Annotated in this window: 50 protein-coding genes, 1 tRNA gene and 1 pseudogene (1 of these 52 cut by a window edge); 19 read left to right on the plus strand and 33 right to left on the minus strand. The window is 74.5% G+C overall.

What is annotated here, in order from left to right:
- Positions 1-114 precede the first annotated feature (114 nt).
- From J0910_RS00725 to J0910_RS00740, 4 genes are all read left to right on the plus strand, one after another.
- The gene (locus tag J0910_RS00725) at positions 115-633 is read left to right on the plus strand and encodes a SigE family RNA polymerase sigma factor (protein ID WP_420156570.1); all 519 of its coding nucleotides are present in this window, start codon (positions 115-117) and stop codon (positions 631-633) included.
- Between the two features lie 58 nt (positions 634-691).
- Positions 692-778: transfer RNA gene (locus tag J0910_RS00730), tRNA-Ser, on the plus strand.
- 310 nt (positions 779-1,088) lie between these two features.
- Positions 1,089-2,621, plus strand: a complete 1,533-nt coding sequence (locus tag J0910_RS00735; protein WP_420156571.1) for a peptide MFS transporter — start codon at positions 1,089-1,091, stop codon at positions 2,619-2,621.
- Between the two features lie 456 nt (positions 2,622-3,077).
- Positions 3,078-3,842, plus strand: coding sequence for an AfsR/SARP family transcriptional regulator (locus tag J0910_RS00740; RefSeq protein ID WP_420156572.1), 765 nt, complete (start codon positions 3,078-3,080; stop codon positions 3,840-3,842).
- A gap of 208 nt (positions 3,843-4,050) precedes the next feature.
- Here the strand turns inward: J0910_RS00740 and J0910_RS00745 are convergent, their stop codons facing one another.
- From J0910_RS00745 to J0910_RS00805, 13 genes are read right to left on the minus strand one after another with little or no spacing between them, the layout of a single operon-like run.
- Entirely contained in the window at positions 4,051-4,359 is a 309-nt protein-coding gene (locus J0910_RS00745; RefSeq protein WP_420156573.1) for an antibiotic biosynthesis monooxygenase family protein, read from the minus strand.
- 20 nt (positions 4,360-4,379) lie between these two features.
- Positions 4,380-5,744, minus strand: coding sequence for an acetyl-CoA carboxylase biotin carboxylase subunit (locus J0910_RS00750; protein WP_420156574.1), 1,365 nt, complete (start codon positions 5,742-5,744; stop codon positions 4,380-4,382).
- Positions 5,741-6,283 (minus strand): acetyl-CoA carboxylase biotin carboxyl carrier protein, encoded by a 543-nt coding sequence (gene accB, locus J0910_RS00755; protein WP_420161853.1) that lies wholly within the window; start codon positions 6,281-6,283, stop codon positions 5,741-5,743. The genes J0910_RS00750 and accB overlap by 4 nt, the downstream gene beginning before the upstream one ends.
- A gap of 2 nt (positions 6,284-6,285) precedes the next feature.
- Positions 6,286-7,986: an acetyl-CoA carboxylase carboxyl transferase subunit alpha gene (gene accA / locus J0910_RS00760; RefSeq protein ID WP_420156575.1), complete on the minus strand. Its 1,701-nt coding sequence runs from the start codon at positions 7,984-7,986 to the stop codon at positions 6,286-6,288.
- Positions 7,983-8,330: an antibiotic biosynthesis monooxygenase family protein gene (locus J0910_RS00765; protein WP_420156576.1), complete on the minus strand. Its 348-nt coding sequence runs from the start codon at positions 8,328-8,330 to the stop codon at positions 7,983-7,985. Before J0910_RS00765 ends, accA begins: the two co-directional genes overlap by 4 nt.
- A 10-nt stretch (positions 8,331-8,340) precedes the next feature.
- On the minus strand, positions 8,341-8,670 hold the full coding sequence (locus tag J0910_RS00770) for an antibiotic biosynthesis monooxygenase family protein (RefSeq protein WP_420156577.1): 330 nt from the start codon (positions 8,668-8,670) through the stop codon (positions 8,341-8,343).
- Complete coding sequence (locus J0910_RS00775) at positions 8,667-9,419, minus strand: SDR family NAD(P)-dependent oxidoreductase (RefSeq protein WP_420156578.1); 753 nt, start codon at positions 9,417-9,419, stop codon at positions 8,667-8,669. The genes J0910_RS00770 and J0910_RS00775 overlap by 4 nt, the downstream gene beginning before the upstream one ends.
- Positions 9,420-9,459: 40 nt before the next feature.
- Positions 9,460-9,930, minus strand: coding sequence for an anthrone oxygenase family protein (locus tag J0910_RS00780; protein ID WP_420156579.1), 471 nt, complete (start codon positions 9,928-9,930; stop codon positions 9,460-9,462).
- An 8-nt stretch (positions 9,931-9,938) separates the two neighbouring features.
- On the minus strand, positions 9,939-10,409 hold the full coding sequence (locus J0910_RS00785; RefSeq protein ID WP_420156580.1) for an SRPBCC family protein: 471 nt from the start codon (positions 10,407-10,409) through the stop codon (positions 9,939-9,941).
- Positions 10,409-10,675: an acyl carrier protein gene (locus J0910_RS00790; protein WP_017596463.1), complete on the minus strand. Its 267-nt coding sequence runs from the start codon at positions 10,673-10,675 to the stop codon at positions 10,409-10,411. The genes J0910_RS00785 and J0910_RS00790 overlap by 1 nt, the downstream gene beginning before the upstream one ends.
- Positions 10,676-10,712: 37 nt before the next feature.
- Entirely contained in the window at positions 10,713-11,918 is a 1,206-nt protein-coding gene (locus J0910_RS00795; protein ID WP_420156581.1) for a ketosynthase chain-length factor, read from the minus strand.
- The gene (locus J0910_RS00800) at positions 11,915-13,180 is read right to left on the minus strand and encodes a beta-ketoacyl-[acyl-carrier-protein] synthase family protein (RefSeq protein WP_420156582.1); all 1,266 of its coding nucleotides are present in this window, start codon (positions 13,178-13,180) and stop codon (positions 11,915-11,917) included. Before J0910_RS00800 ends, J0910_RS00795 begins: the two co-directional genes overlap by 4 nt.
- Positions 13,177-13,515, minus strand: a complete 339-nt coding sequence (locus J0910_RS00805) for a TcmI family type II polyketide cyclase (RefSeq protein ID WP_420156583.1) — start codon at positions 13,513-13,515, stop codon at positions 13,177-13,179. Before J0910_RS00805 ends, J0910_RS00800 begins: the two co-directional genes overlap by 4 nt.
- 223 nt (positions 13,516-13,738) lie before the next feature.
- Between J0910_RS00805 and asnB the strand changes: the two genes are divergently transcribed.
- Positions 13,739-15,598: an asparagine synthase (glutamine-hydrolyzing) gene (asnB, locus tag J0910_RS00810; protein ID WP_420156584.1), complete on the plus strand. Its 1,860-nt coding sequence runs from the start codon at positions 13,739-13,741 to the stop codon at positions 15,596-15,598.
- 392 nt (positions 15,599-15,990) lie between these two features.
- Here the strand turns inward: asnB and J0910_RS00815 are convergent, their stop codons facing one another.
- Positions 15,991-16,983: a methyltransferase gene (locus J0910_RS00815; protein WP_420156585.1), complete on the minus strand. Its 993-nt coding sequence runs from the start codon at positions 16,981-16,983 to the stop codon at positions 15,991-15,993.
- Between the two features lie 227 nt (positions 16,984-17,210).
- Here J0910_RS00815 and J0910_RS00820 point away from each other — a divergent pair, with 227 nt between their 5' ends.
- The 3 genes from J0910_RS00820 to J0910_RS00830 are packed head-to-tail and all read left to right on the plus strand — an operon-like array spanning position 17,211 to position 21,111.
- Entirely contained in the window at positions 17,211-18,290 is a 1,080-nt protein-coding gene (locus J0910_RS00820; protein ID WP_420156586.1) for an aminotransferase class I/II-fold pyridoxal phosphate-dependent enzyme, read from the plus strand.
- A gap of 38 nt (positions 18,291-18,328) precedes the next feature.
- A complete protein-coding gene (locus J0910_RS00825; RefSeq protein ID WP_420156587.1) occupies positions 18,329-19,918 on the plus strand; it encodes an FAD-dependent oxidoreductase in 1,590 nt (529 codons plus the stop codon).
- Complete coding sequence (locus J0910_RS00830; protein WP_420156588.1) at positions 19,915-21,111, plus strand: cytochrome P450; 1,197 nt, start codon at positions 19,915-19,917, stop codon at positions 21,109-21,111. The genes J0910_RS00825 and J0910_RS00830 overlap by 4 nt, the downstream gene beginning before the upstream one ends.
- Positions 21,112-21,195: 84 nt before the next feature.
- On the opposite strand, the gene J0910_RS00835 is transcribed toward J0910_RS00830, so the two are convergent.
- The 3 genes from J0910_RS00835 to J0910_RS00845 form a co-directional block, all read right to left on the minus strand.
- A complete protein-coding gene (locus J0910_RS00835; RefSeq protein WP_420156589.1) occupies positions 21,196-21,624 on the minus strand; it encodes a cupin domain-containing protein in 429 nt (142 codons plus the stop codon).
- 142 nt (positions 21,625-21,766) lie between these two features.
- Positions 21,767-22,528: a TetR/AcrR family transcriptional regulator gene (locus J0910_RS00840; protein WP_420156590.1), complete on the minus strand. Its 762-nt coding sequence runs from the start codon at positions 22,526-22,528 to the stop codon at positions 21,767-21,769.
- 236 nt (positions 22,529-22,764) lie between these two features.
- Positions 22,765-23,274 (minus strand): hypothetical protein, encoded by a 510-nt coding sequence (locus J0910_RS00845; RefSeq protein WP_420156591.1) that lies wholly within the window; start codon positions 23,272-23,274, stop codon positions 22,765-22,767.
- Between the two features lie 110 nt (positions 23,275-23,384).
- On the opposite strand from J0910_RS00845, the gene J0910_RS00850 reads away from it, so the two are divergent.
- On the plus strand, positions 23,385-24,389 hold the full coding sequence (locus tag J0910_RS00850; protein ID WP_420156592.1) for a methyltransferase: 1,005 nt from the start codon (positions 23,385-23,387) through the stop codon (positions 24,387-24,389).
- A 75-nt stretch (positions 24,390-24,464) separates the two neighbouring features.
- Here J0910_RS00850 and J0910_RS00855 read toward each other — a convergent pair whose 3' ends face one another.
- The 8 genes from J0910_RS00855 to J0910_RS00890 all read right to left on the minus strand — a co-directional run bounded on the left by J0910_RS00855 (position 24,465) and on the right by J0910_RS00890 (position 29,715).
- Positions 24,465-24,920, minus strand: a complete 456-nt coding sequence (locus tag J0910_RS00855) for an anthrone oxygenase family protein (protein ID WP_420156593.1) — start codon at positions 24,918-24,920, stop codon at positions 24,465-24,467.
- Positions 24,921-25,023: 103 nt separating this feature from the next.
- Complete coding sequence (locus tag J0910_RS00860; protein ID WP_420156594.1) at positions 25,024-25,437, minus strand: SgcJ/EcaC family oxidoreductase; 414 nt, start codon at positions 25,435-25,437, stop codon at positions 25,024-25,026.
- A 77-nt stretch (positions 25,438-25,514) separates the two neighbouring features.
- Positions 25,515-26,309 carry a hypothetical protein gene (locus tag J0910_RS00865; protein WP_420156595.1) on the minus strand — a complete coding sequence of 265 codons (795 nt, stop codon included), beginning with the start codon at positions 26,307-26,309 and terminating at the stop codon, positions 25,515-25,517.
- Positions 26,310-26,470: 161 nt separating this feature from the next.
- Positions 26,471-27,568 carry a methyltransferase gene (locus J0910_RS00870; protein WP_420156596.1) on the minus strand — a complete coding sequence of 366 codons (1,098 nt, stop codon included), beginning with the start codon at positions 27,566-27,568 and terminating at the stop codon, positions 26,471-26,473.
- Positions 27,569-27,606: 38 nt separating this feature from the next.
- The gene (locus J0910_RS00875; RefSeq protein ID WP_420156597.1) at positions 27,607-27,996 is read right to left on the minus strand and encodes a SchA/CurD-like domain-containing protein; all 390 of its coding nucleotides are present in this window, start codon (positions 27,994-27,996) and stop codon (positions 27,607-27,609) included.
- A complete protein-coding gene (locus tag J0910_RS00880; protein WP_420156598.1) occupies positions 27,996-28,712 on the minus strand; it encodes an SDR family NAD(P)-dependent oxidoreductase in 717 nt (238 codons plus the stop codon). The genes J0910_RS00875 and J0910_RS00880 overlap by 1 nt, the downstream gene beginning before the upstream one ends.
- A gap of 32 nt (positions 28,713-28,744) precedes the next feature.
- On the minus strand, positions 28,745-29,068 hold the full coding sequence (locus J0910_RS00885) for an antibiotic biosynthesis monooxygenase family protein (RefSeq protein ID WP_420156599.1): 324 nt from the start codon (positions 29,066-29,068) through the stop codon (positions 28,745-28,747).
- Positions 29,065-29,715: a SchA/CurD-like domain-containing protein gene (locus J0910_RS00890; protein WP_420156600.1), complete on the minus strand. Its 651-nt coding sequence runs from the start codon at positions 29,713-29,715 to the stop codon at positions 29,065-29,067. Before J0910_RS00890 ends, J0910_RS00885 begins: the two co-directional genes overlap by 4 nt.
- Before the next feature lie 195 nt (positions 29,716-29,910).
- Here J0910_RS00890 and J0910_RS00895 point away from each other — a divergent pair, with 195 nt between their 5' ends.
- On the plus strand, positions 29,911-31,455 hold the full coding sequence (locus tag J0910_RS00895; RefSeq protein ID WP_420156601.1) for an FAD-dependent monooxygenase: 1,545 nt from the start codon (positions 29,911-29,913) through the stop codon (positions 31,453-31,455).
- Positions 31,456-31,650: 195 nt separating this feature from the next.
- Here the strand turns inward: J0910_RS00895 and J0910_RS00900 are convergent, their stop codons facing one another.
- Positions 31,651-32,415 (minus strand): AfsR/SARP family transcriptional regulator, encoded by a 765-nt coding sequence (locus J0910_RS00900; protein ID WP_420156572.1) that lies wholly within the window; start codon positions 32,413-32,415, stop codon positions 31,651-31,653.
- A 388-nt stretch (positions 32,416-32,803) separates the two neighbouring features.
- Here J0910_RS00900 and J0910_RS00905 point away from each other — a divergent pair, with 388 nt between their 5' ends.
- Together J0910_RS00905 and J0910_RS00910 are read left to right on the plus strand one after the other, a co-directional pair.
- Positions 32,804-33,226, plus strand: a complete 423-nt coding sequence (locus J0910_RS00905; RefSeq protein ID WP_420156602.1) for a YciI family protein — start codon at positions 32,804-32,806, stop codon at positions 33,224-33,226.
- A pseudogene (locus tag J0910_RS00910) lies at positions 33,223-34,469 on the plus strand (RNA polymerase sigma factor). The gene J0910_RS00905 and the pseudogene J0910_RS00910 overlap by 4 nt, the downstream one beginning before the upstream one ends.
- A 99-nt stretch (positions 34,470-34,568) precedes the next feature.
- Here J0910_RS00910 and J0910_RS00915 read toward each other — a convergent pair.
- Positions 34,569-35,939, minus strand: a complete 1,371-nt coding sequence (locus J0910_RS00915) for a serine/threonine-protein kinase (RefSeq protein WP_420156603.1) — start codon at positions 35,937-35,939, stop codon at positions 34,569-34,571.
- Between the two features lie 247 nt (positions 35,940-36,186).
- On the opposite strand from J0910_RS00915, the gene J0910_RS00920 reads away from it, so the two are divergent.
- On the plus strand, positions 36,187-37,677 hold the full coding sequence (locus tag J0910_RS00920) for a serine hydrolase domain-containing protein (RefSeq protein ID WP_420156604.1): 1,491 nt from the start codon (positions 36,187-36,189) through the stop codon (positions 37,675-37,677).
- 190 nt (positions 37,678-37,867) lie between these two features.
- Here the strand turns inward: J0910_RS00920 and J0910_RS00925 are convergent, their stop codons facing one another.
- Positions 37,868-40,372 (minus strand): ABC transporter permease, encoded by a 2,505-nt coding sequence (locus tag J0910_RS00925; RefSeq protein ID WP_420156605.1) that lies wholly within the window; start codon positions 40,370-40,372, stop codon positions 37,868-37,870.
- 745 nt (positions 40,373-41,117) lie between these two features.
- Here J0910_RS00925 and J0910_RS00930 point away from each other — a divergent pair.
- Entirely contained in the window at positions 41,118-42,878 is a 1,761-nt protein-coding gene (locus tag J0910_RS00930; protein WP_420156606.1) for a hypothetical protein, read from the plus strand.
- 68 nt (positions 42,879-42,946) lie between these two features.
- Here J0910_RS00930 and thpD read toward each other — a convergent pair whose 3' ends face one another.
- The 4 genes from thpD to J0910_RS00950 all read right to left on the minus strand — a co-directional run bounded on the left by thpD (position 42,947) and on the right by J0910_RS00950 (position 46,877).
- The gene (thpD, locus tag J0910_RS00935; RefSeq protein WP_420156607.1) at positions 42,947-43,843 is read right to left on the minus strand and encodes an ectoine hydroxylase; all 897 of its coding nucleotides are present in this window, start codon (positions 43,841-43,843) and stop codon (positions 42,947-42,949) included.
- 352 nt (positions 43,844-44,195) lie between these two features.
- Entirely contained in the window at positions 44,196-44,981 is a 786-nt protein-coding gene (locus J0910_RS00940; protein WP_420156608.1) for a hypothetical protein, read from the minus strand.
- A gap of 207 nt (positions 44,982-45,188) precedes the next feature.
- Positions 45,189-45,437, minus strand: coding sequence for a hypothetical protein (locus tag J0910_RS00945; protein ID WP_420156609.1), 249 nt, complete (start codon positions 45,435-45,437; stop codon positions 45,189-45,191).
- Positions 45,438-45,659: 222 nt separating this feature from the next.
- On the minus strand, positions 45,660-46,877 hold the full coding sequence (locus J0910_RS00950) for an MFS transporter (protein ID WP_420156610.1): 1,218 nt from the start codon (positions 46,875-46,877) through the stop codon (positions 45,660-45,662).
- A gap of 628 nt (positions 46,878-47,505) precedes the next feature.
- Here J0910_RS00950 and J0910_RS00955 point away from each other — a divergent pair.
- The 5 genes from J0910_RS00955 (at position 47,506) to J0910_RS00975 (ending at position 55,346) form a co-directional block, all read left to right on the plus strand.
- The gene (locus J0910_RS00955) at positions 47,506-48,384 is read left to right on the plus strand and encodes an NmrA family NAD(P)-binding protein (protein WP_420156611.1); all 879 of its coding nucleotides are present in this window, start codon (positions 47,506-47,508) and stop codon (positions 48,382-48,384) included.
- Positions 48,385-48,784: 400 nt separating this feature from the next.
- Entirely contained in the window at positions 48,785-49,177 is a 393-nt protein-coding gene (locus tag J0910_RS00960; RefSeq protein WP_420156612.1) for a helix-turn-helix transcriptional regulator, read from the plus strand.
- Positions 49,178-49,281: 104 nt separating this feature from the next.
- Positions 49,282-49,698: a VOC family protein gene (locus J0910_RS00965; RefSeq protein WP_420156613.1), complete on the plus strand. Its 417-nt coding sequence runs from the start codon at positions 49,282-49,284 to the stop codon at positions 49,696-49,698.
- Positions 49,699-50,792: 1,094 nt separating this feature from the next.
- Positions 50,793-54,491 (plus strand): AAA family ATPase, encoded by a 3,699-nt coding sequence (locus J0910_RS00970; RefSeq protein ID WP_420161854.1) that lies wholly within the window; start codon positions 50,793-50,795, stop codon positions 54,489-54,491.
- A 639-nt stretch (positions 54,492-55,130) separates the two neighbouring features.
- Positions 55,131-55,346: a hypothetical protein gene (locus J0910_RS00975; RefSeq protein ID WP_420156614.1), complete on the plus strand. Its 216-nt coding sequence runs from the start codon at positions 55,131-55,133 to the stop codon at positions 55,344-55,346.
- 20 nt (positions 55,347-55,366) lie between these two features.
- On the opposite strand, the gene J0910_RS00980 is transcribed toward J0910_RS00975, so the two are convergent.
- On the minus strand, positions 55,367-56,140 hold the 3' portion of the coding sequence (locus J0910_RS00980; RefSeq protein ID WP_420156615.1) for a sporulation protein. Its footprint extends 27 nt past the window's final position; only the last 774 of its 801 coding nucleotides appear in the window; its start codon lies off the right edge, out of view; its stop codon occupies positions 55,367-55,369.

Consider the following 56,140-nt stretch of genomic DNA (forward strand, 5'->3'; position numbering starts at 1 on the left):
TCCGGCTTGTCTGCCTGTTGCCCCCACCGTGGAAAAGTGGTGATCAAGGACGATATGTGACTGAAAGCACTCGCCGAACGACGGTCGGCGAGCGACCCCGGGGCCGGTGATCCCATGCCCGAGACGGTACGGCGCACGAGGTACGAAGAGTTCACCGAGTACGTGAACGACCGCGGCCCGACCCTGCTGCGCATCGCGCGCTCCCTGGCCGGCAACCACTCCGACGCCGAGGACCTGCTCCAGGCGGCGCTGCTCAAGACCTTCTTCGCCTGGGACCGCATCACCAACCCCAGGGCCCGGGACGGCTACGTCCGCCGCGCCATGGTCAACACCCAGATCTCCGAGTGGCGCCGCAACCGCCTGGAGATCTATCCCACCGACGACATCCCCGAGCAGCGCGTCGACGACCCCACCGCCCGCTCCGACCTGGCCGACGTGGTCAACCGCGCCATCTCCCGCCTCCCCGACCGGCAGCGCCAGATCCTCTGCCTCCGCTACTACAGCGACCTCACCGAGGCGCAGATCGCCGACCGCCTGGGCGTCAGCATCGGCACCGTGAAGAGCACCGTCTCCCGCGCCGTCGGCAAGCTCCGCGACGACGCCGACCTGGTGATCGAGCGCACCACCGCCTGACCCGGAGCCGCTCGTTTTGCGCCCGCGACCCAGTACTCTGTAGTCTTGAGCGAGCCGAGGAGGATTCGCCTAGAGGCCTAGGGCGCCGCACTGCTAATGCGGTTGGGGGGCAACCCCCTCATGGGTTCAAATCCCATATCCTCCGCTGGTCGGAAGGGCCCCGCGCAGAGCGCGGGGCCCTTCGCCGTTCCCGGGGCGGCTCCTTCCGCGCGGGCCGGCGCCGGGCTCGGGCTCCGCCTCCGCGGTGTCGCCGCCGCGTCACCGCCGGTCGCCCCCTTTCTCCGAGACGTCTTCGATCCTCCTTCGAGGGGGCTCTGTAACGATCTGGGGCAGAAAGGGGCAGATATGGTCAAAACGAACGAGTCGGTCGGACACCGGGCGTTCCCCGGCGGCGGGCGGTGCGTCGGCGGCGGCCGGCCCCTTCCGCTCCGTGCGGTGCAGGGGGGCGGTCCGGCATGGCGGTGAGTCCCCCCGGGTCCGGGCGGGCTGCCGCGGAGCGGACCTTCTTCGGCTATCCCCGCTGGTTCGGGACGCTGTTCGTGGTGGACATGTGGGAGCGGTTCAGCTTCTACGGCCTGCTCGCCATCCTCTACCTGTACCTGGTCGCCGAGCCCGCCGACGGCGGGATGGGCATGGGCGCGGGGAGCGCCGCCGCGCTGGTCGGGATGTACATGTCCCTGGTCTTCATGGCGTCGCTGCCCGGCGGCTGGATCTCCGACCGGATCCTGGGGCCGCGCCGGGCCACGCTCTGGGGCGGGGTGCTCATCGCCTGCGGCCACGCGGTGCTGGCGATCCCGCTGCCGCTCTCGCTCTATCCGGGGCTGGGCCTGGTCATCCTCGGCACCGGCCTGGTGAAGCCGAGCATGGCGGCGCTGATCGGGCAGATGTTCGAGGACCGGCCGGAGCGGCGCGAGGCCGCCTTCTCGGTCTTCTACGTGAGCATCCAGGTCAGCGCCCTGTTCGCGCCGCTGATCACCGGGTACGTGGCGGAGCGGATCGACTGGCACCTGGGGTTCGGCATCGCCGCGGTCGGCATGCTCCTCGGCCTGGTGCACTACGTGGTCGGCCTGCGCAACTTCGGCGACGTGGGGGCGCGCCCCGGGAACCCCGCCCCGGAGCCGGTGCGCCGCCTGGTCCTCAACCGGACCCTGCTGTGGGGCGGGCTGTCCGCGGTGCTGGTCGCCGCCGGCCTGGCCTCCTCGGTGCTGAACGCGGAGCGGCTGCTCATGATCATCGGCGCCGGCGTCCTGGCCGTCCCGCTGGTGTACGGCACCCGGCTGGTGCGCGGCCAGCCCGCGGGCGGTCCGGCGCGGATCCGGCTCCGCGCCTTCATGTGGATGCTCGCGGCCGCCGCGGTGTTCTGGACGCTCTACGCCCAGGGCCCCGCGCTGCTGAACCAGTTCGCCCTGGACTCGGTGGAGCGCACGGTCTCCGGGTTCCTGGTCCCGGCCAGCTGGTTCCAGTCCGCGCAGCCGCTCTTCCTGCTGATGCTGGCGCCGCTCTTCGCCGCGCTCTGGATCAGGCTGGGCGGGCGGGTCGGCGCGGTGGCGAAGTTCTCCGTCGGCCTGCTGTTCGCCGGGCTCGCGTTCGCGGTGATGGGCGGGGCCGCGCTCGGCGCCGAGGCCGGGCCGGTCTCCCCGCTGTGGCTGCTCGGCGCCTACCTGCTCCTCGTGGTCGGGGAGCTGGCGGTGGCACCGGTCGGGCTGAGCCTGGCCGCCGAGGTCGCGCCGCGCGGATACGACGCCCAGGTGCTGGCGATGTTCTGGCTCTCCGGGGCGGTGGGGGCCGCGCTGGGCGGACAGGTCGCCCACCTCTCCGCGGTGGTGGGGGAACCCGCTTACTACGCCCTCCTGGGCGGGCTCGGGCTCTTCGTCGCACTGGCCCTGGCGGCGGCCCGGCGCACCCTGAACCAGCGTTTGGCGACCCGCCCCCAAAACTCCGGGGAATTCAATGCGAGAAGCACGGAAAGAATGGAGGCGACTGGTTGATTTCCTATCACGAAGCCTTCCCCGTCGATAGGGGACGGGTATCGAACTAGGGGTTTCCCCACCCCCCTAAAGTATTGCCTCAAAACCACCGACAGCGCCGCCCGATTCTCTGACAGCGCCTCTTTTTCAGAGGTCACAGACTTATCGGGCGGCGCCGGCGCGCTCCGGATCCGGTCGAAACGGTCCGACCGCAAACAGCACCCCTACCTCTTTGAGCGACCGGCCGGACACGATAGGTGACCACTCCGCCCACTCCGCCATCCCTTTCCAGAACAGAGGAGATGATCCACTTTTCAATCTTCTGCAATTGTCCGTAGACGGCCATGGAATTAACTTGACCGCAAGCCGGAAAGTCGAATATCAAATATCCTGAACTTATGTATGCCCTGCGATTACCTCGGGATGCGGTGGTCGGGCTCTGCTGGGGTCCGGCGCGTACGATATGGGGAGTTCGTCATGCGATTCACACTTCTTGGATCGGTCGAGGCGATCGGCGGCGGGGGGATCTGCACGCCCCCCGCGCCGAAGGTGCGCCAGGTGCTGGCGCTGCTGCTGGTGCGGGTCAACCGGCTGGTGCGGGTGGAGGCCCTGATCGAGGAGCTGTGGCGGGAGGCGCCGCCCAAGAGCGCGATGACCACCGCGCAGACCTACATCTACCACCTGCGCAAGATGATCGAGCGCGAGGGGCTGGCCGAGCGGGGCGAGCAGGTGCTGCAGACGCAGTCCTTCGGCTACGCGCTGAGGGTGGCCCCGGAGGCGGTGGACGTGGTGGAGTTCGAGCGGCTGGCCTCCCGGGGCCGGGCCGAGCTGGGGGCGGGCCGGCCGGAGGCCGCGGCGGCGGCGCTGGGTCGGGCGCTGGAGCTGTGGACGGGTCCGCCGCTGGGCAATGTGGCGTGCGGGCCGCTGCTGAGCACTTATGCGCTGCAGTTGGAGGAGCAGCGGTTGCGGGTGCTGCAGCTGCGGATCGAGGCGGAGCTGCAGTTGGGGCGGGAGCGGGAGCTGGTGGGCGAGCTGCGGCGGCTGGTGGCGGAGAACCCGTTGAACGAGTGGTTCAACGGCCAGTTGATCCGGGTGCTGCACGATGTGGGCCGGCGCAACGAGGCTTTGCAGACCTATCAGCGGCTGAGGGTGCTGCTGAGCGAGGAGACGGGGTTGAGTCCGTCGGTGGAGCTGCAGCGGATCCATCAGGGGTTGCTGGAGGAGGACCGGGTACTCCCCTGACCCGCACCGCACTGCCCGATCCTCGTACCGCGCGGTCGCCCCGCCCCCCTCCGGAGGCGCGTCCGGAGGATCCGGGGAACCCGGCCCGGACGGAGAAGAGCGGGGCGCTCGGGGAGGGATCCCCTCGCACCCCGCCGGTCACCGAGTCGGCGCGCTACGGCCAAGGCGCCGCCGCACCGGGCCCGGTCGGCCCCCTGAGGCTCCGGCCTCAGGGGGCCGCCCTGCGTACCAGGGTCATCGTCTCCATGGAGCCGGCCCGCCGGTAGCGCCCCAGCAGCTCGCGGTTGCGCACGTGCGGTTCGCTCAGCTCGAACTCCCGGAACCCGGCCTCGTCCGTCCAGTCGGTCAGCACGTAGTAGACGTCCGCGCCGCCGCTCTCCCGGAGCAGCCACTGCCCGAGGTTGGCCGGCCGGGCCGAGATCGACCGGGCGATCTCGGCCCACGTCCGCTCGAACTCCGCCCCGGTGCCGGGCCGGATCTCCATCCGGAGCACCGCCCGGAACACGCCCTCGGACACGGGCCCCTCCCCTCCGCCGCTCATGCCGCCACCCGCAGCCCGCGCTCGGCCAGGTAGGAGGTGGTGTGGCCGGCCGCGCGGAAGACCGGGTCGGCCAGCACCTCGCGGAGCAGCGGGATGGTGGTGCGCACGCCCTCGCCCTCGATCCGGAACTCGGCCAGCGCCCGGTCCATCCGCTCGATGGCCTGCTCCCGGTCGGGCGCCCAGGTGATCACCTTGGCGATCAGGGAGTCGTACTCGGAGGGGACCCTCCACCCCGGGAAGGCCGCCGTGTCCACCCGGACGAACGGGCCGCCGGGCGGCACGAACGAGGTGATCCTCCCCGGGCACGGGGCGAAGCCCCGCGCCGGGTCCTCCGCGTTCACCCGGCACTCGATCGACGCGCCCCCGGCCCGGAAGCCGAGCGCCTCCGCCGACAGCGGGAGGCCGGCCGCGACCCGGATCTGCTCGCGGACGATGTCGACGCCGGTGACCTGCTCGGTGACCGGGTGCTCCACCTGGAGCCGGCAGTTGACCTCGATGAAGGAGACCTCGTCGCCGGCGACGATGAACTCGAAGGTGCCCGCGCCGGTGTAGCCGACGGCCCGCGCGCCCGCCGCCGCCTGGCGGCAGAGCTCGTCCACCGTGCCGGGCGGCAGGCCCACCGCCGGGCTCTCCTCGATGAGCTTCTGGTGGTTGCGCTGGACCGAGCAGTCCCGCTCGCCCAGGCACAGCACCTCGCCGGAGCCGTCCGCGAGCACCTGCACCTCGACGTGGCGGGCGTTCTCCAGGAACCGCTCCACATAGACCCTGTCGTCCCCGAAGACCGCCTGGGCCGCGGCCCGCGTCGCCCGGTAGGCCGGGACGAGCTCGTCCCGGGAGCGGACGACGGCCATGCCCCGGCCGCCGCCGCCCGCCGCGGCCTTGATGATCAGCGGCAGGCCGATCCGGGACGCGACCTCCTCCACCTCGGCCGCCGTGCCCACCGGGTCGGTCGTCCCCGGCAGCACCGGCAGCCCGGCCTCGGTCATCAGCCGGCGGGCGCGGGCCTTGTCCCCCAGCTCCGCCATGACCTCCGGGGCGGGGCCGATGAAGGTGATCCCGTTCTCCGCGCAGATCTCGGCGAAGTCGGGGTCCTCGGAGAGGAAGCCGTAGCCGGGGTGGACGGCCTGGGCGCCGGTCTGCAGCGCGGCCTCGACCACCGCCGGGGCGTACAGGTAGCTCTTCTTGGAGGGGCCGGGGCCGATGTGCACCGCGGTGTCGGCCTGCCGCACGGCGGCCGAGTCCCGGTCGGCCGTGGAGTACACCACCACGCTGCGGCAGCCCAGCTCCCTCAGCGAGCGGACCACCCGCAGCGCGATCTCGCCCCGGTTGGCGACGAGCACCGTGTCGAACGGGGGGTTCATCCCTCCTCCAGGGGCTCGATGACGATCAGGCGCTGGTCGTACTCGACCGGGTCGCCGTCGGCGGGGAGGACCTCCACCACCCGGCCGGCGATGTCGGCCTCCACGCTGTTCATCAGCTTCATCGCCTCGATGATCGCGACCTGCTGGCCCGGCTTGACCTCGTCGCCCACCTCGACGAAGGGCGGCGCCCCCGGCTCCGGGGCGCGGTAGAAGGTGCCGACCAGCGGCGCCTTCACCGCTTCCAGCCCGTCGTCCCCGTCCGCCGAGGCCGCGGGCTCGGCGGCCGGGACCGCCGCGGCGGCCGCCGGGAGCGGCCGGCCTGCCTGCTCCGGGACCCCCGGGTCGGACCAGTCGACGTCGATGGCGGCGCACCCGAACCTGACGCTCAGCCGCCGCGGCGGGACCGCCCCGGCGGAGGCGACGTCGGCGACGCTGCGGACCAGCGCCTCCAGCGCCGCCTGAGCGCCGAGCTCGGCCAGTGCCGCATCGATGGAACCGCTGGTGTCGGGGGCGGTGTCCTTCCGCCCCAGTTCCGGCATGGTCACAGCACTTCCTCCTCAACAGAGCGGTCGGATACCGGCGCCGCCTGCCCGAACGCGCGGAACCTCCGCCGCCGGTCGGCCCTGGGGTCCGCGCAGGAGCCCAGGGCGGCCAGGGCGGCCGCGACGGCGTCCCGGACGGCGGTGCTCGCCGCGGCCGGGTCGGTGTGCGCGCCGCCCTCCGGTTCCGGGACGACCCCGTCCACGACGCCCAGCTCCAGCAGCGGTCGGGCGCTCAGCCGCAGGGCGGACGCCGCCTTCGAGGCGCCGTCCGGCCCCTTCCACAGGATCGCGGCGCACCCTTCCGGGCTGATCACCGAGTAGATCGCGTTCTCGCACATCAGCACGGTGTTCCCCATGCCCAGGGCCAGTGCGCCGCCGCTGCCGCCCTCGCCCGTGACGACCGAGACGATGGGCACCGGGAGCGACGCCATGGTCCGCAGGCACTCCGCGATGGCGTTCGACTGCCCCTGCTCCTCCGCGCTGATCCCCGGGTAGGCGCCGGGGGTGTCGATCAGCGTGACCACCGGGAGCCCCAGCTTCGCGGCGAGCAGCATCAGCCGCCGCGCCTTGCGGTAGCCGGCCGGGGAGGGCATGCCGAAGTTGCGCCGGACCAGTTCGGTGGTGGTGTGCCCCTTCTGGTGCGCGATCAGCATGACCGGCGTGCCGGCCACCGTCGCGGGGCCGCCGACCACGGCCGGGCAGTCCTCGCCGGCCCGGTCGCCGTGCAGCTCCACGAACCCCTCGGCCCACAGGCCGATGTGGTCGAGGCCGGTGGGCCGGTCGATGTGCCGGGCCAGCCGGACCGCCTCGTCCGGGCTCCGCTCGGGCAGCCGCTCCGGGGAGCGGACCACCGGGTCGGGCCCGGCCGGCTCCTCCCCGGGCGGGGAGGAGGCCGCGGCGAGCAGCCGGCCGACGGCGCCGCGCAGCGCGCCGCGCTCGCAGACCCCGTCGACCAGGCCGTGCCGGAGCAGGAACTCCGCGGTCTGGAACCCCTCCGGCAGCTCCTGGTTGATGGTCTGCTGGATCACCCGGGCCCCGGCGAAGCCCATCCGGGCCCCGGGCTCGGCCAGGATGACGTCGGAGAGGGTGGCGAACGAGGCGGAGACCCCGCCGTAGGTGGGGTCGGTCACCAGGGTGACGGTGAGCAGCCCCGCCTCGTCCAGGTCGGCCATGGCCGCGCTGGTCTTGGCCATCTGCATCAGCGCGAGCGCCCCCTCCTGCATCCGGGCGCCGCCGGAGGCGGTCACCACCAGCAGGGGCGTGTGGTCGGCCAGGGCGGCCTCGGCCGCCGCGGTGATCGCCTCCCCCGCGGCGGAGCCGAGGCTGCCGCCGAGGAACCGGAAGTCCATCACCGCGACGACCAGCGGGTGGCCCTGCACGGTGCCGCGCACCACCGCGACCGCGTCGTCCAGCCCGGTGTCGGCCCTGGCCCGCGCCAGCCGCTCCGGGTAGGGCCGGGTGTCGGTGAAGCCGAGCGGGTCGGCCGCCGCGGCCCCCACCGGCACCGGGACCGCGGAGCCGGGGTCGAGGAGCGCGTCCATGCGCTCCCCGGCCCCGAGCCGGCTGGGCGCGCCGCATTCCGGGCAGACCCCGAGCAGCCGCCGGTGGCGCTTGCCGTAGACCAGCATCCGGCAGGAGCCGCAGGCGATGAAGCCGCCGCCCGCGGCCGCCCCGGAGGCCCGTTCGTCCGTGGCGGTCATCCTCCGCTCCGTTCCCGTCCCGCTCGCGCGCCGGACGTGTTGGTGTAGAGCGCCTCCACCCGGTAGAAGCCGTACGGCCGCTCCATCCCGGTGTGCCGGTAGGGCCGCAGCGGCGCGGTCTGCCGCTTGTGCTCGGGGCCCTGCTCCCAGCGGTCGAAGTCCTCGCGGCTCGCCCACCTGCTGCACACCACGAACTCCCCGGGGTCGGTCTCCGAGCGCAGCAGTTCGTTGTCGATCAGCCCCGGTACGTCGGCCATCTCCTTGCTGACCTGGTGGTAGGCGGCCTCGATCCCGTCGGTGTCGCCGGTGGAGTGGTACAGCAGGACCCGGATCTCTCCGCTCATGGAACCTCTCTCACTCCTGCCCCGGGCGGGCGCCGCCGCGGACCTCTGCGACCAGGTCCAGGAAGGCGATCGACCCGCCGGAGCGGAACGGGTGCAGCCGCGCGCGGTGCTCCAGGTGCCCGGGGCTGTCCTCGAACTCCCGGAACCCCTCCTCGCTGGCCCATTCGCTGAAGATGTAGAACACGTCCGGTTCCTCGGTGCTGCGGGACAGGGACTGGCCGAGGTTGGCCGGGTGCCCGGTGACGGCGGCCGAGTTCTCGGTCCACGCCGCGACGAACTCCTCGGCCCTGCCCGGCTTGACGTCCATCCGCAGGAGGACCCTGAAGGGGGCGCTGCTCACGAGATCCCCCCGTCCACGTGCACGACCGAGCCGGTGACGTACCGGGACAGGTCGCTGGCGAGCCAGAGGACGGCGCCGGCCACCTCGTCGGGGGTGCCCAGCCGGCCGAGCGCGGTCTTGGGCTCGTACCGCTCCAGCATGGCCTTGCGCCGGTCCTCGGGGAGCTCGTGCAGGGCCTCGGTCTCGATCACGCCGAGGGCGAGCACGTTGAACCGCCACCCCTTGTGGCCGAACTCCTTGGCCAGCGAGCGGCTCAGGCCGCGCAGCGCGGCCTTGGTCGCGGTGTAGTGCGACCGCAGCGGGATGCCCACCTCGGAGGACTTCGAGCCGACGCTGATCACCGAGGCGTCCTCGCTCAGCAGCGGCAGCGCGTGCTGGACGACCAGGTGGGCGGCGGTCAGGTTGGTGGCGATGATCTTGTTCCAGTCCGACAGCGGCAGCTCGCCGTAGGGGACGTGGGTGATCGTGCCGGCGTTGTTGACGACCAGGTCGAGGCGCCCGTACAGCCGCTCGGCCTCGGCCAGCAGGGCGGCGGGGCCGTCCGGGTCGGCCAGGTCGACCTGGAAGACGCGGTGCCGCCCGCCGATCTCCTTCAGCTCCCGCTCCAGGGACTCGACGTGCTCGCTCTCCTGCCGGTAGCAGGTGAGCACGTCCATCCCGGCCCGCGCGAGCGCCAGCACGATCCCGCGCCCCACACCCCGGGTCCCCCCGGTGACGAGGGCCTTCTTGCCGGTGACGTTCAGTTCCATTGCGGATCTCCTCTGTTCGCGTCCTGGTCGGTCGGGTCGGTCAGATCAGTAGGGGAAGGGCCGCGCAGTTGGCCGCCAGCGCCGCGGTGAGCAGCCAGGCCCGGACCCGGTTCCACATGCCCCACGGCCCGCGCGGATCCAGCCGCCCGAAGTCCTCCGGCAGCCGGTCCGGGTCGAGCGACTGGATCCACTTGTTCACCGGCACGTTCTTGGTGACCGAGACGGTGATCGTGGCGAGCGCCAGCAGCGCGGCCAGGCCGTGCAGGGCCTGCGCCGGCGGGGGGCCGCCGACGGCGGCCAGCAGGGCCGATCCGAGCGCGGTCGCGCAGATGCACACCGGCATGAACGGGTCGTAGCGCGTCGAGTAGAACGCGTGGGCGTGCACGTACCGGTCCGCCGGGAGGGCGTCCAGGTAGGCCATCCCGCCCAGCTGGGTGTTGATCAGCACCCCGGCTCCGAGCCCGTTCGCCAGCAGCACCAGCGGGAGCGCCGCGGCCACCACTGCTTCCACCGCTCCCCCTAGCCGGCCTCGGCCGAGCGGGCGGCCCGGGCCTCGATCCGGTCCCTGATGTGGCCCATCTGGATGACCGTGTTCTTGTTCAGGTGCTCGGTCATGGCCTCCTGCGTGACCGGCGCCTGCGGCTTCATCTCGAACTCCTGGACCCAGCGCAGCCGCACGCCGCCGTCGGCCTCGGTGTACTCCCAGAAGAGCGACATGTACTTGAACGGCCCGGTCTGCACCCGCTTGGAGTGGGTGGTGCGCTCCGCCTCGTTCACCGTCCGGTCCGACACCCAGCTCCACTGGTTCCCCTGGTCGTCGGGGTGGAGGGTGAGCCGGAAGCGGATGGTGTCCTCGGCGAGCCGCTGCAGGATCTCGGCCTTGGCGTACTCGGTGAACAGGTTCGGCCAGGACTCCACGTCGTTGGTCATCTCCCAGACGAGGTCCATCGGCGCCTCGATGAAGACCTCGTTGTCGGTGCGCCCGCCCATTACCGGCTCCCTTCCGCGGCCTTGAACCGCTCGTTGATGTAGGCCAGGGCCTCGCCCGGCGTCTGCATGCTCTCCGTCGCCTCGTCGGGCAGCCGGAGCCCGTACTCGCGCTGGATCACGCTGAGCACCTCGAGCAGGGCCAGCGAGTCGTAGCCCAGCTCGATGAACTCGGTGTCCAGCGTCTCCTCGCCGATCTCGCCGAGGTCGTCGGCGTTGACCGCCGCCTTCACCACGTTCCGCAGCTCCTGCAGGGTGAATTCGCTCATCGGTTCCGCTCCTCGCTTCCTTGGTGGTGTCGCCGGTTCAGCGGTCGAGGGCGCCGAGCACCAGCGCGGCGTTGAACCCGCCGTAGCCCCGGGCGATGACCAGCACCGTCCGCGGCCCGGTCTCCCGGGGCCGGTCCCGGACGAGGTCGATGCCCTCCACCGGGCGGGTGGTCCCGGGGGTGTGCGGGACGACGCCGTCGCGGATGCCGAGCAGGGCGGTGGCCACGTCGAGCGGCGCGCCGCCCCCGTAGAGCCGGCCGCTCAGCACCTTGGGCGCGGTGACCGGGACGGCCCCCGGCCCGAACACGGACGCGATCGCGTCCGCCTCGATCCGGTCCTGGCGGAGGTCGCCCATCCCGTCGGCGAACACCGCGTCCACGTCCCCGGGGTCCAGCCGCGCGTCGTCCAGCGCGCGGCGGAGGGTGCGGGCCAGCGAGGACGGGCGGCCGGGGGGCTCGAACCCGGAGGCGTAGCCGAGGACCGCGCCGTACCCGGCGCCCCGCTCCGCGGCCTCCGCGCCGCGCTCGGCGACCAGGATCGCGCCGCCCTCCCCCGGCACGTAGCCGCAGGCCTCGGCGTCGAAGGGGAGGTAGGCGCGGGCCGTGTCCTCCGACTCCGACAGCAGGCCGGTCTGCATCTGGGCCACCAGCCCGTAGGGGCACAGGGAGGCGTCGGTCCCCCCGGTCACCACCATCCGGACGTCGTCCCGGAGCAGGCGCCGGGCCTGGCCGATCGCGTCGAGGCCGCCGGCCTGCTCGGCGCAGACCACCCCGCAGGGGCCGCGCATCCCGTTCCGGATCGAGATCTGGCCGGTGGTGGCGGCGTAGAACCAGGCGATGGACTGGTAGACGCCGACCCAGCCGGGCCCCTTGCCGTACAGCCCGGACATCTCGTTCTGGCCGAACTCCGTGCCGCCGGAGGAGCTGGAGGTCACCACGGCCATCTCGTACTCGGGCAGCTCCGCGGGGTCGACCCCGGCGTCGCCGAGGGCCGCCTCGGCCCCGTAGAGGGCCATGTGCGTCCAGTGGTCGGTCTGCGGGACGAGCCGCTGCGGGATGCGCTCCTTGGCGGTGAAGTCGGGGACCTCCCCGCCCAGGACGACCGGGTAGCCGGACGGGTCGAACCGGGTGATCCGCCCGACGCCGCTCTTCCCGGAGAGCACCGCGGCCCAGTGCTCCTCCGCGTCCAGGCCGGTCGGGGCGACCACGCCGAGCCCGGTGATGACCATCTCGGGCGCGCTCATGCCGGCACCTCCTCTGGCCGTCTCAGCACCATCGCGCTCTGGAAGCCGCCGAACCCGCTGCCGACGCTGAGCACGTTGCGGATCCGGTGCTCCCTCGGGGTCAGCGGGACGTAGTCCAGGTCGCACTCGGGGTCGCGCTCGTGCAGGTTGGCCGTGGGCGGCACCACCTGCCGGTCGATCGCCAGCGCGCAGGCGGCGACCTCGATGGCGCCGATCGCGCCGAGCGAGTGCCCGACCATCGACTTGATCGAGCTCACCGGGACCCGGTAGGCGTGGTCGCCCAGGCTGCGCTTGAAGGCGGCCGTCTCGTGCCGGTCGTTCTGCTTGGTCCCGGAGCCGTGCGCGTTGACGTAGTCGATCTCGTCGGGGTTGACCTTCGCCTTGCCGAGGCCGACCCGGATCGCCTCGGCCATCTCCCGGCCGTCGGGCTTGAGGCCGGTCATGTGGAAGGCGTTGCTGCGACTGGCGAAGCCGGCGATCTCGGCGTAGATCCGCGCGCCGCGGGCCCGGGCCGCCGCGTACTCCTCGATCACCATCACCGCGGCGCCCTCGCCGAGGACGAACCCGCGCCGCCGGGCGTCGAACGGCTTGGAGGCCTGCTCCGGGGCGTCGTTCTCCGGGGTGGTGGCCTTGATCGCGTCGAAGCAGGCGGAGGTGATCGGGGAGAGCGGGGCGTCGGTGGCGCCGGCGAACACGACGTCCGCGCTGCCCTCCTCCACCAGCTGCACCCCGTACCCCAGCGAGTCCAGGCCCGAGGTGCACCCGGTGGAGATGAGCGAGACCGGTCCCTCGGCGCCCACCTCGGCGGCCACCTCGACCGCCAGCGAACTCGGCACCATCTGCTCGTACAGGTGCGGAACCCCGTAGGTGTGGTCCACCAGCCACTTCCGGCCGCCGTCGGAGAGCACCCGGTACTCCTCCTCGAGGCTCATCGTGCAGCCGACCGCGCTGCCGATGCTCACCCCGAGCCGGCCGGGGTCGAGTCCGGAGACGTCCAGGCCGCTGTCGGCCGCGGCCTCGCGGGCGCAGACCACCGCGAACTGGGCCGCCCGGTCCATCCGGCGGACCTCCTGGTGGCCCAGGCCCGCCTGGAACGGGTCGAAGTCCACCTCGGCGGCGATGCGCGACCGGAACCCGGAGGCGTCGAAGAAGCTGATGGTCCGGGTCCGCCCCTTGCCCGCGAGCAGGACGTCCCAGAACGCCTCCCGGCCGACGCCCCCGGGCGCGACCGCGCCGATCCCGGTGATGACGGCGCGTCTCACAGCTCGCGCCCCTTCTCGGCGGTCCACACGTAGAACGGGTCCGCCATGGCGTCCCGGGGCTCCTTCCAGTTCGGGTCGTAGGGCCACACGAACTGCGTGAGCGTCTCGCTGACCTCGGTGTAGAGCGGGTGCCGGCGGGCCCGGTCCAGGTCGGGCTTGATGTCCTGGTCGGCCTCGACCAGGTGGAAGTAGAGGTCGTGGAAGGAGAAGAGGGTGCGCCGGGACACCCCCACCATGTGCGGCAGCTCGGTCGCGTCGGACTTCGCGAAGGTCTCCGCGATCCCGCGGATGTCCCGTGCCTCCTGCAGCCGGGCGACGATAAGGGTCCTGTGCACGGTCTCGTTCCTCTCGCCTGATTCGCCTGGAATGTGCGCAGGTCGAAAGTGGCACCCGCCGGCGGAGCGGCACTCGATCCGGATTAGACCGTCGGCAGAAGCACAGCGTGGCGGCCCGGGGCCTTCCGGTGACGTCCGAGCCTTGAGCAGGCTTCGACCGGGGGCGGCGATCATCTGGCGCGAGACGCGGCGGACCAGGTCGCGCAGAGAGGGAGTGAACCGCATGTGCGGAATCGCCGGACTGATCGTTTGGCAGGGCGGCGCCCCGAACCGGCACGTCATCCACCGGATGACCGAGGTCATGCTCTGCCGGGGGCTCGACGAGCAGGACGTCTGGACGGGGGAGCGGGCCGCCTTCGGGCACACCCGGACCTCGGTCATCGCCCCCGAGAGCGGGCAGCAGCCGATGACCGTCGAATCGGACGGCCGACCGCTGGCGACGATCTGCTACAACGGGGAGATCTACAACTACCGGGAGCTCCGGCGCGAGCTGTCCGCCCTGGGGCACCGGTTCCGCACCGAGAGCGACACCGAGGTGCTGCTCCGCAGCTACCTGGAGTGGGGCACCGAGTGCGTGCACCGCCTGCACGGCATCTTCGCCTTCGCGGTGTGGGACGAGCGGACGCAGGAGCTGCTGCTCATCCGCGACCACATGGGCGTCAAGCCGCTCTTCTACGCGCAGACCTCCTCCGGGCTGCTGTTCGGCTCCGAGCCCAAGGTGATGTTCTGCCACCCCGAGCTCGAGCCGACCGTGGACGCCGACGGCCTGCGCGAGATGTTCAGCCAGGCCAGGACCCCCGGCGCCGCCATCTACCGGGGCATCGACGAGGTCCGCCCCGGCCACCTGCTGCGGATCAGGGACGGCCGGGTCACCGAGGAGCGCTACTGGAGCCTGACCGCCCGGGAGCACCCGCACGACCTGGAGGAGACCGTCTCCGCGGTCCGGTCGATGGTGAGCGACACGATCATCGAGCAGCTGGTCGCGGACATCCCGCGCGGCCTGCTCGTCTCCGGCGGCATCGACTCCAGCACGATCGCGGCGCTGGCCGCCCCGCGGCTGCGCGAGGAGGGCGAGCCGGCCCGCGGCTTCGCCATGACCTTCACCGGCTACGAGGAGAACTTCCGCCCCGACGAGGTCCGCGCCACCCCCGACATCGAGTACGCCCGGCTCCTCGGCGAGCGCCTGGACCTCGACATGACCCGGATCGAGCTGACCCCCGAGGAGCTGGCCGACCCGGAGGTCCGCGCCGCCGTCGTGGAGCGCCAGGACCAGCCGACCGCGCTCGGCGACATGGACGCCTCGCTCTACCTGCTGTTCAACCGGGTCAAGCAGCACATCGGCGTCGCGATGTCCGGCGACACCGCCGACGAGGTGTTCGCCGGCTTCGTGTGGTCGCACAAGCCCGAGCTGATGAACGCGCCGACCTTCCCCTGGGTCGCCGTCGGGCAGCTGCACGGGAGGGCCAGCCGCGGGCTCGGCTGCGGCCTCCTCGACGGCTCCCTGATGGAGGCGCTCGACCTGCCCGGCTACATCCAGGCGCAGTACGAGGAGGCGATCGCGCAGACGCCGCACCTGCCGGGCGAGAGCGCGCTGCAGCGCCGGATCCGCGAGATCGACTTCATGCACATGACGCGCTGGCTGCCGTCGCTGCTGGACCGCGGCGACCGCTTCGCCATGTCCTGCGGCCTGGAGGTCCGCGTCCCCTACTGCGACCCGGCCCTGGTCGAGTACTCCTACAACATCCCCTGGTCGATCAAGAGCTTCGACGGGCGGGAGAAGAGCCTGCTCCGCGCCGCGTTCCGGGGCGTGGTGCCGGACGAGATCCTGGACCGGCGCAAGAGCCCCTACCCGGTGACCCAGGACGGGCGCTACGCGGAGCTGCTCTGCAAGCAGCTGCTGAGCACCCTGGACGACCCCACCTCGCCGCTGTCGGACTTCGTCGACGCCTCCGCGGCCCGCGAGGCGGCCACCGCCCCGCAGCGGCTGGCGTCCGGGCCGGGCGCCTGGGCGGCCCGCGCCGACGTGGAGATGCTGCTCAACCTGGACGTCTGGCTCCGCGGCGGGGTGCGCATCGTCATGTGAGCCGGCCGGCCCGGCCCCGGAACCCGGTGCGGCGCGGCCCCGAGGGGACCGCGCCGCACCGGGCCGCGCCGTGCGGCGGGACCGGCGCCGGACCGGCCGGGTCCGGGCCGCGCCGCGTGCCGTACCGGACCGCCCCCTGCGGCACCGGGCCGCGCAGAGCCGACCCGCACGTGCGCGGCACCGGGCGCCGCCCGGCCGAACCGGACCGCGCGGAGCCGGACCGGCCCGCACCGGGACGAACCGGGCCGGGCCGCGCGCGCCGGGCTCCGCCCGCGCAGCCCCCGGCCGCGCGCGCCGGTCCGCACCGGGCGCGCGGAGCCGGGCCGGGCCGGACCGCTCCGAACCGCGTCCGGCCCCCGCGGCGCGGTGCCGCGGGGGCCGGACGCGGCCGGTCAGCCCTTCCGGGCCTCGATCAGGGTGTCCACGCCCATCGGCCGCACCTCGGTGCGGGCGAATCCGGCCGCCTCCACCCAGGCGCGGCACTCCCCGGCGGTGTACTTGCCGCCGTCGGGGACCGTCATCATCATCTGCAGGCTGCCCAGCAGCGGGTCGAGCCGGGTCCGCTCGTCGTCCAGCATGATGTCGTAGACCAGCGCGACGCCCCCCGGGGCGACCGCGTCGTACACCCGGCGCAGCAGCTCCTTCCGCTCGCTCATCGAGATGTCGTGCAGCACGCCGCCGACCAGCACGACCTCGGCCTCGGGCAGCGGGCCGCCGTCGGACGGCCGGAAGGAGACCCGGGACCGCGCCGGGTCGCCGGCGAACCTCTCCTCGAAGGCCGCCTCGACCTCCGGCCGGTCCACCACCGTCCCGGTGAGGTGCGGGTGCGCGGCGGCCAGCGCCGCCGCCAGCCCGCCCCGGGAGCCGTCCACGTCCGTGAAGGAGGCGTACCGGCTCCAGTCGATCGCGGCCAGCAGGTCGTCGTCGATCATCGCGTTCATCGAGTCCATGAACGCGATGAAGGACTTGGCCGCCGCCGGGTCGGCGTAGGGGTCGCCCCCCTCCTCCTCCGGGCGCTCCGGCGGCAGGCCGGTGCGCAGCAGCCGGACGAGGTCGCCGGCGTCCGCCCCGGCGACGAAGTGGCCGATGAACTCGTCGGAGGCGGCGCTGAGGTGGCGCTCCGCGGCGGCCGTGGACCGGTACCCGCCGTCCCGGCGCACCATCAGGCCCATCGCGGCCAGCGCGTCGAGGAAGTCCGGCACCGCCCTGGGGTGCAGGCCGAGCCGCTCCCGGATCCGCTCGGCCCCGACCGGCTCACCGGCGGCCGCACCGAACACGTCGATCTCGATCGCGGCGGCGAACACCTGGGCCGCGGTCCCGGCCGAGACCGCGTTCAGGACCGAGACCAGCCCCGCTCCGACCTTGTCGGCGTCTGCGCTCTTCATCTCCCTGCCTTCCCTTCCCTCGCCGTCTTCGGCGCTCGTACCGACGGCCAGTCTCCGGACCCCTCCTCAAGCGCGGCCCGGGAACCGCTTGAGGGCCGGTGGACGGAGGGCGCGGACCGCGATCCGTCTCGACGGGGATTCGAGGGGGACCGCCGATCATCGGGGCTGGGCTCGGCGGCTCCGCCGGCCGCGCCGTTGTCCGGAACCGATCCGAGGAGCGACGACAAATGCCCACGCACACGCCTCTTCCCGTCCCGGCGACGGGGGCGGCCCACCGCCAAGGGGGCGACCTGAGGCACCTCCCCGGTGCACGGAACGTCCTCGACCTGAGCACCTGCGTCAACCGCTACGGCCCTCCCCCCACCGTCCGGGAGGCCCTCGCCTCGGTCGACGCCCGCGCCCTCCTCCCGCACCCCTACGCCGCGTCGGACGAGTTCACCGCGGCCTACGCCGAGCACATGGGGGTCGACCCGGCGCACCTGCTGGCCGGGCGGGGGATCACCGAGTTCCTCACCCTGCTCGCGCGGGTCTGCCCGGCGGAGGAGAGCACGGTCGTCACCCCGGACTACACCGACACCATCCGGCTCTTCCCCCGGCACACCGGGCCCGCCGAGGGGGTCCGGGACACCGCGCAGGCCCGGGCGGAGCGGGTGGAGCGGGCCATGCGCCGGAACCGGTTCACCGTGCTCTCCAACCCCAACAACCCGCTCGGCATCAGCGTCCCCCGCGACGAGCTGGTGCGGATCTGCGCCGCCAACCCCGGCTCGGTTCTCATCGTGGACGAGGCCTACATCGACTTCACCACCGGGGCGGAGGGGTCCATGACCGCCTCCGGCCTGGACAACGTGGTGGTCCTGCAGTCCCCCAACAAGCCGTTCGGCATCGCCGGGGTGCGCACCGGGGGCATGTGGACCCGGAACGCGGAGCTCCGCGAGCGGGTCCGGCGCTCCCTGCTGAACTGGCCGATCTCCTACCTGGACGCCGCCGCGGCCACCGCCGCGCTGAGCGCCCGCGCCTGGGCCTCGGCCACCCTCTCCTCCCTGGTGGAGAACGGGCGCAGGCTGGAGAAGCTGCTCACCGAGCGGTTCGGCGACGCGGTGGTGCCGGGCGCCGAGGCGCACTACCGCTTCGTCCACCTGGAGGACCCCCGGCCCGTGTACCGCCGGCTGGTCGAGGCGGGGGTCGCCGTCCGCATCTTCTCCGGGTCCGACCCCGGCCGCGTCTCCGGCATGCGGATCGTCGCCCCGACCACCCCGGAGATGCCCCGGGTCGAGGCGGCCCTCGCCCGGGTCCCCGCGCTCCCCTGACCGCCCCTCTTCGATTCGGAACAGTGAGGCACACAGCCATGACCGAGACGAGCACACCCGACCACACCTCCGTGCTGATCGTGGGCGGCGGCCTGGCCGGCCTGTCCATGGCGCTCTTCCTCGCCCGGCGCGGCATCGACAGCGTGCTGGTGGAGCGGCACGCCGGCACCAGCACCCACCCCCGGGCCCGCGGCGTCAACGTGCGCACCATGGAGATCCTGCGCGCCGCCGGGCTGGAGGAGGAGGTGCGGGCGACCGAGTCGGCCCGCGCCCTGGCCGGCAACCACGGGATCATCGCGGCCCGCTCCCTGGCCGGCGAGGAGTTCGGCCGGATGGAGGGGGCGCACACCGCCGACCCCCGCCCGGACGCCTGGCGGGACGTCAGCCCGACCCACTGGGCCCTGTGCGACCAGGACGAGCTGGAGCCGCTGCTGGCCGAGCGGGCCCGCGCGCACGGCGCGCGGCTGCTCTTCGGGCACGAGCTGACCGACCTGAAGGAGGAGGCCGCGACCGTCCGGGACCTCTCCTCCGGCGCCTCCTTCCGGATCGACGCCGACCACGTCGTCGCGGCCGACGGGGCGGGGAGCCCGCTGCGCCGCCGGCTGTCGGTGCCGATGGAGGGGCCGGGCGCGCTGGCGAACTTCGCCAACGTCTACTTCCACGCCGACCTGTCCGGCGCCCTCGGGGACCGGCGGTTCGTCATGTGCTACGTCAAGCAGGAGGGGCTCCAGGGCGCGCTGCTGCCGATCGACAACGTCCGGCGCTGGCTGCTGCACGTGCCGATCGGCCCGGACTGGGAGGCCGAGCGGCACCGGTTCGACCCGGACGGCTGCACCGCCATGGTCCGCGCCGCGACCGGCCTGCCCTCGCTCGACGTCGACGTCCGGGGCGTCCTGCCCTGGGAGTCGGCGGGCCGGGTCGCCGCGAGCTGGCGGGAGGGCCGGGTCTTCTTCATCGGCGACGCGGCGCACGTGATGCCGCCCACCGGCGCGTTCGGCTCGAACACCGGCATCCAGGACGCCTACGACCTGGCCTGGAAGCTGGCGGCCGTGCTGCGCGGCGAGGCCGGCGAGCGGCTGCTGGACAGCTACGAGGCCGAGCGCCGGCCGGTGGCCGAGGCCACCGTGGAGCAGGCGGTGCTGCGCTCCCGGGACCGGGCCGGCGGGAAGGGCGGCGGGGCGTCCTCGCCGATCGCCCCGGACGCCGACGTCATGCTCGGCTACCGGTACGCCTCCGAGGCGGTCGCCGCGGAGGAGGGCGCGCCCGAGGGGGTCTTCCTCTCCGACGCCCGCGGCCTGCCCGGCACCCGGGCTCCGCACGTCGGGCTCCCCGGCGGCGGGTCGCTGCTGGACCGCTACGGCGAGGAGTTCGCACTGGTGGCGCTGGATCCCGCCTGGCGGCGGGCCGCGGCGTCGGCGGCCGCGGGCGGCGCCCGGCTGCGCTCCGTGCGCGTCCCCGAGGAGGCCGCCGCGGACTTCCGCTCCCGGTACGGGGTCGGCCCCCGCGGCGCGGTGCTGGTCCGGCCGGACGGCTTCGTCGGCTGGCGCAGCGCCGCGGCCCCGGCGGCCCCCGCGGAGGCGCTGGCCGCCGCCCTCGGCCGGCTCACCCTGGGGGGCGGCCGCCGATGACCGCCGAAACCGGGCGCGAGCTGCGCTTCCCGCTCTCCTCCGCGGTGCCCTCCGAGCCGGCGCCGGAGCTGGCCGAGATGCGCGGCGGCTGCCCGGTCGCCCCGGTCCGGCTCCCCTCCGGCGACCGGGCCTGGCTGGTCACCCGGTACGCCGACAACCTGGCGCTCTTCTCCGACGAGCGGTTCAGCCGGGCGGCGGCCGCGCGCTCCGGTTCGCCCCGGGCCCGGAACATCCCGCTCGACCCGCACTCCATCACCACCATGGACCCGCCCGAGCACACCCGGCTGCGGCGGGTCCTCGGCGGGGCGTTCAGCCCGCGCCGCCTGGACCGCCTGGCCGGGCGGATCGGGTCCGCGTCCGGCGCGCTGCTCGACGCGATCGGCCGGGGCGCCTCCGCGGACCTGGTGGCCGACCTGGCGCAGCCGCTGGCCCTCGGCACCATCTGCGACCTGCTCGGGCTCCCCGAGGAGGAGCGCGGCCGGTTCCGCGAGTGGACCGAGGACTACCTCGGCCTCGGCCGGGACCGGGCCGATGCGGCCGCGGAGGCCGCGCGCCGGCTCGACTCCCATTTCGCCGGGCTGGTGGAGGAGCGCATCGGCGCCCCCTCCGACGACGTGTTCGGGGCGCTGGTGCAGGCGCACACCGAGGGCCGGCTCAGCGCCGCCGAGCTGCGCTCCTTCGCGACCACGCTGCTGGTGGCCGGGTACGAGACCGTCGCCGCGCAGATCGCCGGCTCCATGGTCGTGCTGCTCTCCCGCCCCGGGGACCGGAGCGGGCTGCTCGACGGGGACCGGCTCCGCGGGCCGGTGGTGGAGGAGCTGCTCCGCTACGTGCCCCTCGCGATGACCGGCGGCACCATCCGGGTCGCCGTCGCCGACACCGAGCTGGGCGGCCGGCTGATCCGCGCGGGCGAGGCGGTGCTGCCCTCGACCGTCTCGGCCAACCGGGACCCGGAGGCCTTCGCCGATCCGGACGTGTTCGACCCCGACCGGCGGGACGGCCGGCACATCGCGTTCGGGCACGGCCCGCACCGCTGCCTGGGAGCGCACCTGGCCCGGCTGCAGCTGTCGATCGCCGTCGGCGGGCTGCTGCGGCGCTTCCCCGGGATCCGGCCGGCCGAGCCGCTGGACTCCCTGGAGTGGAACACCGCGAAGCCGATCAGGTGCCCGGTGCGCCTGCCGGTCACCTGGTGAGGGACCCCCGCGACCGCGGTGCGCGGCCGTTCCACCGCGGGCGCGGGGGCGGGGTGCGGCGGCCGGCCGCCGCACCCCGGCCCGCTACGGGCGCGTACCGACCTGGACGTGCGGCTGGGAGGCGTCGACCGGCTCCTCGGTGTCGACGTGGCCCAGCTCCGGCCGCGGCGCGAGCGGGGAGAGGTGGAAGACCGCGCTCGCCTCGGAGCCGCCCACGTTGACCAGGCGGTGGCGGACGCCGATCGGGACCATCAGCGACTCGCCCGGCCCCAGCCGGACCGGCACCCCGTCCAGGGACATCTCCAGCTCCCCCGTGATCACATGGAGGAACTCCTCCGAGTACGGGTGGTAGTGCTCCGTGACGACCTCCTCCGGGGCGAGCGTGAGGAAACCGCCGAAACCCGAGGTCGCCCCGACCGTCCGGGGGCCCAGCGTCAGCCGGATGTCGCCGCCGCGCCGGCGGTTGGGCTCGACGTCCGCAGCCGCGACCTTCTTCTTCTCTTCAGCGCTCATGGTGCACAACCCCTAACCCGCCGCCCCGGGCACGGCGGCGTCACCGTCGTCCGTTCCGGCCCGTGCCCGCACGGCGGCCGGTGTGCCCGGTGCGCACCACGATGCCCGCGGCCCTTCGAGAGCGACTCGATGGCGGCAAGGGTCACCCCTGCGCGGGCCGGGGGCGGTCCAGCTGGGCTTCGAGACCGCTGATGAAGACGTCGAGGAAGAGCTCGAACCGCTCGTCGGCGGAGCCGGAGAGCAGCTCCCCGCCGTGCAGGGCGAGCGTCGGGAACCGGTCCGCGGGCAGCCGGGAGAAGTAGTCCCCGACCTCGCCGGCGTCCTTCCCGGTGTACTCCCGGATGCCCTGCCCGTGCCACATGTCGTCCTCCAGCACCACGCCCTCGACCAGCAGCGAGAGCATGTCGCCGGCCTTGGCGGCGAGCGGGACCGGCAGCCCGGCCGCGAGGAACAGCGCGAACATGCGCTCCAGCTGCATGATCATCTCCGGGCCGGAGGGGAACCGGCCCATGGAGATCCGCGCCATGTCCCGGTGCGAGCGGAGGATCCCCCGCAGTTCCCGGGCCATCTCCTTGACCTGCGACCGCCATTTCTCGGCGTCCGGTTCGGGAACGCGGAACCCGGAATAGACCCGCTCGTACATGACCTGGAGGAGCTCCTCCTTGTCGCGCACGTGCACATAGAGGGCGGAAACGGCGACGCCGAGCTCGGCGGCGACCTTCCGCATGCTCAGCGAGTCCAGGCCGTCGCGGTCCAGGACTTCGAGCGCCTTGTCGGTGATCACCTCGGGCGTCAGGGGCTTCCGCTTGGGGGCGGAGCGCTTCGAGGAGCGGTTCTTCTCCCACGGGGGAACGGGGAGGTCCTCCGCTCCGCCCAGAACCCCACCGCCTTCCGGCCTCACCATGCCCCGAGGATACATGAACCGGCTCCGATCAGCATGAACGCGGTTTCGCCGACCATCTCCGAACCCCTTTTTCGAATATGCTTCGAGCGGTCCTCCACCGGAAAGCGAACCCGATGCGGAACCCTGTTCACCACCTGGCACTGGAGAGATCCGCGAGTAATGCCGGCCCGCCGCCGAGGATGGCCCCTCCGCGGCGGGCACCGACCATTCCCCATTCCGAGCACCGGGGGTTCCCGTCACTTCTCCCGGTAGGCGTTTATTCCGAGGAGCGAGGAGATCCTGCCCAGGGTCTCGGTCATCGTCTTCACCGCGTTGTCCGACATTCCGACCTGGGTGAGCGGGACGAAGAGCCGGAAGCGCCTGGCGTGGTTGTAGACGCGCAGGACCAGGCGGGTCCCCTTGGGGTGCTCCTCTGCACTGAAGACCCCCTTGTACCACCAGTTCCCCATCACGGCGAGGGTGCCGCGGGCCCGGTCCACCTCCACGAAGCCGTAGGGGAGGCGGAACCGGTCGGGGCCGCCCTCCAGCACGACCCTCGCCTCGGAGGGGTCGAACAGGAAGACGGCGTTGTTCTTGCCCACCTCCCCGGCCGATACGTCGGTGAGCAGTTTCCGCACCTTTTCCAGGGACGCCTCGATCACCCCGGAGGACTCATAGACCGGTTTGGCCGGGCTGCCCAGAGTGCGGGCGATCGCACGGAGCGACGTCTTCTTCCAGTCCTGCCCTGAATTGTGCTGATCGGTCATCGGTGCTTCCCATCCTCGTAGTGCTTCCTGTTTCATTGGGGCCGTGGGCGCGGCCGCGAGCGGACCGGCGCGGCACGGCGCAAGGTGCGGAATCCCGGAAGGGGAAGGCCTTGGACAGCGGACTCGATCGGATCACCGGAATGGCGCGGGGGTACGCCGCCTCCCAGCTCCTGTTCACCGCCGTGCGGCTGGAGGTCTTCGGCGAACTGCGCGGCGGGGCCCTGAGCGGCCGCGAGCTCCGCCGCCGGGTCGGGCTCCACCCGCGCGGGGCGGCGGCGTTCCTCGACGCCCTGGTCGCCCACGGGCTGCTGGAGCGGACCGGCGAGATGTACGCCAACTCCCCCGCCGCCGCGCGCCACCTCGACCCCGCCGAGAGCGGGACCTACCTGGGCGCCCGGCTCTCGCTGGAGTCCAAGCTCTACTGGCTCTGGCCGAGCCTCGGCGAATCGCTGCGCACCGGCCGCCCCTGCGCGGCCATGCCCGAGGAGGGCGGCGGGGAGGAGGCGGAGCCCACCGAGTGGAGCGAGGACTACATCGGCGCGATGGAGCCGCTCGCCCGGACCGCCGGGCGGAGCATCGCCCGCGCCCTGGACTGGACCCGGTACGGCTCCTTCGTGGACGTCGGCGGGGCCAACGGCACCCTCGCCTTCGAGCTGGTCCGGGAGCACCCCCGGCTCCGCGGCACCTGCTTCGACCTGCCGCAGCTGCGCGGCGCGTTCGAGGAGGCCGCCGCCGGCCGGCCGTGGGCCGCCGTGGACTTCGCGGCCGGCGACTTCTTCACCGACCCGCTCCCGGAGGCCGACGTCGCCGTGCTCGGCCGGATCCTGCACAACTGGGCCGCCCCGGACCGGATGAAGCTGCTCGGGCATGTCCACTCCGCGCTGCGCCCCGGGGGCGCGGTCGTCCTGTTCGACCTGCTCATCGACGAGCACCGCCGCTCCGGGGACAAGGCCCTGATGTCCGCCCTGGACCAGCTGCTGTTCGCCGAGGGCGGCGGCGAGTACACCTTCGGCGAGCTGTCCGGCTGGCTCGGCGCCGCCGGCTTCCGGGACCCGGTCGCCCAGCCGCTCGGCGACGGCCCCGAGTCGCTGGTGGTGGCCTTCCGCTCGGACTGAACCGGGCCGGCGCGCGGGGGCGGCGGCCCCGGAGCACCGCTCCGGCCGGCCGCCCCCGCCCGTTCCCGCCACGCCCTACAGCAGCGCCGAGGCGCCGGCGACCAGGACCAGGGCGGCGACCGCCAGCCCGGCCCTGATCTGGTTGAGCACCCGCCAGCGCGGGCGCGGGTCGTCCCAGTCGTCGGGGATCCGCTCCGGATCGAGCACCGCCAGCCGGCGGTTGATCGGGACGTTCCCCAGGTGGGAGACGCACTGGCTGGCGAGGAGGGCCACCGCCCCGGCGGCCGCCGGGAGCGCGGCGGGCTCCCCCCACTCCAGGACCGCGAGCGCCAGCGCGGCGACCATGCCGACGTTGAACACGATGGGCATGGTCGGGTGGAAGCCCTTGCCGAACAGCCGGTGCGTCTCCACGTACCGCCCCGGCGGCAGGGTGCAGAGCGCGGGGAAGACGCTGATCGCCACCGAGGTGAGGACGCCGGCCCCGATACCGGAGGCGGTCAGGGCCACGACCGCCAGTACCTGTGACAGCATGCTTTCCCCTTCCGATCGACGGTCCGCCCGGCCGGGGCCCGGAGCGGCGCCCGCCCGCGGGACGGGAGGCGGGCGCCGGAGCGGGCCCCGGAGGGCGGGCGGCTCAGTACTGCGGCTGCTGCCGGGTGTTCTGGAACGAGGCGATCCGCCAGGCGCCGTCCTTGCGGACCGTGGTGAGGGTGATGATCGACGCCCGGTCGGCGTCGGTGGGCTCGCCCCCGTCGATCGAGACCCCGCCGATGGAGATGACCACCGCGGAGTCGTCGGTGAGCAGCCGGATCCGGGGCTCGTGGTGGTTGCTGTCGTCCATCCGGGAGCCCTTGAGCGGGCCGTCGAACAGCATCTGGTGGACGTCCTGGATCACCTGGCGCCCCTCGGCGAGCTGCCCGTCGTAGGAGATGTAGGTGGCGTCGTCGAGGAAGGGCGCGGCGTAGCCGGCGCCGTCCCCGGCGTTCCACGCCTCGGCCATGTCGACCAGGAGCTGCTTCAGCGCTTCCACATCGGCGGTCTTCGACATCTCTTCTGCTCCGTTCTCTCTTCTTCTTCCCTGTCCCGCGCCCGTCCCCGGGCGCGCGGCGGTGGCCGGACCGGCCGCTAGACGATGGTGACCAGCGCGTACATCCCCTCGGAGGCGAACATCCTCCCGGTGTCGTGGTCGGTGACCCAGGAGGTGACGACGTAGCGCCCGGGCGGAAGGGCGGCGGACACCACCGCGGAGCGCCCCGGGGACAGGGGGACGCATCCGACGGGGCCGGACCTGATCAGGTCCGGGACCGGCGGCCGCCGGCCGGTCGAGACCGCGGCGAAGAAGTCCTCGACGTCGCTCCCGCGGGCACCGTCCTTCAGGCCCATCAGGACGGCCTCGTTGTACTGGTCCAGCCGGTTGGTCACCCGCAGGGGCGTCCCGCTCCGGATCTCCTGCGGCACCTGGTAGCGGGGGCCGGCCGCGGTGTTCACCTGGACGACGCCGGCCTCGGCGCCGGAGGGCTCCGCGCCCATCTGCGCCGGGCCGGTGCCGACGCTGAACGTGTGCACCTTGGGCGCGGCCCCGTCGCCGAGGATCCGCTTGTAGTCGATGAAGTGGTAGGTGCCGGGCGAGAGCAGCTGGGTGTAGGCGACCGGCACCCCGCCGGTGACCGCGGCACCGCCGAGCATGATGCCCTGGCCGTCGAGGACCCGGCTCGCGGCGATCGCCTCCGGGCCGCGCCCGTAGGCGCGCTTGAGGTCGTCCAGGTACTGCTCCAGCGAGACGCCGTCCACCAGCCGGACCAGGCCGAGCCAGGCGCCCTCCGGGTCCTCCGACCGGACGCGGAAGGTCGCGGCGCCCGGCTCGACGGTGTCCGGGGCGGCGATCCCCGCGGCGTCCGCTCGAATGTCGTACACGTTCATTCGGATGGCTCCTTCCAGTGGCACGCGATCCCCTCCGGCCGGCGGGCACCGGCCACACGGGTGTTCGGCGCGTCCGACCCGCAGGAGGCACTGGCGCGCGAACGCCTTCGTACACCGCTCACTATATCTGAACAGTATTCAGTTTCAAGAGCAGTGTTCATCTAATCGGCCCGCGCCCCGCCGGCGAGGCGGCACTCCAGCACCGCCCAGCGGCCCGCCTCCGGCGCCGACACCAGCTCGAAGCCGGAGGCGGCGAAGAGCGCCCGCCATTCGGCGAGGTCCCGCTCCCGGCCGCCGAACCGCAGCATCATGTCGATGTCCAGGAACTTCCCCTGGTCCCAGCGGTCCCCGGGGGCGACCACGTGCTCCAGCACCACCAGGCGGGCGTCCGGGTCGCCGCTCATCGCCGCGCGGACGGCGCCGAGGATCGCCCCGGCCGGCCCGTCGTCCCAGTCGTGCAGCACCGCCTTGAGCACGTAGGCGTCGCGCCCGGCCGGGAGCTCGCCGAAGAAGTCGCCTCCGACCGCCTCGGCCCGCCCCGCGACCCCCTTCTCCTCGAAGTTGGCGGCGGACTCCGCGACCACCTCCGGGCGGTCCACCAGCGTCCCCCGGACCCCGGGGTGGCGCGCCAGCAGCTCGGCGAGGAAGAGCCCCTGCCCGCCGCCCACGTCGACCACGCTGCCGAAGCGGCCGAAGTCGCAGGCGTCCAGGAGCAGCCGGGTGGTCGCCGCGCTCATCCGCGACATCGCCCGGTCGAACAGGCGGCCGCTCTCCGGGTTGCCCTCCAGGTAGGAGAAGAAGTCCGCGCCGAAGATGTCGTCGAACACCGGGCGCCCGGTGCGCAGCGCGGTCACGATCTCCCCGTAGGGCCGGTTGACCACCTCGGAGCCGTTGAACAGGATCATGTCGCGCTGGCTGTTCGGGGCGTCGGCGCGGAGCGCCTCGGCCATCTCGGTGAACCCGACGCGGCCCTCGTCGTCGAGGGTGAACACCCCCACCGAGGCCGCGCAGCGCAGCAGCCTGCGCAGCGCCCCGGCGTCCGCCCCGACCGCCTCGGCGATCTCCGGGACCCGGGTGTGCCCCTGGGCCAGGGCGTCGGCGACGCCGACCTCCGCCAGGGCGTAGACCACCTGGGAGACCCGCTTGCCGTTGGTCAGCATGAGCAGCCGCGCGTGCGCCGGAACGCCGCTCCCGCCCGGTCCGCCCGGCCCGCCCGGTCCTCCCGGTGCGGCGGGCGGTGCCGTGTCCGCAACGGACATGCCGCCCCTCCTCTCCTCTACTCGGTTCCGTCCGGGCCTCAAGCGGACCCGTTCGGGTGGGTGTCCGCGGTCAGCTGCGAGATGCAGCGCATGGTCGACGACCGGAAGTGCTCGGAGAAGCCCTCGGCCGTCTGCGTGTCGGTCTCCCTGGGGGCCGCCAGGTACGGCGCCAGCTTCTCCTCCAGGATGTGCACCCCCTTCTGGGCGCCCATGTGCCGGCCGATCCGGGCGAAGTCGCCCTCGTAGTGGATGACCCGGACCAGGACGTCGTCCTTGACGAAGACGGCGGTGCCCAGCAGGCGCCCCGCCTCCTCCCCGTTCTCGTCGGTGAGGACCGGGGTGCTCACCCGCTGGAAGCCGGAGAAGAGCTCGGCGACCTCGTCCTGGTAGGCGGGGTCGATCCGGTAGCTGATCGCTGCGTAGGGCATCAGATTCCTCCGTCGAGGTTGATCGTGGTTCCGGTCAGGAATGCCGAGGTGTCGCCGCCGAGGAAGAGGGCGGCCCCGGCGACGTCCTCCGGCCGGCACAGCCGCCCCAGCGGCGTGGCCGCGATGATCCGCTCGGCGATCGGGCCGGGGGGCTCCGCGCCGCCCTCGTCGACCATTCCGGGCGCGATCGCGTTCACCCGGATCCCCCGGGGGCCCAGCTCCTTGCAGAGCGACCGGGTCAGCCCGATGAGCGCCGCCTTGGCGGCCGAGTAGTGGGCGGCGGCGGGGCGGCCGCGCATCGCCGCGGCCGAGCCGATGGCGATCACCGACGCGCCCTCGCCCAGCAGCGGGAGGGCCGCCCGGATCACCCGGTAGGCCGAGGTGGCGTTGAGGTCGAGGACCCTGGCCCACTCCTCCTCCGCGAGCTCGGCGAGGGGCGCGGCCCCGTCCGCCCCGACGTTGTTCACCAGGACGTCCAGTCCGCCGAGGCCCTCGCCGACGGCGGCCGCGAGCGCCGCGACGTCCGCCGGCGAGGACACGTCGGCGCGGTGCACGGCCTGCACGGCGGCGGCCAGCTCCTCGTCGGGCCGGTGCCCGCCCCGGTGGCAGACCGCGACCTGGGCCCCGGCCCGCGCGAACGCCAGGGCGGTGGCCCGCCCGGCGCCGCGGGTGCCCCCGGTGACCAGCACCCGCTTCTTCTCCAGTCCGGTGTCCATCGGCTCTCCTCCTCCGGTCCGCGCCGGCCGGGTCACCGGTCCCCGCCCGGGGCCGCGCCGTCCTCGAAGACCTCGTAGATCTCGTAGTGCGGGCGCCGGTTCCGGTCCTGGTAGGGGTGGAGCGGCGTCTTCTTCCCCTGGTAGGCGGGGCCCTGGCGCCAGGTCTCGTAGGCCTCGCGCCGCTCCCAGTCGCTCACCACCGCGTAGCCGAGCGGGTCGTCGGCCAGCCGGAGCAGCCGCACGCCCAGCAGGCCGGGCGTCCCCTGGAACCCGGGCAGGAAGAGCCGGTAGGAGCGCTCGACCGCCTCCGGGTCGTCCTGCGGGGCCCGGTGGTGGACCACCAGCCGGACCGTCACGGCTCCGCCCGCCGGCTCCGGTGCGCGCAGCGCATGGTGTTGGCCTTGAACTGCTCCAGGAACTGCTCGGGGGTCTCCACGTGCCGGGTCTCGGCCATGTAGGGGGCGAGCTTCTTCTCCATCTCGGGGCGGCCGCCGCGCTTGGACATGTACCGGGCGACGTCGTCCAGCTCGCCGTCGAACATGACCACCCGGATCATGTTGTCGTCCTTGACGAACAGGCCGACGCCGATGATGACGCCGGTCTCCTGCCCCTTGTCCCCCCGCAGCGTCGGCCGCGCCTCCGCCTGCACCTGGGCGAAGACCTCGCCGATCTCCTTCTCGTACCCGGGCTTGACCTTGTAGCGGAGGGCGGCGAGCCCGGCGGGGCGGTCCTCGATGAACCGGGACTGGACGCGCACCATCGGGACCGGCGCTCCCCCCTCGCGGAGGTAGGGCGCGAGCCGCTTCTCGTCCTCCCGGCCGATCAGCTCGACGGCGCCGCCGTCGCCCTCGCCGTGGTGGAAGACCCGGACGACCGTGTCCTCCTGCACGAACAGGCCCGTCCCGGAGAGGCCGCCGAGGTCGGCCGGGCCTTCGCCGAGCACCTCCGCGACCTCCTCGGCCGCCTCGGGCCTGATCCTGTGAACGGTTGCTGACAGTGCCATGGGGCGCTCCCTGCGTGATCGGTTGCCGGTTGCGACAAGTGTCCGAGGTCGCTCTCAACCCCCGTTCGGGCGAACCTGGATTGTTCCCTGAGCCACGACCGCTCCTCGAACGCCGGTCCGATCGGCCGCTGGATGATGCGGTGGTGCGCCGGTCCCGCCCGAAGCCGCGCGCAGGACGACGAAGGAGGACGCGCGATGCCCGAATCCGAGACCGCCCTGGACGTGCTGGTCATCGGCGCCGGCCCGTCCGGGCTGACGCTCGCCGCGGACCTGGCCCGGCGCGGTGTCCGCTGCCGGGTGGTGGACCGCCGCCCGGAGCCGCTGCCCGGCGCCCGCTGCCCCAACCTGTGGCGGCGCACCCTGTACGCGCTCGACCGGGTGGGGCTGGACCCGGAGGAGCTGCGCGCGGAGTCCGTCGAGATGCGGGCCAAGGTCTTCCACGTCGGCGGCGAGTCGGTGAGCGTCCCGCTGCGCGAGGACCCCGACGACGACCGGTGGCCCTTCCCGCTCCTGGTCCGCCAGGACCGCCAGGAGGAGATGCTGTCCGCCCTGGCGGAGCGGCACGGCTGCCCGGTCCGGCGCGGGGTCGAGGCGTCGCTGCTCTCCCGGGAGCGGGACTCCGTCCTCGTCGGGCTGCGCTCCGCGTCCGGGGAGGAGCGGGTGCGCGCCGCGTGGGTGGTGGCGGCGGACGGCGAGGACGGCCCCACCCGCCGCGCCGCCGGCGCCGCGTGGACCTCCCGGCCCTACGGGGACATCACCTGGTGGCAGCTGGACACCGGGATCGAGGGCCTGGACCTGCGCCCCGCCCGGGAGGACCTGTTCCACGCGCCGCGCCGGCACGTGGGGCTGGTCCCGCTGGCCGGCGGCCGCTTCCGGCTCTTCCTGGCCGCCCCGGCCGCGGAGGCCCCCGCCTCCCCCGGGGCCGCCGAGGTGGAGGAGGCGGTCCGGGGCATCCTGGGCTCCGGGGTCCGGCTGACCGGCCCGGACCACCTGTGGCGGCGCACCCCCTTCCAGGGGCACGCGGACCGCTGGGTGCTGGGCCGGGTGCTGCTCCTCGGCGACGCGGCCCGGGTCTTCCCGATGCCGGTGCACGGGCTGAACACCGGCATCCAGGACGCCGCCGACCTGGGCTGGAAACTGGCCGCCGTGGTCCGGGGGGACGCCGCGCCCGCGCTGCTGGAGACCTACGAGACCGAGCGGCGCGGCATCGCCGAGGTGCTGATGCGGCGCGGGGAGCACGTGCTGCGGGCGGGGGTGTCCGAGGATCCCGCCGCCGCGCTCGCCCCGATCCTACGCGAGCGCCGCCCGCGGGTCCGGACCGAGCCCGCGGGAAGCTACGAGACGGGACCGCTGACCCTGCAGGGGCGGCACTCCATGTCCGACTGCGCGGGGGACTGGATCGCCCCCGCCCGGGTGGCCGCCCCGGGCGGCGCGCGCACCGTCGCCGACCTGCAGCGGGACGGGCGCTGGCTGGTCCTGTCCCCGCCCGGGGCGGGGCTGCGGATCGAGCACCGGCTGGACCCGCTGGCCGTGGAGGACTCCCGGCCGGAGCGGGGCGACCGGGTGCTGGTGGTGCGCCCCGACGGCTACGTGGGCGCCGAGATCCCCCTGCGCGAGGACAGGGCCGCCTCCCGGGACGTCCGCTCCTACCTCGATCTGGTGGCGTCCGGGGGGACCCGCCGGTCCGCCGCCGGCCCGGCCCGCTCCGGCGCGGCGCGGTCCGCCGCCCCCCGCGGCTGACCCGGCCCGGCGCCCCCGCGGCGGCGGGGCGCGGGGCGGGCCGCCCCTCACTCCCAGGGGCGGACCGCCCCGCCCGCACCCGCCTCCGAACGCGCCCACCCGGAGGGGGGTGGCGGCCGGCGCCCGGCATGCCGCTCATGCGGAACCGCGCTCCCGGCACCTCCTGCGGCCCCGCACCGATCGCTCCGGTGCGGGTCAGGGGAGTACCCGGTCCTCCTCCAGCAACCCCTGATGGATCCGCTGCAGCTCCACCGACGGACTCAGCCCCGTCTCCTCGCTCAGCAGCACCCGCAGCCGCTGATAGGTCTGCAAAGCCTCGTTGCGCCGGCCCACATCGTGCAGCACCCGGATCAACTGGCCGTTGAACCACTCGTTCAGCGGGTTCTCCGCCACCAGCCGCCGCAGCTCGCCCACCAGCTCCCGCTCCCGCCCCAACTGCAGCTCCGCCTCGATCCGCAGCTGCAGCACCCGCAACCGCTGCTCCTCCAACTGCAAGGCGTAGGTGCTCAGCAGCGGCCCGCACGCCACATTGCCCAGCGGCGGACCCGTCCACAGCTCCAGCGCCCGACCCAGCGCCGCCGCCGCGGCCTCCGGCCGGCCCGCCCCCAGCTCGGCCCGGCCCCGGGAGGCCAGCCGCTCGAACTCCACCACGTCCACCGCCTCCGGGGCCACCCTCAGCGCGTAGCCGAAGGACTGCGTCTGCAGCACCTGCTCGCCCCGCTCGGCCAGCCCCTCGCGCTCGATCATCTTGCGCAGGTGGTAGATGTAGGTCTGCGCGGTGGTCATCGCGCTCTTGGGCGGCGCCTCCCGCCACAGCTCCTCGATCAGGGCCTCCACCCGCACCAGCCGGTTGACCCGCACCAGCAGCAGCGCCAGCACCTGGCGCACCTTCGGCGCGGGGGGCGTGCAGATCCCCCCGCCGCCGATCGCCTCGACCGATCCAAGAAGTGTGAATCGCATGACGAACTCCCCATATCGTACGCGCCGGACCCCAGCAGAGCCCGACCACCGCATCCCGAGGTAATCGCAGGCCGCGAACGTTCACGCCGCTGATGGCTCCCCCCGGTGCTCATCCGCTCGCAGGACCGTCACATTTCAGCAACCAGGTCTCGCGTCAGGCTCAACTCTGCTTAGCAATCCGCTCCGCTCCGCGACCGCGCGGAAGCGCTCCGGCGGCACCGGCGGGGCCGGTGCCAGGGGCGGCGGCCGCCCCCGCCCGGCCCGCCGGCCGGGTCCGGAGCGGGGCGGAAAAAAAATTTCCGCCGCGGTGTCGATCCGTCCGCGCGCCGTTCGACGTCCTTAGTGAGAGGCGCCGATCCGCGGCGCCGATCCGGACGGGAGCGCCACCATGAAGTTCATGCTCATCATGCGCGACAGCGACGAGGCCGCCGAGGCGTCGAAGCAGGTCCCCTTCGAGGAGATCATCAACGCGATGGGCGCCTACAACGAGGCGATGATGAACGCCGGCGTCATGATCGGCGGGGAGGGCCTCGCCGAGGCCGAGGAGGGGGCGGTGGTCGACTTCTCCGCCGAGGACCCCATCGTCACCGACGGCCCGTACGGCGAGACGCACGAGCTGTTCAACGGCTTCTGGCTGATCCAGGTCTCCGGCAAGGAGGAGGCCGTGGAGTGGGCCAAGCGCGCCCCGCTCGGCCCCGGCAGCAAGATGGAGGTGCGCCGGGTCCACGAGGAGGCCGACTTCGAGGAGTTCTCCGGCAACGAGTACGTGGAGAAGGAGAAGGGCTGGCGCGAGGAGCTCGGTACCGAATGAGCCGGGACACGGACGCCGCTTCCGAGGCGCACCGGACCGTCGAGGCGGTCTGGCGGATCGAGGGCGCGAAGGTCGTCGCGACCGTCGCGCGCATGGTCGGCGACGTCGGCCTGGCCGAGGACCTCGCCCAGGACGCGCTCGCCGAGGCGCTGCGGCAGTGGCCGGAGTCGGGCGTCCCGCGCAACGCGGGCGCCTGGCTCACCTCGGTGGCCAAGCGCCGCGCGATCGACGGCCGGCGCCGCCGGGAGCGCCTCGACGAGCGGTACCGGGTGATGGGGCGCGACCTGGAGTCCGCTCCCGAGGAGGAGTGGGAGCCGATCGGCGACGACGTGCTCAAGCTCGTCTTCACCGCCTGCCACCGGTGCTCTCCCGGGAGGCGCAGGTCGCGCTCACCCTGCGCGTGGTCGGCGGTCTGACCAGCGAGGAGATCGCCCGGATGTTCCTCGTCCCGGTGCCGACCATGCAGCAGCGGATCGTGCGGGCCAAGAAGACGCTCACCGCGGCCCGGGTCCCGTTCCGGGTGCCCGACCCGGACGAGTGGGCCGGCCGGCTGGCCGGCGTGCTCTCCGTCGTCTACCTGGTCTTCACCGAGGGCTACGCCGCGACCTCCGGGGACCGGTGGTTCCGCGCCGACCTGTCCTCGGAGGCGCTGCGGCTCGGCCGGATGCTCGCCGCCCTGGTCCCCCGGGAGCCCGAGGTGCACGGCCTGGTCGCGCTGATGGAGCTGCAGGCCTCCCGGTTCGCCGCCCGGACCGGCCCCGGGGGCGCCCCCGTCCTCCTCGCCGACCAGGACCGGAGCCGGTGGGACCGGGGGCAGGTCACCCGCGGGCTCGCCGCGCTCGCCCGCTCGGACGCGGCGGGCCACGGCCGGGGCCCCTACGCCCTGCAGGCCGCGATCGCCGCCTGCCACGCCCGGGCGGGCAGCACCGAGGAGACCGACTGGGACCGGATCGTCACCCTGTACGAGGCGCTGGAGCGGCTGACCCGGAACCCGGTCGTCACGCTGAACCGGGCGGTCGCGGTGTCGATGGCGCTGGGCCCGGCGGCGGCGCTGCGCATCGTCGACGAGCGGGTGGACGCCGCCCGGCTCCGCGGCTCCCACCTGCTGCCGAGCGTGCGCGGCGAACTCCTGGCCCGCCTGGGCCGCAGCGACGAGGCCCGCGAGGAGCTGCACCGCGCCGCCGAGCTCACCGGCAACGAGCGCCAGCGGGCGGTACTGCTGGACAAGATCGCGGCGCTCTGAGCCCGGCCCGGCTTCCAGGGCGATGATCTTGGCGTTGCGGCCCCGTCGGAGCGCTCCGACGGGGCCGCAACGCCAAGATCATCGGAGGCGGGACCGGGCTCACCCCTCCTTGCCGACCAGGCAGACGATCTCACCGCCGATCTCCACGGCCAGGTCCGCGCCGGTGCTCCAGCCGGCCACCTCCGCACAGGCGTCCGCCGGCACCGGCGGGGTCTCGAAGAGGGGCTCGGATTCCGGCGATTCGGTCGCCGGCGGCCGCAGAGCGGCCACGGTGTACTGCGCCGCGGCGGAGAAGCACGGGACTTCCACCGGGATGACCGAGTCGCCGGCGAAGGCCATGCAGTCGTCCTCCGCGATCTCCTCGGTGCCGTCGTTCAGCCACTCGCTCACGAACAGGGCGAACGGCGAGGAGGAGAGGTACAGCCCGGCGACGATCATCCCCGCGGCGGCGAGGTAGAAGCCCCACTCCCCGGAGGGGCCCCCGGAACCGGAGGAGCCGCCGCCCCCCGCCCCCTTCCCGGTCTCCTCCGCCTTCCCGGTTCCGCTCTTCCGCGCCCCGGCGGCGGAGCTCCGCTCCGGGGGCAGGACGCGCGTCTTCCGCTCCTCGATGACCTCGGTGATCTCGGCCGGCAGCCACCTCCCGCCGGCGTGCGCCGGGGCCTTCCCGGGCGGCGGGGTGAGCCGGCGCAGCACCTCGTCCAGGCCGGGGCGGCGGCCGGGCTTCTTCGCCAGGCAGGAGGAGAGCAGGCCGGACAGCCCGCCGGGGACACCGGACAGGTCGGGCTTCTCGTGCACGATCCGGTAGGCCACCGCGTCGGGCAGCCCGGTGCCGAACGGGCTGCGCCCGGTGGCGGCGAAGGCCAGCACGCACCCCAGGGAGAACACGTCGGAGGCCGGCCCCACCTCCCGCCCGCGGGCCTGCTCCGGCGACATGAACCCGGCGGTCCCGATCACCGTGCGGGTCCGGGTCTGGGACGCGCCGTCCAGCGCGCGGGCGATGCCGAAGTCGATCAGCCGCGGACCGTCCTCGGCCAGGATCACGTTGGCCGGTTTGACGTCCCGGTGCACCAGGCGTCCGGCGTGCACCGCGGCGAGCCCCTCCGCCAGGCCGGCCCCGAGCGCGGCCACCGCGGCGACCGGCAGCGGCCCGTACGCCTCCACCGCCTCCTGCAGCGAAGGGCCCGGGATGTAGGCGGTGGCCAGCCACGGCGGGTCGCCGCCGGGATCGGCGTCGACCACCTGGGCGGTGTAGAACCCGCCCACCTGGCGGGCCGCCTCCACCTCGGTGGCGAAGCGCCTCCGGAACCCGGTGTCCCCGGCCAGCTCCGGGCGGACCGCTTTGACCGCCACCGGCCGCCCGCCCGGCGAGCGGCCCAGGAACACCTCCCCCATCCCTCCCCCGCCAAGCCGCCCCTCCAGCCGGTAGGGGCCCATCCTGCTCGGGTCGCCCTTCCGCAGTGCATCGACCACGGCGCCTCCGTTGTCAGGGGTTCCGCCGGGAACCCGGGCGATGGACCCCGGCATCATGCCAGCCGGTCCGCCGCTTGGGAACACCCCGGGCGCGGCCGGAAGCGGCGCGCGGCCGGGCCCGGTGGAGGAATACGACGGAAGTCAGGGGTGGGCGCCGACTTTCGGGCCGGGTGCCGGGCCGGGCCGGGCTCCTACGGTTCCAGTGACCTGGACGGCACGGGAAGGGAGCGGCGCGGTGGGTGCGGGGATGCGATGGGTGCGGCGGGCGGCGGCCTGCACTGCGGTGGTCCTGCTGGCCGCGGGCGGCCCCGCGGCGGCGCAGTCCGCGCCGACCGCGGCGGACGGGCTGACGGCGGAGGCGGTCGACGCCTACGTGCGGGAGCATCTGGACTCCTCCGCGGTGAGGGGGGTGGCCGTCGCCGTCACCCGGGGCACCGAGGTGGTGCGCGCCGCCGGCTACGGGGAGACCTCCGCCGGGGAGCCGATGGCGGCCGACACCCCGATGGGGGTCGCCTCGGTCAGCAAGGCGTTCACCGCGCTGGCGGTGATGCAGCTCGCCGAGGAGGGGAAGGTGGACCTGGACCGCCCCGTCCGCGAGCAGCTGCCGGAGTTCGACACCGCCGACCCGCGCAGCGACCGGATCACCGTGCGGCAGCTGCTCGACCAGAGCTCCGGCATGTCGGACCGGGGCTTCCAGGAGAAGAGCGAGCCGCAGCCCGCCGACCTGGAGGAGGCCGTGGCCCGGCTGGAGAAGGCGGTGCTCGTCGCCGACCCCGGCACCGAGTGGCACTACACCAACCCCAACTACCACGTGGCGGCGCGGCTGGTGGAGTCGGTGAGCGGCCGGCCGTTCGACGCCTACCTGCGGGAGCGCGTCTTCGAACCGCTGGGCATGGACGGCAGCACCACCGTCGGGGGCAGCGGCGACCTGGCCGGCGCCGGGGTGGCCCGGGGGCACATCGCCGTGCTCGGCACCCCGATCGCGGTCCCGGAACCGGACGGGTTCTTCAACGGCGCGGCCGGCGTCGTCACCACCGCCGACGACATGGCCGCCTGGCTCATCGCGCAGAACGCCGGGGGCGCGCTCCCCGGCGGGGAGCGGATCCTCTCCGCGGAGGGGATCGCCGAGACGCACCGCGCGTCCGCCCCCGACGGCCGCACCGGCCTGGGCTGGACCACCGGGACGACCCCGGCGGGCACCGGGTACGTCGGGCACGGCGGGATCGAGTTCACCTTCACCGCCGAGCAGCGCCTGCTGCCGGAGAGCGGGATCGGCATCGCGGTCATGGCCGACACCGGGCTGGGCCGCGGCGACGCCTCGGCGCTCATCGCGGGGCTCACCGCGCTGGCGGAGGGGGGCGAGCCGGGCGGGTCCGGCGACACCGCGCTGTTCTGGGTGGACGTGCTGTTCATCGGGGCCGCGGCGGCCGCGGTGGCGCTCGGCGTCCGCGGGGTGCTGCGGGCACCGCGCTGGGCGGAGCGGCGGGGCCGGCGGTGGACCGCGGCCGCCCGCTGCCTGCCCCTGGCCGCGGCGGCCGCCGCCGGGCCGGGCGTGCACCGGCTGCTCTCCCTGGCCGCCCAGGGCCGGGACGCGACCTGGCTGCAGGCCGGCTACACCGCCCCGACCGCGGTCCTGTTCGCGTCGGTGCTGACCGCTGCGTGCGCCGCGGTGCTCGCCGCCCGGGGCGCGGCCGCCCTGCGCGGCCGCACCCCGGGGGCCCGGCGGGCGCGCGGCTGACCCCCGAGGCGCCCCGGGCCGGCGCCGCCGGCCCGGGGCGCCTCGGGGTCCTCGTTGCAGACCGGTACCTGCACTGCGGCCACCAGCGCGTCCGGCCCCTTCAAGGAGCGATTCGCGCCCCCTTCACCAGAAGACGGCACCACCCGCGCGGAAGGGGCGGGCGGGCCGTTTCCATTTCCCTTCCCGTTCCTCACTCGGCGGCGAGGACGCCGGCGATCGACGCCCCGGCGGCGCGCCGGGCGGGCAGGACCGAGGCGAGCAGGCCCGCCGCCGCGGCCACCGCGATGAACCCGGCGACCTGGCCGGCCGGCAGGGCGAACAGCATGCCGGGCTGGGCGGCCCGGCCCGCGGCCCAGCCGAACAGCACGCCCAGGCCGATGCCGGTGCCCGCGCCGATCAGGCAGAGCAGCACCGCCTCGGCGGCGAGCATCCGGCGCAGCTGCCCGCGGCTCAGCCCGAGCGCGCGCAGCAGCGCCGACTCGCGGGTGCGCTCCAGCACCGACAGCGTCAGGGTGTTGGCCACGCCGAACACCGCGATCACCACCGCCAGCCCGAGCATCGCGGTGATCACCAGGAACGCGGTCCGCATCGCGTCCTCGAACTGGTTCTTCATCTCGGTGCTGGAGATGACCTGGAGCAGCGGGTCGTCGGCGACCGCGTCGTAGACGGCGTCGCGCAGTTCCGCTTCGCTCGCGCCGCCGGCCCCGCGCAGCTGCACCGACTCGGGTTCGCGCGCCCCGGGGAAGGCCTCCTCGAAGTCGGCCGGCACCATCGTCACGCCGTTCATGCCCTGGTCCTCCGGGAGCACCGCGGCGACCTGGTAGGTCCGCTCGCCGTCCTCCGCCTCCAGTTCGAGGGTCTCGCCGACCCCGGCGCCCTGCGCGGCGCCCTCGGAGACCGCGACCCGGCCCGGGGCGACGTCGGCCAGGTCCCCGGCCTCCTCCTCGGCGCCGACGTCCTCGCCGAGCACGGCGCCGAAGTAGGCGACGGCCTCGCCGCCGTCCGGACCGGCCGGGGCGGAGCGCTTCTCGAAGGCCGCCTCCACCTCCGGCGCGGAACGCAGCTCCCGCACCACCCGGGCCGGCACCACCGCGTCCTCGTCGTCGTAGGGGGCGCTGACGGTGTAGTCCACCGGGAACTTCCGCTCCAGCTTGTGGGTGAGGGTCTTCTGCATCGAGGCGTTCAGCACCGCGTACCCGGTGATCAGCGCGGCGCCGACGGTCAGCGCGAGCATCGCGGTGGCGGCGCGCCTGGGGCTGCGCCGGGCGTTGTCCGCGGCGAGCATGCCCGGCACCCCGGTCCGGCTCATCAGCGGGAAGAGCACGGCGACCACCCCGCGCACCACCAGCGGCGCGACGGCGGCGACCCCGAGGAAGGCGGTCATCCCGGCCGCGGCGGCGACCGCCATGGCGGTGGTCGGCTCGCTCTGCCCGTCGGCGGCCCACAGCAGCCCGGCCGCGGCCAGGCCGGTCGCGGCGGCCGCGGCGACGCGCCACCGCGCCGACCCCCGGCCGAGCCCCTGGGCGGTGGCGCCGTCGCGCAGCGCCGCCAGCGGCGGCACCCGGATCGCCCGCAGCGCCGGGGCGACGGCGGCGACCAGCGTCATCCCGACCCCGGCGGCCATCCCCGCCGCGACCGGCGCCGCGCCGACCACCAGGCCGACCGACCCGGGGACGCCGAACGACTCGCCGCCCGCCTCGAAGCCGGCCCACCCCAGGCCGATACCGGCGGCGACGCCCAGCGCGGAGGAGACCAGGCCGATGGCGAGGGCCTCCAGCAGCAGGCCGCGCAGAACCTGGCCGCGGCCGGCGCCGACGCAGCGCAGCAGGGCCGTCTCCCGGCGGCGCTGGGCGAACAGGATGGCGAAGGTGTTGTAGATGACGATCCCGGCGACGAAGACCGAGACCAGTGCGAACAGCAGCAGGCCGGTGCCGACCACCTTCGCCTGGGCTCCGGCGGACGCGGCCATCAGCTCGCCGGTGGCCCGGCCGGTCCGCACCTCGGCCGTGCCGCCCACCGCATCCTCCACGGCTCGGGCGACCCGCCGGTCCGGGACCCCCTCGGCCCCGGTCGCGTCGATCTCGACGAAGCCCTCGACGCCGGTCATCCGCTCGGTGGTGGCCTGGTCGAACGCCACGGCGCCGCGGTAGGCCAGCTCGGCGTCGGTGCCGAAGTCGACCAGTCCGGTGACGGTGAAGCCGTGCCTCTCTCCGCCGGAGTCCAGCACGGTGACGGTGTCGCCGATGCCGTATCCGGTCGTCTCGGCCGAGGAGGTGGAGAGCGCGACCTCGCCGGAGCCCTCCGGCAGCCGCCCCTCGGCGGCGGTGTACCGGGTCCCCTCGCCGACCGAGAGCGCGGCGGTGGGCATCGACCCCACCGCGCGCCCCTCCTCGTCCAGCAGCGGCGCGGCGCCCTTGGTGATGCCGGCGGCCCCCGCGGTCTCGTCCAGCGCGCGGACCGCTTCCAGGTCGTCCCCGGTGAGGAGGGGCGCCTCCGTGCCGACGGGGGCCTCCACCCGGGCGATGGCGGCGTAGTCGTCGGCCGAGCCCATCACCTGGGCGCTGAACGCCTCCTTGAGGGTGCCGCTGAAGACCAGCGTTCCGGTGACGAACATGGTGCCCAGGGCGATGGCCAGGACCGTGGTGGCGAGTCTGGCCTTGTACAGGCGCAGGCCGGCCAGGGTGGTTCGGAGCATGGGTATCAGGACTTCCAATGCCGGGGCGGGGGTCTGGACGGAGCCGGGCCGGCACTGCCCCGGCCGGCTCCGCGAGAACACTAAGGACGCCCCGGCGCCTTTCTCATCGGCCATAGAGCCGATCCCGGGCATGGCCGGAAGGAGGTCCCGGCGGCCGCTCCGGGACCTCCGTCGGTACCGGGCCCGCGACTTTCGTCGCCCCTTCCGGGTCGGCCGTGCCGCCCTTGAATAGGAGAAAAGGGGGGCGCGCACGGGAACGGGGCGGCCCGGTCGGCGGATCCGGCGCACGGAGATACGCGGGTGGAAAGGGGAGAAAAAGAAAAAGGGGTGCCCGGCCCGGACCGGTGGACACCGCTCCGCCGTGCACCCAGGCGCCCCCCAGGGGATTGATGCGGGGACGGCCGGCCCCGCTCGCCGACCGGCCCCGCTCCGGCTGGGGGGTCGCCGGGCGGCCCCGCGCTGTGGCGGGCCGGTTCAACCGTAGCGCTCTCCGGACCGCCGCAGCGCCCGCAGGCCGGAGTCGGCCGCGATGACAACCACCGGGGCCGCTGATGCGTCGGGGCCCGGTGGTGCACCTGTCTCCGAGCGTCCTTTTCCCGCCGCATTCCGAAGTACACCGAACCGGGCGAATCGCTCGGGGGACTCTGTACCGCGAACCGGCGGGATGGTGAATTCGCGGGTTAATTCCGCGAACTCCCTCCCCAGAAGCGTCGCACCGGGTTATTTTGCGATCACGGGAGGTGTCATGCCGCGACCGAAGAAATACGTGTCCCGGTCCGACCTCGGGTGGGGGCCGTCCCCGGCCTCCGGTGCCAACCCGACGAAGGGCCTGGTCATCCACTACGACTCCTCGGAGACCCGGCTCGGCGAGAAGGCGCACTCGGCGTGCACGACCTACTGGAACAACACCCGCGACTTCCACACCGGCCCGTCCCGGGGCTGGGTGGACATCGGGTACTGCGTCGACGAAGAGACCGAGATCCTGACCGAGAACGGCTGGCGCGGGTTCGCCGAGATCTCCGAAGGCGACCTGGTCCTGACCCTCGACCACGCCACCGGGCTGTCCCGGTGGCGGCCGCTGCTGGCGGTGAACGTCTTCCCCGCGATGCACCGGGAGCTGGTCCGGATGGAGGGGAGCGGCCACTCCTCCCTGACCACCCCGGGGCACCGCTGGCCGGTGGAGCGGTGGGGCGGCGGCGCCCGCTCCGCCCCGGAGCGCTGCTGGGCGACCACCGAGTCGCTCGGCCGCGGCGACCGGGTACCGCTGGGGGCGCCCTGCTCCGACCTGCCCGGCGCCCCGAAATACTCCGATGACCTGGTCGAACTGGTGGCGTGGCTGAGCGGCGGGACCCCCGTGGCGGAGGCGGCGCTCCGCCGGTCGGAGGAGAGGGACCCCGGCGGTACGGCTCGGATCCGAGCCGCCCTGCACGGCCTCTTCGGACCGCCCTGCACCCCGTCGCCCCGCCCCGGAGGGGATCCGGGCGCCGCCCCCCGCTGGCGGGAAGAGCGCAGCGGCGGGCTCGCGGAGTTCGTCCTCTCCCCCGGCGCCGAGCGCGTCCTGCTGGAGCACACGCGCGGCGGGGCGGCGGGGCACGGTTTCCTCCGCGCCCTCACCCGGGCGCAGCTCGCGCTGTTCATCGAGGTGTCCCTGTCGGCGGAGGACGGTCTCCGCGGCGGGCCGCCGGCGGTCCACCGGGCGAGCCGGGCGGCGGCCGAGGCCTTCCAGTTCGCCGCGGTCCTGGCCGGGTGCGCGACCTCGCTGCACCGGGTCCGCCCCGCCTCCCCCGCGGAGCGCGGAACGTGGAGGGTCGAACTGCACCGGCAGTCCCGGTTCGCCCCCCGGGGCTCGGCGTCCACCGTCACCCGGGAGCCCTACGAGGGGCGCGTCTGGTGCCCGACCACGCCGGACGGCACCTGGCTGGCCCGGCGCGCGGGGACGGTCCACTTCACCGGGAACTCCTTCTTCGCCTGTCCGCACGGATACGTGTTCGAGGGGCGCGGGCTGAAGAAGACCCAGGCCGCGCAGCCCGGGGGCAACACCACCCACTACTCGTGCACGCTGGCCGGCGGGCCGTCGGAGGATCCCACGTCCGCGCAGATCGAGGCGGTTCGGCAGCTGCGCGCCTGGCTGATGGAGAAGGGGGTGTCCGGGACCGTCAAGGGGCACCGGGACTTCATCTCCACCTCGTGCCCCGGGGACAAGGCCTACGCCCTGGTCAGGAACGGAACGTTCAGCAAGCCGCCCGGTAGCGGGAGTTTGGAGGACGACATGGTCGGACTGCGCGAAGGCGACAGCGGGGAGCGGGTCAAGTTCCTCCAGGAGCTGCTGGAGAAGGGCGGCCACTCGGTCGGGGAGAGCGGGATCGACGGGGACTACGGGCCGGACACGTCCAAGGCGGTGCTCGCGGCGCGCAAGGCCGAGGGGTCCCGGCAGGACTTCGGCGACCGGGTCACCGGTGCCGCGGCCAAGCAGATCATGTCCCAGTTCATCAAGGCGCACCTGTAGCACCGGGCCGGCCGGGGCGGCGCCGCGCCGGCCCGGCCGGGTGGTTCACTCCCCGATCGGCTCGCCGATCAGTAGTGGGCCGGGGTGAAGTCCCGGGACGCGACGAACCCGGGGCGGCGCCGTTCGGCGGCGAACGGCTCCGCCAGGGTGTTCTCCACGCTGTTGAACACGATGAAGACGTTCGAGCGCGGGAAGGGCGTGATGTTGCTGCCCGAGCCGTGCATGCTGTTGCAGTCGAACCACAGCGCCGACCCGGCGGGGCCGGTGAACTGCTCGATCCCGTGCCGTTCGGCGAGGAGCGCGATGTCGTCCTCGGCGGGGACGCCGATCCGCTGCTCCTTCAGCGAGGACTTGTAGTTGTCCTCCGGGGTGCCGCCCAGGCACGGGACGAAGGTCCGGTGCGCGCCGGGCATCAGCATCAGGCCGCCGTTGTACGGGAGGTTCTCGGTCAGCGCCACCGACAGGCTCACGCATCGCATGCCCGGCATGCCGTCCTCGGCGTGCCAGGTCTCGAAGTCGGAGTGCCAGTAGAACCCCTTGCCCCGGAAGCCGGGCATGTAGTTGATCCGGCTCTGGTGCACGTAGACGTCGGAGCCGAGGATCTGCCGGGCGTGGTCCAGCACCTTGGGGTCGCGGACCAGCTTCTCGACCCGCTCGCTGATCTTGTGCGCCTCGAAGACGGACCGGACCTCCTCCGACTCCTTCTCCACGACGGTGCGCTCGTCGGCCCTCACCCCCGCGTCGCGGGTCAGGGCGGTCAGCTCCTCGCGGAAGGAGCGGACCTCTTCGTCGCTGAGCAGGCCCCGGGTGATGTGGAAGCCGTTCTCCTCGTGGGCGCGGAGCTCCTCGGGGGTGGCCGGCCCCTGCGCCGTTCCGGGCCACACGGCCGGTTCGGTCCGCTCGATCGGCTCGGGCCGGGTCTCGGCGACGATGCGTGTCGGGTAGCGGTCCTGGATACCGGTCATTGCAGCATTCATGGTGTTCAGTTCGCCTCCTTCACGGCAGTGCGCGGCAGCGGTGGGGCAGGACGCCCTACCGCCGCTCACCTGTCCTTCTCGCCTGGAAGCGCCTCGGCCGCCGTTCCCGCCGTCCCTCCCCTGCCGGGTGAGGGCGGCTCGGCGGCCGGGCTGCGCAATGCGCCAGGCTGCCGCAGCACCGGGAGACTCCGCGGCGGCCTCCCGCACTGCTGTCGTGCATCACCCTGCCCACGTGGAAAACCAACAAACACCCCGAAAAACCCCAGAGGGCCGACAGTGAGCCGGAACCACGCAGACCTCTGCGGCTCCACCGTTCGCTGCGCACAGGGGTGGACGCCGGTCAGACCCCCCAGTCGGGTGCGCGCCCGGGGGCCTCCGGTGCGGCCTTGTCGAAGAAGTGCTCGGCCCCGAGCACCGCCAGCGCCCGCCGCCGGGCTTCGAGCGCCGCTGGTGCGTCCCAGTCGTCCGGTTCCGAGGCGACCTCGACGATCCTGGTGGTCCCCGCAGGCACTCCCCCGGCCTCCGCCAGGGCCCGGTCCCCGATCAGCTCCCGGTAGACCTCTCCGAAGCAGTTGACCGGGAAGAGCCCGGGAAGGTACCTGCCGAAGTCGCGTCCGACGGCGCGGTGGACACCCCCGTCCGCCATCACCCTGGCGTAGTACTCGCCCCGGGTGTACACGGCACCCCAGACCGGATCGGTGCCGGCGCACGCACGCTCGAAAAAGGCCCGCATCCACTCGCTTCTAGGCCGCCCGGCGACCCTCCGGGCAGGGGCGGTGAGGGTGGCGGAGTTGTCCAGCCGCACTTCACCGGCGCGCATCCGCTTCGCGGGGTGGTCATCGACGGAAACGACGAGGATGAGCTCCCGGGTCGCTCCGCGCACCTCGACACTGCCCGACCGGCGGTCCCTCCCCGCCCATCTGACCGCCTCCCCGACCACCTCCGCCAGGTCCCCGGCCTCACCCGAGCCCGCGATGGGGCGCCGCTCCTGCTTCCGAGGGCTCCACGTGGTCAGCGAGGCCGACCATTCCGGGGCGGCTTCCTCCAGCAGCTTCTGGAGCCGGAAGAGCACCGCTCCGCCCCCGCCTGGTACCAGAGAGCGGTCGAAGACGATCTCCGACTTCAACGGATCGAGTGTCGTCATAGTTTGCCCAAAGGAGTGATGATGGTTCTTCCTGCCGCGATGGCATCGGCCAACCCACCGGATTGAGGGATCTTCGTTCCACCGCCCGGCCCAACAACGATCTCCTAGGGAACATCGAGCTCGTCGTTGGCATACTTTTCAAAGTCACGGATCTGACTTCCATACTCAAGATCAGCCACATCCTTCGATTCAAGCACCACCCGTGCCCATGAGGGACTTGGCGCCTTCCCCGTGGATCAGGCCGGCCACCTCGCGACCCCCTTCTTCGCCCGCGAAAGGGGCAAAGGACCAGGCCTCATCTCCGACATCGATCTCCTCGATGCCACGGAAACCGCCCCCCATGAGAACCGGCGCACCGCCCGGAAAACCGTTCCCCCCACCCCTCACACTCTTCGCCACCGGGATCAAATCGACACCAAAGGAAATTTCATATTTCACAAGGCAAACAAAAGCCGGAAAGTGCGATCTTGCCTATCAACTACACCGATTCCCCAGCCGTCACCTGCGCAACCTAGGGGGAAACACGTGCAACTGGCCGGATCCGGCCCCGTCGTGAATTCATCGCTCTTCGCTCCGCGGCCGGATTCCGGCGTTCATGTCAGCACTTCGGAAGAGACCGTCCGGCCTCGGGCACCGGCGTCGGTGAGCTCCGGGGCGCGGTCAGGCGCGGGCCGGTTCCAGGGCCGGGTCCGGGGTTTCCAGAATCGCTTCCGCCTCGGTGACCGCGGCGGGGGCGGGGCGCCGGGCGGGGAGGCCCATCAGGAGGGCGAGGCCGAGGCCGGCCGCGGAGAGGAGGGCGCCGACCATGCTGGGCGAGGCGGGGCCGAGGCCGGCCGCGATGGCGGCGCCGCCGAGGGTGGCGCCCATCGCGTTGGCGATGTTGAAGGCGGAGTGGATGCCGGCCGCGGCGAGGCCGGGCGCCTCGCGGGCCCGGTCCAGGATCATCGTCTGCAGGCTGGTGACCGCGATGAAGCCGGTCGCGCCGATCAGGAAGAAGGTGGCCGGGGCCAGGACCGGGCTCGCCACGGTCACGGTGAACAGCGCGAGCAGCACCGTGAGCGCGCCGGTGAACAGCCACAGCGTGGGCATCGGGGCGCGGTCCGCGAGGCGGCCGCCGGCGATGGCGCCCACCGTCATGCCGGCGCCGTACAGCGCCAGCACCAGGGTGACGCTCGCCCCCTGGAAGCCGGTGACCTCGGTCAGCATCGGGCTGATGTAGCTGTAGGCCGCGAAGCTGCCGCCGAAGCCGAACACCACCACGGCGAACGCGAGCAGCACCTGGGGGCGGCGGAACACGCGGAGCTCGGCGCGGACCGGGATCGGCGCGGGGCGGGGCTGCTCGGGGAGGGCGAGCCGGAGCGCCACCAGGGAGGCGGCGCCGACCACCGCGACCGCGGCGAACGCCCAGCGCCAGCCGATCTGCTGCCCCATCAGGGCGCCCAGCGGCACCCCGACGACGTTGGCCAGGGTCAGGCCGAGCAGCACCCGGGCGACCGCCTGGCCGCGCCGGTGCCCGGCGACCATGTCCGCGGCGACGACGGAGCCGATGCCGAGGAAGGCCCCGTGCGGCAGGCCGGCCAGCACCCGGGCGCCGAGCAGCGCCTCGTAGCCGGGGGCCACCGCGGAGACGGCGTTGGCGGCGGTGAAGAGCGCGAGCAGGGCGATCAGCACGGTCCGGCGCGGCAGCCGGGACCCGGCGATGGCGAGCAGCGGCGCGCCGACCACCACGCCGGCGGCGTAGCCGGAGATGAGGTGGCCCGCGGTGGGGATGGAGACGCCGAGGTCTCCCGCGACTTCGGGCAGCAGGCCCATGATGACGAACTCGGTCGTGCCGATACCGAAGGCGCCCAGGGTGAGCGCCCACAGAGCGATGGGCATCATGCCCTCCTTCGCGGGAACGCGGGTGTGCCCGGCCGCGGAGGGCGGCCGGGAGGTCCGATGGGAGAGAGCGGCGCCGGGGAGGGTCGGGGCTCGGCCTGACACCGGCGCACGAAACACCCGTAACGGACGGCGGGCGCCGGAGAAGTCCCTGGTGGGAACATGAACCGAAGCACAGGGGCGGGCCGCGTGGACCACACCGCGCCGCACCCCCGGCGCCGCGGGCCGACCGCCCGCCCCGGCACCCGGCCGGGTGTGCGGCATCACCCCGGCGTCCGGGCGGCGAGCGGAGCGGGCGGAACCGGTCGCCTTTCCGGCCCCGCGACCGCGCACCGCCGCTTCACCGCCTGGTCCCAGGCCGGCTTCTGGCCCCGCCTCCACCGGGAGGTGTCCGCGTGAGTTCCGCACGAGCTCTGCTGGGCCGGGGAGATCGTGGCCGCCGCAGCGGAGCGCGCCGACGCTCCCCCGGCGAACCCCGGCGGCGTCCGGCTCGGCCGGACCTCGGTGCCCCGCTGACCGTCCGGGCCCTGCGGCCGCCCGGCGCGGCGCCGCGGATGCGCACCCTCGCCTATGCACCCCGGACGGTCGGCCATGTCCGCGGCGGGCGGTTCCCGGTTGACTCGGGGCCATGGACGAGAACGGGAAGAACACGCAGAGCGAAGCGGTACGGAGCGGCGGGGTCCTGGTGCTCGGGGCGACCGGGAAGACCGGGCGGCGGGTGGTCCGGCGGCTGACCGAGGCCGGGGTTCCGGTCCGCGCGGCGTCGCGGCGGAGCGAGACGGTGTTCGACTGGACCGACCCGGGCACCTGGGGCCCGGCGGTGGCCGGGGTGTCCGCGGTGTACCTGGTGGCGCCGGAGGAGACGGAGCCGGTGAAGCCGTTCGTGGCCGAGGCCGCGGCGGCCGGGGTGCGCCGGTTCGTGGTGCTGTCCGGCCGGGGGATGGACAAGGTCGACCCCGGCGCCGGCTTCGGCGCGGGGATGGCCGCCGCCGAGGCGGCGGTCCGGGAGTCCGGGGCGGAGTGGACGATCCTCCGGCCGAACAACTTCTTCCAGAACTTCACCGAGGACCTGTGGCTGGATCCGGTGCTCGCGGGCCGGCTGGCGCTGCCGATCGGCGACGTCCCCGAGCCGTTCGTGGACACCGAGGACGTGGCGGCGGTGGCCGTGGCCGCGCTCACCGAGGACGGGCACGCGGGCCGGGTCTACGAGCTGTCCGGACCGGAGGACCTGACCTTCGCCGACGCCGCCCGGATCATCGGCGAGGCGACGGGGCGGCCGGTCCGGTTCACCGAGCTCTCCCCCGAGGAGTACCGCGCCGAGCTGAGCGGCCTGGGCTTCCCGGAGCCGGTGGTCGGCATCCTGGACGCGATGTTCGCGATCCACCGCGGCGGCATCACCGCGGGCCCCGCCGACGGGGTGCGCCAGGCGCTGGGCCGCCCGGCCGCGGACTTCGCGGACTGGGTCCGGCGCACCGCGGAGACCGGCGTCTGGGCCGGTCAGAGGTAGGGGCGGCCGGGGCCGGAGCGCCGGTGGAGGTCGGCCGCCCGGTCCCGGGCGCGGGCCCGCCGGCTCCGGCCGGGGCCGCCTCGGCGCGGGCCGGGCGCAGGGCCGGGGAGGCGGGCCGGCGGCGGCCTGGGGGGCCGCTTCCCCATGGCGGCTCCAGGCTGGCGGCGGGAGCCCCGGCGTCCGCCGCTCCCCTCTCCTCCGGTGCTCCGGGCGCGCCCGGCCTGCGCGCCCGGGGCCGCGAGGACGGCGGGCCGTGCCCCGCGCCGGCCGGGCGGGACCGGGGCGCGGGGCGGCCGGAAGCGGGCGGGACCGCCCGCCGCCCGGCCGGTCCCGCCTCCGGGACGCCGCTCCGGAGCGGCGTCCCCGGGCCGATGTCGCAGGTCGGCCGTAGCCTGGCCGCATGGCCACGGGGATGAGCGAATCGACGACGCGCCGCATGCTGCGGGTCAAGGACGCCCTGGACCGGGACTTCGCCGGCTCCTGGGACAGCGCCCGGCTGGCGCGGGTCGGGCTGGCCTCCCCCACGCACCTGCGGCGCTCCTTCCGCGCGGCGTTCGGCGAGTCCCCGCACGCCTACCTCTGCCGCCGGCGCGTCGAGCGCGCCTGCCGCCTGCTGCGCTCGACCGGCCTCAGCGTCACCGACATCGCCCGCGCGGTCGGCTACGAGAGCCTGGGCACGTTCACCCGGCGGTTCGTCCGCATGGTCGGCGAGACGCCGACGCGGCACCGGGCCCGGGGGCCGCTGCCCGGGATCCCCGCGTGCTTCGCCCGCGAGGCGGCCCGGCCGCGGTAGCGCCCCGCCCGGGCGGGCCTGTCCGGATGCGCCCCGGCGCGGGCGAAACGCGGATGGTCGTATCGGAGAAGCGAACTCACGTTCGATCTTCCTAGACTTCGGGCATGCTCAAGGACATCGCCATCACGCCCATGTACGTCACCGACCAGGACGCCGCCCTGGAGTTCTACGTCAAGCGCCTCGGGTTCGCGGTCGACACCGACGCCGACCTCGGGAACATGCGCTGGCTGACCGTCGCGCTGCCCAGCGCGCCCAAGCGCATGGTGCTGCTGCAGCGCATCGGCGACACCACGGCCACCGGGAGCGCGGAGACCGCTGAGCGGCTGCGCGAGCTCACCGAGCTCGGCACCACCAGCTGGATGATCCTGGAGAGCGACGACGTGGACGCCGAGCACGAGCGGCTGAGGAAGGCCGGCGTCGAGATCACCGAGGAGCCGACCACCCGCCCCTACGGCCGCGACATGGCCGTGCGCGACCCGTTCGGCAACCAGATCCGCATCACCCAGTACCTCTCCGAGTGACGGCCTGCGGCGGGGGCTCGGACCGAGGGCGCCCGGTCCCCGCCGCCGGTCCGCCCCGCACGTCCCGGGGAAGGCCGCACGGGGGCGGCCGGCCTCCGCCGCCCCGCCGCTCGCCGCTCCAGGGCCGCCCCCGCCCGGCGGGCGGCCGGAGGGGAGTGCTCCGCCGCCCCCGATCAGAGCGCACGGCCGCCCCGGGCCCCGCCATCGGCCCGTTTCCGGGCCGCCCCTTCCCCTTGGCGCAAGCGGCCCGGGGCGGCCGGCGGAGACGGAGTCCGCCGCCCTCCGAGCGGAACGGTGCGAGCGCCCCGGGCCCCGCCCCGCCGGTCCAGGCCACTGGGCCGGCTTCTTCCTTTTCCTTGCCGAGGACGGCGGGGCGGCGCCCGTCCCGGTGAGCCGTCCCGGAGTCCGCGGTCCTCGGGCCCTCGGTCCGGGGCCGGGCCCGCGGCGATGCCGTCCAGGACCACGGTGGGCTCGCGCTCGAACCGGGAGCGCGGGTCGGCGGCGAGCACCGCGGTGAACTCGGTGCGCAGGGCCGGGCGAGCACCCCGGCGGCGTGCGCGGCGCCGGGGCCGTGCGGGTGGCGATGGCCGGGCGGCGCGGGCACGGCCGGGCTGCGGCGCGCCTTCCAGGTCCGCGCGGCCTCCCCGGAGGCCGTCACCGGCCTGATCGCGGTGCCCGCCGCGGACACCGCGTTCGCCTCCGCGCCGCTGCCCGGGTTCACCGTGCCGAAGGCGGAGCCGGAGCCCGGCGCCGCGCTCCTCGCCGCCCTGGACCGGGGCGCCCGGGAGGGGGCGCACCGCGGCGGGCACGTCCACCCCTCCGGCCACGGCCGGACCGTCCAGCGCCTCCGCCGCCTGCGGCCGGACCGGTACGGCGCCCCCGCTCCGGGGTCCCCACCCGGCCCTGCCGGGAGACCGGCCGGACCGGGCTGCGGCGCGGGCGCCCCCGGTCTCCGGAGGGGCGCGGAGCGGGGGTCGTCCACAGGCGGCGGAATTCACTTCCGCCACCGTCACATCCGGGGCATATCCTCACAGCACGCGGGCCGCCCCGGCGGCCCACCCCCCTCCCCTCTTCGCGAAGGAGCCGCCTTGACGGTGATCCGCCTGCCCGAGCACTTGGAACCGCTGCTGACCGACGAGCCCGTGCTGGACGTCTACGAGCACGGCCCGTGGCGCGTGCCGGACGGGCTGGTCGAGGAGATCTCCGAGCTGCTCACCATGGTGATCGAGGACGGCCGGGGGCTGGTGTTCCCGCCCGGCGCCCCCGCCGGGGACGCGCGGGCGCGCCGCCGGCGGCTGGTCTACGAGGTCCTCGACCACCTGGTGGTGATCTCCGGCGCGCTGCGGGTCAACGCCGGCAGCCACTCCTGCCTGCCGTCGCTGCTGGTCGAGAAGCACCTGACCAACGCCTCGCCGAGCACCGACCCGGTGCGGTGGATCTTCGACGACCTGCGGCTGCCGCCGGGGTACGGGCTCATCGAGGTGGCCCGGGGCGCCGAGGACCGGGAGGTCATGTTCACCGTGCTCGGCGAGATCCTGGACGCCGCCGCCGGGATCGCGCCGTGGGAGAGCCGCCGCACGGCGATGCAGGAGCTGCTCCGCGAGCGCGCCGCCGACCCCGAGGCGCACGAGTTCGACCTCACCGCCTCCCCCTACGAGCTCCGCCGGGCCTGGGGCCGCTGGCTGAACGGCAGGCACTTCCCCGAGATGACCGAGTTCGCCGAGCCGCACCGGCTGCTCGGCTGGGCCTTCCCGAAGTTCCTGGCCGCGCACGAGCGGCTCGGCGCGGTCGCGCACGACGTCCCGCCGATCACCGAGGTCCTGGTCTCCATGGCGCACGGCATGGAGCTGCCCGGGATCCCCCCGGTGGCCACCGAGGTCCTGGGGGCGGGCGGCTACCGCAGGGCGTCCAACCGGTACTCCGCCACCTCCGGCTCCTTCGACCTGGGCGAGTGGCAGCAGAAGGCGCGCATCTGGCTGTGGGAGGGGGTGGTCGCCGGCGAGGCCGACACCTGCCGGACCTGGCTGGACCTGGGCACCCGGTGCGCCGTCGCGCTCGCCTCCAGCGACGACGACGTGCTGCGCAAGCCGAAGGGCGGCACCCCGCTGCCGGTCTTCGGCTTCCAGATGGACCTGCGCCGGTACTGCGCGCCGCCCGCCCGGCGGGTGGCGGTGGACGGGCTGGCCGACCGCGGCACCGGGGGCGGCGCCGCCGACGCCGCGGCCGACGCCGACGAGGGCGCGGAGCGGACCGCCGGGAACGGCGAGACCGCGGAGGCCGCCCCGCTGGACGAACTGGACGCCCTGGTCGGGCTGGCCGAGGTGAAGCGGGAGGTGCACGCGGTCGACGCCGAGGCCCGCGCCGAGCGGGCCCGCGCCCGGGCCGGCCTCTCCGTGAGCCCCGCCGGCCGGCACTTCGCGTTCGCCGGCGGGCCCGGCAGCGGCAAGTCGACGGTGGCCGGCCTCCTCGGCCGCATCTACGCCGAGCACGGGCTGCTCCACTCCGGGCACGTCGTGGAGACGCACCGGGCCGACCTGCTCGCCGACTACGCGGTCCAGGTCGCCTCCCGGGTGAACCAGGTGGTCAAGGGGGCGCTCGGCGGGGTGCTGCTGATCGAGGGCGCCGCCGCGCTGACCGAGACCGACTCGGCCCGCGCCCTCGGCCACGACGCCGTCTCCACGCTGGTCTCGCTGATGGACGAGCACCGCGGCGACCTGGTCGTGGTCTTCGCCGACACCGGGGAGAACCTCGCCCGGTTCTTCGCCGGGAACCCGCGGCTGGCCGCCCGGGTGCCGCGCCGGCTGGAATTCGCCGACCACACCGCCGCGGAGCTCACCGACGTCTTCGCGCGCACCGCGGAGCGGGAGGGCTTCGCACCCGACCCGGCCGCCGTGGCCAAGGCCGGCCGGGTGCTCCGCCGCACCTCGCGCGGGCCGGGCTTCGGCGGCGCCCGCACCGCGCGCGCCCTGTTCGACCGGGCCGCGGCCCGGCAGGCGCGGCGGGTCACCGCGGACGGCGCGGACGGCGACGGGCTGCGCGCCCTGCTGGAGGAGGACGTCCCGGACACCGCCGGGCTGCGCGCGCCGTCGATCGGCGCGCCGGGCGGCTCCGCGGAGCGCCCCGAGGACCCGATGGCCGCGCTGGACGCCCTGGTCGGGCTGGAGTCGGTGAAGCGCGAGGTCCGGCTGTACGCCGCCGAGGCACGGGCGGAGCGGATGCGCGCCGAGGCGGGCGTCCCGGTGGCCGCCCCGGCCCGGCACATGGTGTTCATGGGCAGCCCCGGCACCGCCAAGACCACGGTGGCCCGGATGCTCGGCGAGATCTACGCCGACCTGGGCCTGCTCTCCTCCGGGCACCTGGTGGAGACCGGCCGCGCCGACCTGGTCGCCGAGTACATCGGGCAGACCGCGCCCAAGGTGGAGAAGGCGGTGAAGAGCGCCCTGGGCGGGGTGCTCTTCATCGACGAGGCCTACACCCTCACCCAGTCCGACTCCGGCAACGACTTCGGCCCGGAGGCGGTGGCCACCCTGCTCAAGCTGATGGAGGACCACCGGGACGACCTGGTGGTGGTCGTGGCCGGCTACCAGAAGGAGATGGCCCGCTTCCTGGCCTCCAACCCCGGGGTGGCCTCCCGGTTCCCCCGCCACCTGGGCTTCCCCGACTACACCGACCGCGAGCTGGGCGACATCTTCGCCGCGATGGCCGCCGAGGCCGGGTTCACCCTGGCCGAGGGGACGGCGGCGCGGGTCCGCCGGCTGCTCCAGGCCGCCCCCCGGGACGAGGCGTTCGGCAACGCCCGGCTGGTCCGCAACCTGCTGGAGCGGGCCACCGCGCTGCAGGCGGAGCGGATCACCGACGGGCGCGACCGCTCCCCGGAGGAGCTGCGCGAGCTGCTGCCCGCCGACGTCCCGGTGTCGGCGGGGGCCAGGGTCGGCCCGGTGCCGCCGTCCGACCCGCTGACCCGCGCCGACCGGCTGGCCGGCGCCGCGCAGGCCAAGCGGGAGCTGCGCGGGCTGGACGCCCGCGCCCGGGTGGAGGAGGCCCGGCGGGCCGCCGGGATCACCGCCTCCGGGGCAGTGGACCACATGGTCTTCCTGGGCGGGCCGGGGACCGGCCGGGGCACCGTCGCCGAGCTGGCCGGCGCGGTCTGCGGGCGGCGCGGCCTGCTCTCCTCGGGGCACCTGGTGCGGGCCGGCCGGGACGACCTGGTGGGCGCGTTCCCGGGGCAGAGCGCCGCCCTGGTGGAGACCGCGGTGCGCGCGGCCGCGGGCGGGGTGCTGCTGGTGGAGGAGGCGCACCGGGTGTTCGCCCGGCCGGGTACCGACACCGCCGCGGACGAGGCGGTGCAGGCGCTGGTCCGGCAGGTCGGGGCGCACCGGCACGACCTGCTGGTGATCGCCGCCGGGCCGGTCGAGGAGCTGCCCGGCCTGCTGGCCGCCCGCCCCGAGCTGGACGCCCTGTTCACCCGGCGGCTGCACTTCCCCGACCTGTCCGAGGACGAGCTGGCCGAGGTCTTCGCCGAGCGGGCGCACGAGGCGGGGTTCCGGCTCTCCCCGGGCACCGCGGAGGCGGTGCGCGGGGTGCTGCGGACGCGGCGGCGCTCCGCGGCGCTGCGCAACGCGCGGCTGGCCGGAGCGCTGTTCGAGCGGGCCGCCCGCGCCCAGGCGGCCCGGATCGCCGCCGGCCCCGGCGCGGACGACACCGACCTGCTCCGCGAACTCACCCCGGCGGACGTCCCGTCCGACCTCCCCGACCCGGACGCGGCCCGGCACGGGTTCGGCCTCTACCTCTGAGTGCCGGGTATGCGAGCGGTCGCCCGGGGTGTTCGGGCACGGGCCGGGGCCCGGCGCCGCCGCGGCCGCTGCGGGGAGGCTTCGCGGGGGTGGGCCGCGGCGGGCGGCGCACCGCACCACCCCCTCGTTGATCGTTGGTGTCGCGGGGGGCGTCAGAGGGCTCCGGTGCCCCGCGACACCGAGACCGGCGAGGACGGGCGGTGTGCGCCTTCGGCGCGGGCCGGCCGCACCGCGGACGGGCGGAGGAGCGCGAGGCGGCCCCACCCGGTGACCCACCGGACACCCGACAGCCTCTGAGGCCGCTCGCCGGGCCCCGGGCGAGAGGGGCCGACGCGGCCCGGATCCGCTCCCGCTCCGGCGGAGGGCCGGGACGGCCCCCGCAGGCCACCGGGCGGTGGAAGCGGTGGGCGGGCCGCCCCGCCGGCCTCCTCCGCCCCTGCACGGGCGGTCGATCCCGGCCGGGGCCGACAGGTGTTCCCGCCGGTCAGGGGCGGACCTCCGGTGCGGGCGGGCGTCCCGCCCCGGGCCGGGCGGGGTTCGCCTTCCGCTCAGAGGGCACGAATCCGGTGCGGCGGCGGGAGCGGCACCCGCGCCGCCGCACCGCAGCGCAGCGGTCCCTCTTCGCCCTGGGAGGCGCACATGCGCGGACGGATCATCCTCCCCATCCTCATCGCACTCTGGCTGCTCATCGGTGTGGCGGCGGCCTTCCAGCGCGGTTACCTCAGCACCTCGGAGGCGAACTGCGCCACGGTGGGCAGCACGCTGATCACCATCGCCGCCGGTCCGCTCAACTACTTCGGGGTGAACCCGACCGTGGAGTGCCCCGAGTTGGAGGTCCCGCAGCCCTCGGAGTGACCGGCCCCGGACCGGGCGGGTCAGCCGAAGAGGTCGCCCATCAGGCCGCCGCGGCGGCGGACCATGTGGTCGATCTGCTGGGCCAGCACCGGGGCGAGGTCGGTCCCGTCGTGGTCGTGCGGGACGCGGAACCGGGCGAAGCGGTCCTGGGACTCGGTGAGCAGGCCGCCGCGCTTGTCCGCCTCCAGGACCACCTCGGTGCCCTGGGCGTCGGCGACGAAGGAGACCTCCAGCTCGCGCATCCGGTCGGCGAACTGCGGCGAGGCGCGGTACTCGAACTCCTGGTAGAGCGGGAACTCCTGGCGGGTCCCGGCCAGCCGGCCCTGTTCGATGTCGGTCTTGACCAGGCGGAAGCCGAGCCGGGCCGCCGCCTCCAGCACCCGCTCCTGGGCGGGCAGCGGGTGCACCTCCAGCGGGTCCAGGTCGCCCTTGTCCACGGCGCCGCCGATCGAGACGTCGGTGCTCAGCCCCAGGCCGGCACCGGGGAGCCGCTGCCCGCCGGCCGCGGTCAGCGGGGCCTGCAGGGTGAGCGGGTAGGTGAACGGGATGCGCTTCCGCTCCCCGGGCGCGAGCCGGAACGCGCCGGCCACCGTCACCTGGTGGAACAGCACCTGCGTGCTGCCTTCGGTGTCCCCGCGCTCGAATTCGGCGCGGGCGCGCAGCGCCAGGTCGATCCGCTCGATGTCGGACTCGACCTCCCCGCCCTCCAGGTCGATGTGGCCCTGGACCTTCTCCCCGGGGCGGACGTTCGGCCGGGGAATGACGGTGTCGATGCCGGGGCCGCCGATGCCGAC

It is taken from the genome of Nocardiopsis oceanisediminis, assembly GCF_048595525.1.
GTDB classification, from domain to species: Bacteria; Actinomycetota; Actinomycetes; order Streptosporangiales; family Streptosporangiaceae; genus Nocardiopsis_A; species Nocardiopsis_A oceanisediminis.

Excerpts from the sequence above, each read along its gene's own strand:
- J0910_RS00725 (WP_420156570.1), top strand. The coding sequence starts at position 115 with ATGCCCGAGACGGTACGGCGCACGAGGTACGAAGAGTTCACCGAGTAC.
- J0910_RS00735 (WP_420156571.1), top strand. The coding sequence starts at position 1,089 with ATGGCGGTGAGTCCCCCCGGGTCCGGGCGGGCTGCCGCGGAGCGGACC.
- J0910_RS00740 (WP_420156572.1), top strand. The coding sequence starts at position 3,078 with ATGCGATTCACACTTCTTGGATCGGTCGAGGCGATCGGCGGCGGGGGG.
- J0910_RS00750 (WP_420156574.1), bottom strand. The coding sequence starts at position 5,744 with ATGAACCCCCCGTTCGACACGGTGCTCGTCGCCAACCGGGGCGAGATC.
- accB (WP_420161853.1), bottom strand. The coding sequence starts at position 6,283 with ATGCCGGAACTGGGGCGGAAGGACACCGCCCCCGACACCAGCGGTTCC.
- accA (WP_420156575.1), bottom strand. The coding sequence starts at position 7,986 with ATGACCGCCACGGACGAACGGGCCTCCGGGGCGGCCGCGGGCGGCGGC.
- J0910_RS00765 (WP_420156576.1), bottom strand. The coding sequence starts at position 8,330 with ATGAGCGGAGAGATCCGGGTCCTGCTGTACCACTCCACCGGCGACACC.
- J0910_RS00775 (WP_420156578.1), bottom strand. The coding sequence starts at position 9,419 with ATGGAACTGAACGTCACCGGCAAGAAGGCCCTCGTCACCGGGGGGACC.
- J0910_RS00785 (WP_420156580.1), bottom strand. The coding sequence starts at position 10,409 with ATGGGCGGGCGCACCGACAACGAGGTCTTCATCGAGGCGCCGATGGAC.
- J0910_RS00790 (WP_017596463.1), bottom strand. The coding sequence starts at position 10,675 with ATGAGCGAATTCACCCTGCAGGAGCTGCGGAACGTGGTGAAGGCGGCG.
- J0910_RS00795 (WP_420156581.1), bottom strand. The coding sequence starts at position 11,918 with ATGAGCGCGCCCGAGATGGTCATCACCGGGCTCGGCGTGGTCGCCCCG.
- asnB (WP_420156584.1), top strand. The coding sequence starts at position 13,739 with ATGTGCGGAATCGCCGGACTGATCGTTTGGCAGGGCGGCGCCCCGAAC.
- J0910_RS00815 (WP_420156585.1), bottom strand. The coding sequence starts at position 16,983 with ATGAAGAGCGCAGACGCCGACAAGGTCGGAGCGGGGCTGGTCTCGGTC.
- J0910_RS00820 (WP_420156586.1), top strand. The coding sequence starts at position 17,211 with ATGCCCACGCACACGCCTCTTCCCGTCCCGGCGACGGGGGCGGCCCAC.
- J0910_RS00825 (WP_420156587.1), top strand. The coding sequence starts at position 18,329 with ATGACCGAGACGAGCACACCCGACCACACCTCCGTGCTGATCGTGGGC.
- J0910_RS00830 (WP_420156588.1), top strand. The coding sequence starts at position 19,915 with ATGACCGCCGAAACCGGGCGCGAGCTGCGCTTCCCGCTCTCCTCCGCG.
- J0910_RS00835 (WP_420156589.1), bottom strand. The coding sequence starts at position 21,624 with ATGAGCGCTGAAGAGAAGAAGAAGGTCGCGGCTGCGGACGTCGAGCCC.
- J0910_RS00840 (WP_420156590.1), bottom strand. The coding sequence starts at position 22,528 with ATGGTGAGGCCGGAAGGCGGTGGGGTTCTGGGCGGAGCGGAGGACCTC.
- J0910_RS00845 (WP_420156591.1), bottom strand. The coding sequence starts at position 23,274 with ATGACCGATCAGCACAATTCAGGGCAGGACTGGAAGAAGACGTCGCTC.
- J0910_RS00855 (WP_420156593.1), bottom strand. The coding sequence starts at position 24,920 with ATGCTGTCACAGGTACTGGCGGTCGTGGCCCTGACCGCCTCCGGTATC.
- J0910_RS00860 (WP_420156594.1), bottom strand. The coding sequence starts at position 25,437 with ATGTCGAAGACCGCCGATGTGGAAGCGCTGAAGCAGCTCCTGGTCGAC.
- J0910_RS00865 (WP_420156595.1), bottom strand. The coding sequence starts at position 26,309 with ATGAACGTGTACGACATTCGAGCGGACGCCGCGGGGATCGCCGCCCCG.
- J0910_RS00870 (WP_420156596.1), bottom strand. The coding sequence starts at position 27,568 with ATGTCCGTTGCGGACACGGCACCGCCCGCCGCACCGGGAGGACCGGGC.
- J0910_RS00875 (WP_420156597.1), bottom strand. The coding sequence starts at position 27,996 with ATGCCCTACGCAGCGATCAGCTACCGGATCGACCCCGCCTACCAGGAC.
- J0910_RS00880 (WP_420156598.1), bottom strand. The coding sequence starts at position 28,712 with ATGGACACCGGACTGGAGAAGAAGCGGGTGCTGGTCACCGGGGGCACC.
- J0910_RS00890 (WP_420156600.1), bottom strand. The coding sequence starts at position 29,715 with ATGGCACTGTCAGCAACCGTTCACAGGATCAGGCCCGAGGCGGCCGAG.
- J0910_RS00895 (WP_420156601.1), top strand. The coding sequence starts at position 29,911 with ATGCCCGAATCCGAGACCGCCCTGGACGTGCTGGTCATCGGCGCCGGC.
- J0910_RS00900 (WP_420156572.1), bottom strand. The coding sequence starts at position 32,415 with ATGCGATTCACACTTCTTGGATCGGTCGAGGCGATCGGCGGCGGGGGG.
- J0910_RS00905 (WP_420156602.1), top strand. The coding sequence starts at position 32,804 with ATGAAGTTCATGCTCATCATGCGCGACAGCGACGAGGCCGCCGAGGCG.
- J0910_RS00920 (WP_420156604.1), top strand. The coding sequence starts at position 36,187 with ATGCGATGGGTGCGGCGGGCGGCGGCCTGCACTGCGGTGGTCCTGCTG.
- J0910_RS00925 (WP_420156605.1), bottom strand. The coding sequence starts at position 40,372 with ATGCTCCGAACCACCCTGGCCGGCCTGCGCCTGTACAAGGCCAGACTC.
- J0910_RS00930 (WP_420156606.1), top strand. The coding sequence starts at position 41,118 with ATGCCGCGACCGAAGAAATACGTGTCCCGGTCCGACCTCGGGTGGGGG.
- thpD (WP_420156607.1), bottom strand. The coding sequence starts at position 43,843 with ATGACCGGTATCCAGGACCGCTACCCGACACGCATCGTCGCCGAGACC.
- J0910_RS00950 (WP_420156610.1), bottom strand. The coding sequence starts at position 46,877 with ATGCCCATCGCTCTGTGGGCGCTCACCCTGGGCGCCTTCGGTATCGGC.
- J0910_RS00955 (WP_420156611.1), top strand. The coding sequence starts at position 47,506 with ATGGACGAGAACGGGAAGAACACGCAGAGCGAAGCGGTACGGAGCGGC.
- J0910_RS00960 (WP_420156612.1), top strand. The coding sequence starts at position 48,785 with ATGGCCACGGGGATGAGCGAATCGACGACGCGCCGCATGCTGCGGGTC.
- J0910_RS00965 (WP_420156613.1), top strand. The coding sequence starts at position 49,282 with ATGCTCAAGGACATCGCCATCACGCCCATGTACGTCACCGACCAGGAC.
- J0910_RS00975 (WP_420156614.1), top strand. The coding sequence starts at position 55,131 with ATGCGCGGACGGATCATCCTCCCCATCCTCATCGCACTCTGGCTGCTC.